This is a genomic window from Vibrio bathopelagicus (genome assembly GCF_014879975.1).
Classification (GTDB): Bacteria; Pseudomonadota; Gammaproteobacteria; order Enterobacterales; family Vibrionaceae; genus Vibrio; species Vibrio bathopelagicus.
On the sequence record NZ_CP062500.1, the window covers coordinates 2,190,426 to 2,248,096 of the forward strand.

48 protein-coding genes and 1 pseudogene (2 of these 49 cut by a window edge) are annotated in these 57,671 nt (G+C 43.8%); 28 read left to right on the forward strand and 21 right to left on the reverse strand.

Going from position 1 to position 57,671, the window contains the following annotated elements; all coding sequences use genetic code 11:
* Nucleotides 1–1,210 carry the 5' end (the start) of a D-2-hydroxyglutarate dehydrogenase YdiJ gene (gene ydiJ, locus IHV80_RS09655; protein WP_192888886.1) on the reverse strand. Its footprint begins 1,826 nt before the window's first position, so the window shows 1,210 of its 3,036 coding nt (coding positions 1–1,210); it begins with the start codon at nucleotides 1,208–1,210; its stop codon lies off the left edge, out of view.
* 221 nt (nucleotides 1,211–1,431) lie between these two features.
* Here ydiJ and IHV80_RS09660 point away from each other — a divergent pair, with 221 nt between their 5' ends.
* The 7 genes from IHV80_RS09660 to IHV80_RS09690 all read left to right on the forward strand — a co-directional run bounded on the left by IHV80_RS09660 (nucleotide 1,432) and on the right by IHV80_RS09690 (nucleotide 7,629).
* A complete protein-coding gene (locus IHV80_RS09660; RefSeq protein WP_192888887.1) occupies nucleotides 1,432–2,115 on the forward strand; it encodes a DUF3334 family protein in 684 nt (227 codons plus the stop codon).
* A gap of 208 nt (nucleotides 2,116–2,323) precedes the next feature.
* Nucleotides 2,324–3,013, forward strand: coding sequence for a DUF2786 domain-containing protein (locus IHV80_RS09665; protein ID WP_029223537.1), 690 nt, complete (start codon nucleotides 2,324–2,326; stop codon nucleotides 3,011–3,013).
* Between the two features lie 114 nt (nucleotides 3,014–3,127).
* Nucleotides 3,128–3,796 (forward strand): OmpA family protein, encoded by a 669-nt coding sequence (locus IHV80_RS09670; protein WP_065111151.1) that lies wholly within the window; start codon nucleotides 3,128–3,130, stop codon nucleotides 3,794–3,796.
* 157 nt (nucleotides 3,797–3,953) lie between these two features.
* A complete protein-coding gene (locus IHV80_RS09675) occupies nucleotides 3,954–5,084 on the forward strand; it encodes an SEL1-like repeat protein (protein ID WP_192888888.1) in 1,131 nt (376 codons plus the stop codon).
* 165 nt (nucleotides 5,085–5,249) lie between these two features.
* Nucleotides 5,250–5,438, forward strand: a complete 189-nt coding sequence (locus tag IHV80_RS09680; RefSeq protein WP_017078672.1) for a hypothetical protein — start codon at nucleotides 5,250–5,252, stop codon at nucleotides 5,436–5,438.
* Between the two features lie 369 nt (nucleotides 5,439–5,807).
* Nucleotides 5,808–6,215: a SulA-like leucine-rich domain-containing protein gene (locus tag IHV80_RS09685; RefSeq protein WP_192888889.1), complete on the forward strand. Its 408-nt coding sequence runs from the start codon at nucleotides 5,808–5,810 to the stop codon at nucleotides 6,213–6,215.
* 310 nt (nucleotides 6,216–6,525) lie between these two features.
* On the forward strand, nucleotides 6,526–7,629 hold the full coding sequence (locus tag IHV80_RS09690; RefSeq protein ID WP_192888890.1) for a phosphoribosylaminoimidazolesuccinocarboxamide synthase: 1,104 nt from the start codon (nucleotides 6,526–6,528) through the stop codon (nucleotides 7,627–7,629).
* Between the two features lie 173 nt (nucleotides 7,630–7,802).
* Here the strand turns inward: IHV80_RS09690 and IHV80_RS09695 are convergent, their stop codons facing one another.
* Both IHV80_RS09695 and IHV80_RS09700 read right to left on the reverse strand, forming a co-directional pair.
* Nucleotides 7,803–8,180: a transporter gene (locus IHV80_RS09695; protein ID WP_192888891.1), complete on the reverse strand. Its 378-nt coding sequence runs from the start codon at nucleotides 8,178–8,180 to the stop codon at nucleotides 7,803–7,805.
* A gap of 203 nt (nucleotides 8,181–8,383) precedes the next feature.
* Nucleotides 8,384–10,771 carry a helicase-related protein gene (locus tag IHV80_RS09700; RefSeq protein WP_192888892.1) on the reverse strand — a complete coding sequence of 796 codons (2,388 nt, stop codon included), beginning with the start codon at nucleotides 10,769–10,771 and terminating at the stop codon, nucleotides 8,384–8,386.
* A 184-nt stretch (nucleotides 10,772–10,955) separates the two neighbouring features.
* Here IHV80_RS09700 and IHV80_RS09705 point away from each other — a divergent pair, with 184 nt between their 5' ends.
* The 3 genes from IHV80_RS09705 (at nucleotide 10,956) to IHV80_RS09715 (ending at nucleotide 15,185) form a co-directional block, all read left to right on the forward strand.
* Nucleotides 10,956–12,644, forward strand: coding sequence for an NAD-dependent malic enzyme (locus tag IHV80_RS09705; RefSeq protein ID WP_102434882.1), 1,689 nt, complete (start codon nucleotides 10,956–10,958; stop codon nucleotides 12,642–12,644).
* 172 nt (nucleotides 12,645–12,816) lie between these two features.
* Nucleotides 12,817–13,569: a SanA/YdcF family protein gene (locus IHV80_RS09710; RefSeq protein ID WP_192888893.1), complete on the forward strand. Its 753-nt coding sequence runs from the start codon at nucleotides 12,817–12,819 to the stop codon at nucleotides 13,567–13,569.
* A gap of 245 nt (nucleotides 13,570–13,814) precedes the next feature.
* Nucleotides 13,815–15,185 (forward strand): SLC13 family permease, encoded by a 1,371-nt coding sequence (locus IHV80_RS09715; RefSeq protein ID WP_192888894.1) that lies wholly within the window; start codon nucleotides 13,815–13,817, stop codon nucleotides 15,183–15,185.
* 353 nt (nucleotides 15,186–15,538) lie between these two features.
* Here the strand turns inward: IHV80_RS09715 and IHV80_RS09720 are convergent, their stop codons facing one another.
* Both IHV80_RS09720 and IHV80_RS09725 read right to left on the reverse strand, forming a co-directional pair.
* The gene (locus IHV80_RS09720) at nucleotides 15,539–15,889 is read right to left on the reverse strand and encodes a GlpM family protein (RefSeq protein WP_192888895.1); all 351 of its coding nucleotides are present in this window, start codon (nucleotides 15,887–15,889) and stop codon (nucleotides 15,539–15,541) included.
* A 122-nt stretch (nucleotides 15,890–16,011) separates the two neighbouring features.
* Nucleotides 16,012–17,307: a GGDEF domain-containing protein gene (locus tag IHV80_RS09725; RefSeq protein ID WP_192888896.1), complete on the reverse strand. Its 1,296-nt coding sequence runs from the start codon at nucleotides 17,305–17,307 to the stop codon at nucleotides 16,012–16,014.
* Nucleotides 17,308–17,609: 302 nt separating this feature from the next.
* On the opposite strand from IHV80_RS09725, the gene IHV80_RS09730 reads away from it, so the two are divergent.
* Complete coding sequence (locus IHV80_RS09730) at nucleotides 17,610–18,434, forward strand: DUF2797 domain-containing protein (protein ID WP_017082764.1); 825 nt, start codon at nucleotides 17,610–17,612, stop codon at nucleotides 18,432–18,434.
* A 165-nt stretch (nucleotides 18,435–18,599) separates the two neighbouring features.
* On the opposite strand, the gene IHV80_RS09735 is transcribed toward IHV80_RS09730, so the two are convergent.
* Nucleotides 18,600–19,892: a sensor domain-containing diguanylate cyclase gene (locus tag IHV80_RS09735; RefSeq protein ID WP_192888897.1), complete on the reverse strand. Its 1,293-nt coding sequence runs from the start codon at nucleotides 19,890–19,892 to the stop codon at nucleotides 18,600–18,602.
* Between the two features lie 286 nt (nucleotides 19,893–20,178).
* Entirely contained in the window at nucleotides 20,179–21,063 is an 885-nt protein-coding gene (locus IHV80_RS09740) for a LysR family transcriptional regulator (protein ID WP_192888898.1), read from the reverse strand.
* Nucleotides 21,064–21,278: 215 nt separating this feature from the next.
* Between IHV80_RS09740 and IHV80_RS09745 the strand changes: the two genes are divergently transcribed.
* Entirely contained in the window at nucleotides 21,279–21,950 is a 672-nt protein-coding gene (locus tag IHV80_RS09745; protein WP_192888899.1) for a type 1 glutamine amidotransferase domain-containing protein, read from the forward strand.
* A 187-nt stretch (nucleotides 21,951–22,137) separates the two neighbouring features.
* Here IHV80_RS09745 and IHV80_RS09750 read toward each other — a convergent pair whose 3' ends face one another.
* Both IHV80_RS09750 and IHV80_RS09755 read right to left on the reverse strand, forming a co-directional pair.
* Nucleotides 22,138–23,376: a cysteine desulfurase-like protein gene (locus IHV80_RS09750; protein WP_192888900.1), complete on the reverse strand. Its 1,239-nt coding sequence runs from the start codon at nucleotides 23,374–23,376 to the stop codon at nucleotides 22,138–22,140.
* On the reverse strand, nucleotides 23,360–24,016 hold the full coding sequence (locus IHV80_RS09755) for a 2OG-Fe dioxygenase family protein (protein ID WP_192890758.1): 657 nt from the start codon (nucleotides 24,014–24,016) through the stop codon (nucleotides 23,360–23,362). Before IHV80_RS09755 ends, IHV80_RS09750 begins: the two co-directional genes overlap by 17 nt.
* 1,205 nt (nucleotides 24,017–25,221) lie before the next feature.
* On the opposite strand from IHV80_RS09755, the gene IHV80_RS09760 reads away from it, so the two are divergent.
* Together IHV80_RS09760 and IHV80_RS09765 are read left to right on the forward strand one after the other, a co-directional pair.
* On the forward strand, nucleotides 25,222–26,871 hold the full coding sequence (locus IHV80_RS09760; protein ID WP_192890785.1) for a hypothetical protein: 1,650 nt from the start codon (nucleotides 25,222–25,224) through the stop codon (nucleotides 26,869–26,871).
* A gap of 78 nt (nucleotides 26,872–26,949) precedes the next feature.
* Nucleotides 26,950–27,207 (forward strand): annotated as a pseudogene (locus IHV80_RS09765) (transposase); the annotation flags it as partial.
* 148 nt (nucleotides 27,208–27,355) lie between these two features.
* Here the strand turns inward: IHV80_RS09765 and IHV80_RS09770 are convergent.
* Entirely contained in the window at nucleotides 27,356–27,742 is a 387-nt protein-coding gene (locus IHV80_RS09770; protein WP_192888901.1) for a DUF6575 domain-containing protein, read from the reverse strand.
* A gap of 311 nt (nucleotides 27,743–28,053) precedes the next feature.
* Nucleotides 28,054–28,683: a helix-turn-helix transcriptional regulator gene (locus tag IHV80_RS09775; RefSeq protein ID WP_192888902.1), complete on the reverse strand. Its 630-nt coding sequence runs from the start codon at nucleotides 28,681–28,683 to the stop codon at nucleotides 28,054–28,056.
* Between the two features lie 200 nt (nucleotides 28,684–28,883).
* Here IHV80_RS09775 and IHV80_RS09780 point away from each other — a divergent pair, with 200 nt between their 5' ends.
* The 6 genes from IHV80_RS09780 to cydC all read left to right on the forward strand — a co-directional run bounded on the left by IHV80_RS09780 (nucleotide 28,884) and on the right by cydC (nucleotide 36,723).
* A complete protein-coding gene (locus IHV80_RS09780) occupies nucleotides 28,884–30,119 on the forward strand; it encodes a dicarboxylate/amino acid:cation symporter (RefSeq protein WP_192888903.1) in 1,236 nt (411 codons plus the stop codon).
* A 9-nt stretch (nucleotides 30,120–30,128) separates the two neighbouring features.
* Nucleotides 30,129–31,316: a cystathionine beta-lyase gene (gene metC / locus IHV80_RS09785; protein ID WP_192888904.1), complete on the forward strand. Its 1,188-nt coding sequence runs from the start codon at nucleotides 30,129–30,131 to the stop codon at nucleotides 31,314–31,316.
* Nucleotides 31,317–31,357: 41 nt separating this feature from the next.
* Nucleotides 31,358–31,732, forward strand: a complete 375-nt coding sequence (locus IHV80_RS09790) for a RidA family protein (protein WP_192888905.1) — start codon at nucleotides 31,358–31,360, stop codon at nucleotides 31,730–31,732.
* 371 nt (nucleotides 31,733–32,103) lie between these two features.
* Nucleotides 32,104–33,063 (forward strand): thioredoxin-disulfide reductase, encoded by a 960-nt coding sequence (gene trxB / locus IHV80_RS09795; protein WP_052879097.1) that lies wholly within the window; start codon nucleotides 32,104–32,106, stop codon nucleotides 33,061–33,063.
* Nucleotides 33,064–33,224: 161 nt separating this feature from the next.
* Entirely contained in the window at nucleotides 33,225–35,009 is a 1,785-nt protein-coding gene (cydD, locus tag IHV80_RS09800; protein ID WP_192888906.1) for a heme ABC transporter permease/ATP-binding protein CydD, read from the forward strand.
* The gene (cydC, locus tag IHV80_RS09805) at nucleotides 35,002–36,723 is read left to right on the forward strand and encodes a heme ABC transporter ATP-binding protein/permease CydC (protein ID WP_192888907.1); all 1,722 of its coding nucleotides are present in this window, start codon (nucleotides 35,002–35,004) and stop codon (nucleotides 36,721–36,723) included. The genes cydD and cydC overlap by 8 nt, the downstream gene beginning before the upstream one ends.
* Nucleotides 36,724–36,795: 72 nt before the next feature.
* Here the strand turns inward: cydC and nrdF are convergent, their stop codons facing one another.
* Genes nrdF through nrdH form a run of 4 tightly spaced genes read right to left on the reverse strand, consistent with a single transcriptional unit; the run spans nucleotide 36,796 to nucleotide 40,528 of the window.
* Nucleotides 36,796–37,767, reverse strand: a complete 972-nt coding sequence (nrdF, locus tag IHV80_RS09810) for a class 1b ribonucleoside-diphosphate reductase subunit beta (RefSeq protein ID WP_192888908.1) — start codon at nucleotides 37,765–37,767, stop codon at nucleotides 36,796–36,798.
* Between the two features lie 16 nt (nucleotides 37,768–37,783).
* Nucleotides 37,784–39,916: a class 1b ribonucleoside-diphosphate reductase subunit alpha gene (gene nrdE / locus IHV80_RS09815; protein WP_192888909.1), complete on the reverse strand. Its 2,133-nt coding sequence runs from the start codon at nucleotides 39,914–39,916 to the stop codon at nucleotides 37,784–37,786.
* Complete coding sequence (nrdI, locus tag IHV80_RS09820) at nucleotides 39,909–40,307, reverse strand: class Ib ribonucleoside-diphosphate reductase assembly flavoprotein NrdI (RefSeq protein ID WP_192888910.1); 399 nt, start codon at nucleotides 40,305–40,307, stop codon at nucleotides 39,909–39,911. The genes nrdE and nrdI overlap by 8 nt, the downstream gene beginning before the upstream one ends.
* Nucleotides 40,304–40,528 (reverse strand): glutaredoxin-like protein NrdH, encoded by a 225-nt coding sequence (gene nrdH / locus IHV80_RS09825; protein WP_086713577.1) that lies wholly within the window; start codon nucleotides 40,526–40,528, stop codon nucleotides 40,304–40,306. The genes nrdI and nrdH overlap by 4 nt, the downstream gene beginning before the upstream one ends.
* 186 nt (nucleotides 40,529–40,714) lie before the next feature.
* On the opposite strand from nrdH, the gene IHV80_RS09830 reads away from it, so the two are divergent.
* The 8 genes from IHV80_RS09830 to IHV80_RS09865 all read left to right on the forward strand — a co-directional run bounded on the left by IHV80_RS09830 (nucleotide 40,715) and on the right by IHV80_RS09865 (nucleotide 48,640).
* Entirely contained in the window at nucleotides 40,715–41,083 is a 369-nt protein-coding gene (locus tag IHV80_RS09830; RefSeq protein ID WP_192888911.1) for an iron-sulfur cluster assembly accessory protein, read from the forward strand.
* 2 nt (nucleotides 41,084–41,085) lie between these two features.
* On the forward strand, nucleotides 41,086–42,564 hold the full coding sequence (gene sufB / locus IHV80_RS09835; RefSeq protein WP_192888912.1) for a Fe-S cluster assembly protein SufB: 1,479 nt from the start codon (nucleotides 41,086–41,088) through the stop codon (nucleotides 42,562–42,564).
* A 2-nt stretch (nucleotides 42,565–42,566) separates the two neighbouring features.
* Nucleotides 42,567–43,313, forward strand: a complete 747-nt coding sequence (gene sufC / locus IHV80_RS09840; RefSeq protein ID WP_192888913.1) for a Fe-S cluster assembly ATPase SufC — start codon at nucleotides 42,567–42,569, stop codon at nucleotides 43,311–43,313.
* A complete protein-coding gene (gene sufD / locus IHV80_RS09845; protein WP_192888914.1) occupies nucleotides 43,288–44,559 on the forward strand; it encodes a Fe-S cluster assembly protein SufD in 1,272 nt (423 codons plus the stop codon). Before sufC ends, sufD begins: the two co-directional genes overlap by 26 nt.
* A complete protein-coding gene (locus IHV80_RS09850) occupies nucleotides 44,552–45,784 on the forward strand; it encodes a cysteine desulfurase (RefSeq protein ID WP_192888915.1) in 1,233 nt (410 codons plus the stop codon). Before sufD ends, IHV80_RS09850 begins: the two co-directional genes overlap by 8 nt.
* 3 nt (nucleotides 45,785–45,787) lie before the next feature.
* Entirely contained in the window at nucleotides 45,788–46,207 is a 420-nt protein-coding gene (gene sufE / locus IHV80_RS09855; RefSeq protein WP_192888916.1) for a cysteine desulfuration protein SufE, read from the forward strand.
* A 302-nt stretch (nucleotides 46,208–46,509) separates the two neighbouring features.
* Entirely contained in the window at nucleotides 46,510–46,962 is a 453-nt protein-coding gene (azu, locus tag IHV80_RS09860) for an azurin (protein WP_192888917.1), read from the forward strand.
* A 268-nt stretch (nucleotides 46,963–47,230) separates the two neighbouring features.
* Entirely contained in the window at nucleotides 47,231–48,640 is a 1,410-nt protein-coding gene (locus tag IHV80_RS09865; RefSeq protein ID WP_192888918.1) for a hypothetical protein, read from the forward strand.
* Between the two features lie 139 nt (nucleotides 48,641–48,779).
* On the opposite strand, the gene IHV80_RS09870 is transcribed toward IHV80_RS09865, so the two are convergent.
* From IHV80_RS09870 to IHV80_RS09895, 6 genes are all read right to left on the reverse strand, one after another.
* Nucleotides 48,780–50,663: a methyl-accepting chemotaxis protein gene (locus IHV80_RS09870; RefSeq protein WP_192888919.1), complete on the reverse strand. Its 1,884-nt coding sequence runs from the start codon at nucleotides 50,661–50,663 to the stop codon at nucleotides 48,780–48,782.
* A gap of 311 nt (nucleotides 50,664–50,974) precedes the next feature.
* Nucleotides 50,975–52,546 carry a BCCT family transporter gene (locus IHV80_RS09875; RefSeq protein ID WP_192888920.1) on the reverse strand — a complete coding sequence of 524 codons (1,572 nt, stop codon included), beginning with the start codon at nucleotides 52,544–52,546 and terminating at the stop codon, nucleotides 50,975–50,977.
* A 269-nt stretch (nucleotides 52,547–52,815) separates the two neighbouring features.
* A complete protein-coding gene (locus tag IHV80_RS09880; protein WP_192888921.1) occupies nucleotides 52,816–54,414 on the reverse strand; it encodes a BCCT family transporter in 1,599 nt (532 codons plus the stop codon).
* 169 nt (nucleotides 54,415–54,583) lie between these two features.
* Nucleotides 54,584–55,222: a response regulator transcription factor gene (locus tag IHV80_RS09885; RefSeq protein WP_102434857.1), complete on the reverse strand. Its 639-nt coding sequence runs from the start codon at nucleotides 55,220–55,222 to the stop codon at nucleotides 54,584–54,586.
* Entirely contained in the window at nucleotides 55,215–56,570 is a 1,356-nt protein-coding gene (locus IHV80_RS09890) for a cache domain-containing protein (protein ID WP_192888922.1), read from the reverse strand. The genes IHV80_RS09885 and IHV80_RS09890 overlap by 8 nt, the downstream gene beginning before the upstream one ends.
* A 104-nt stretch (nucleotides 56,571–56,674) precedes the next feature.
* Nucleotides 56,675–57,671, reverse strand: partial view of a TRAP transporter large permease gene (locus IHV80_RS09895; RefSeq protein WP_192888923.1) — the 3' portion only. It continues 287 nt past the right edge of the window; the window shows 997 of its 1,284 coding nt (coding positions 288–1,284); its start codon lies beyond the right edge, outside the window — the gene reads right to left on this strand; the stop codon is at nucleotides 56,675–56,677.

The following is a 57,671-nucleotide window of genomic DNA, read 5'->3' on the forward strand; positions in this document are numbered from 1 at the left end:
ACAGACCCACCGCTTTTTTACGCATATTGTAGATTCGGCCAATGCTCGCTAAGTCGCTGCACACTTGGAAGCCAATCACACCCGCTTCTTCAGTTTCCACCATGCTTTCAAGTTGTGCAGTCAGCGCTTGAACTTGTTGTTCAACTTCCGCTTCGTCTTGGCCTGCAAACTCAACCATGTTGATGCCAAGCATCTCTTTATTTGGAACATCCATCAGTAGGTCGCTCACGGTGTGCCAAACAATGTCTTGCTTCGCTAGGTTCAATACTCTTGAATCGACCGTCTCTACTGATAACGCTTTAGCTTCTACCATAAACGGAGCATTACGTAGCGCTGAATCAAACGTGTTGTATTTCACGTTAACCAGTGTGCGCGCTTTTGGAATCGGCGTTAGGTTCAGCTTTGCTTCCGTAATGAATGCTAATGAACCCTCTGCGCCACACAGGACACGAGTAAGATCAAAGCTATCATCTTCTTCGTTAATCGCATTCTTTAGGTCATAGCCCGTAAGAAAGCGGTTTAACGGAGGGAATTTGTTGAGGATTTGATCGCGCTTATCTCGACAAACGGCTTCAGTTACTGCAAGTGCATGGTGAGCGAATTCACCTTCAGCAGGCAAACCGTGTGATAAATCGGATTCGAGACATGAACCATCTGCGAAGACCGCTTGCAGCGACAACACATGATCAGAGGTTTTGCCGTACTTCAATGACCCCTGACCAGAAGCATCGGTATTGACCATGCCACCTAAAGTTGCTCGGTTACTGGTTGAAAGGTCTGGAGAGAAGAAGTAACCGTAGGGACGTACAGCATCGTTCAATTGATCTTTAACGACACCAGACTGAACTCTCACCCAGCCCTCTTTTTCGTTAATTTCAAGAACGTTATTCATGTGTCGTGACATGTCAACAACGACACCTTTCGTCAAGGATTGACCGTTAGTTCCGGTACCGCCACCACGAGGTGAAAAAGTCACTCGTTCGTAAGCGGACTGAGCGCCCACTTTACCGATCAAAACAACATCGTTTGTTGTCTTAGGAAGAATGACCGCCTGCGGCAATTGCTGATACACACTGTTATCAGTCGCCACGGCCAAACGGCTCGAATATTGAGACTCAATGTCGCCAGTAAAGCCCGCTATTTTTAGTTCATCTAAAAAGCGTACGACAACTGGATCGACATCAGCATTGAGTTGAAGTCTTGGTAACATTTGCTTCCTGCCCCTACTTCGCTGATCCTATCAGCATTGGGTTATCTGAGATTTTTAATAATTTTCTTTGAATTTCGTCACTTTACTACTATTAAGATCATATAAAAAGATGATCAAATCAGAATCTGAATGCAAGAATGGAGAAATAGTCACTTTCGTCTTAATTCAGTCGCGATATACTGAATAACATTTTGTTAAGACATCTCCATGAGCACATAACAATGAAAAAAAACAAAACAGTCACAACTGAAGATATTCTTCTTAAGCTATGCCAATCAGTATCAAGCGTACTCACTTCAGCGACGGCTTCTCAGGTGTCCTATTCAGCTATGGTGCAAAAGATTAACAAGACAAGTCTGAAGCCAGACTTTGGTTGCTTCGTTTTATTTGACGGCGGCTTTTCTGGTCTTGTTGTTATCAATTTTACGTCTAAAGCGGCGCTAGAGATCTATACCAATTACATGCGTAACATGGGCATGCCAGAAGATGAGCTCGCAGTGCTTCACACGTCTGACGAAGTGGGCGATGTTTTGGGCGAGTTAATGAACCAGTTGGTTGGTGATTTCACGAATAAAATTCGCAAGGAACTGCAAACTAACATCACGCAGAACCAACCGAAAATGCTGGCACTGAACAAGCAAGTGAACCTTTCAGTTGATACTAACCTCGATCGTCCACAAGCTCGTCGTGTGACTTTCTCAACTGCAAACAACAACATCTTCTATCTTGAACTTGCAATGGATAAAACGGAATTCATCCAATTGGAAGAATTTGAAATCGCTGAAGACGAATGTCCAGATAGCATTCTTGAAGCGACTCAGAAAAAAATGCAAGAAGCGAACAAACCAGCAAAAAGCTCAGGTAACGATGCAGCAGCAGATCTCCTCGATGAACTTGGGATCTAGTTTGCTAAAGCTCTAGCCATAATGACAAATTGTGTCACTAACGCCATCAATGCTCTTGATGGCGTTTTTTATTGCGCCTCAACATTGCCTTCCACACTCCCATCAGTGCCCTTTTAATACAATCCAAACCAGTTTGGGCTTTCTGTTATCTGACAAAACATGTAAAATGTCGGACTTTTCAAAATTTGCGGTAATGATTAAGTAGTCGATGGATAAGAAAAAAGCCCTAAAGAAAATAGCCAAGTGTCTTGAGCTTGGAAATTCAGCGAACGTCAACGAAGCGGCCAATGCAATAAAGATGGCGCATAACTTGATGCTGAAATATGGTCTCGAGAAAGACGATATTGAATTTATCAAAATGGGGAAAACTCAATCCAGTCACCTGTTGCCGGCAAATATCAGCTCTACTCTGTTGCGCGTTATTCGTGGTATCAATACTAAGTTTGGCGTAGAAGCCGTGTTACTGAACCACAAAGGCCTTAAGCGTGTGGAATTCATTGGCGAAGCCGACCGCGCGATCTTTGCTGCCTTTGCTTTCGACATCATTTATCGTGAATTGAACGAGCATACTGGTCAATTCAGAAACAGCTTTGCAGGATCAGGTACAGGTTCACTCGAAGTCACTCGTCGCGTAAATTCTTACGTTTCTGGCTGGGTAGAAGGTGCGCTTGAAAAGTTGCCAACCATTACCCCGGACGACGAGTCAAACAACAAAATCAATAACTACATTGATAAAGAATTTGAAAATATTGACCGTGAAACATTCAAACAACAACTAAGAGAAGCGATGAAAAACCTCACAGCTGACTACGAAGTTGGCTTGAAAAAAGGTCGCAAGTTGTCTGTTAATCGTCCAGTTGGCGGTGCCCAAGCAGTTAAAAAGATAACTAAATCATAGTGCCACTTTACATTGCTTCAACGTATTGATAAAAACCATCATTAAGACTTACAGGACTAATTGTTGTCATTCGTTACTTATATGTTTGACAGAAGTACATGATGGAGAAATACGTTGAAAAAAATCACACTAGCCCTAGCGCTTACTGTCGCTCTAACGGGTTGTCAGGCAACTCAACGCCAAAACGCTACAACTGGTGAATCTGAGACTAACTCTGCAACTCAAGGCGCTCTAATTGGTGCAATCGCCGGTGCCGTTGCTGGTGCTGCTACTGGTGACAACTCTAAAGATCGTGGTAAACGCGCACTGATTGGTGCGGCAGGTGGTGCAGCTGTTGGTGGTGGTATTGGTTACTACTTTGATCGACAAGAAGCAGCACTTCGTGAAGAGTTAATGAACTCTGGCGTTCAAGTAGAGCGTGTTGGTGAGAACCAACTTCTACTTCGTCTAGAAAACGGCATTGGCTTCGAATCAAGTTCTTACGCTTTAGAATCAAGCATTCACAACACACTTCGCGGTGTTGCTCGTATCTTAGTTGAATACCCAGACACTAGCCTAGTCATCGAAGGTCACACTGACAGTACTGGCAGCGAATCATCGAACCAAATCCTTTCTGAGCGTCGTGCTGAATCTGTTCGTGCATTCTTGATCTCTCAAGATGTTGCAGCAGGCCGTGCCATTGCTCGTGGTAACGGTGAACGTTACCCTCTATGTGACAACAACACGTCTCAAGGTCGAGCTTGTAACCGTCGCGTAGAAATTCAAATCTTGCCGCTTAAGTAGCACGATTAAAGCCCAGTTACCTTTATCTATTGAATTAACCACTATATAGTTGCTTGTCAGTCGTATGGCTTATTTTAAGCGTTACGTTTTAACACTCAGCCACATAGCGTATTCATACTGATACATCGGCACTGGGCTTTTTTACGAGACTTATCTTTTGCTTATCTTATCCAACTTCCGGTCATCGGCACTTCTTAGAACTCTATTTCTAGCCCTAGTATTTTCCACGATACAATTGTTCATCCCACATTTCGTTCATGCTGAAAGCAGTGCTGAACTTTCATTAGATTCACAACCTCAAGAGCTACAACCTCTAGACTCAACGTCTCAGTATCAATTAGCCCAATCGTATGAACTGGGTACTAACGTGCCTAAAAACATCGATGATGCATTTTATTGGTACTCGCAGTCAGCGGACAATGGCAATGCAGATGCGCAATTTAGACTGGGCGAATGGTACTTGGCGGGGACAAGCGTAGAGCAGGATAACAAACTGGCCTTGGAGTGGTTCATCAAAGCGGCGCTACAAGGTAACAAGCGTGCTCCCAACGAGGTGGCAAAGATCTATGAATCCTCACTTGATAAAAAGCTACTGCAACCGTTAGATTCAGCGCAGTTATGGTATGAAGCGGCCTTAAAAGACAATCCTGATGCAGAAGAGGGGTACAATCGCGTTCTGGAAGCACAATTCAACCAACAGCGTGCCAAACAAATCTCTTCGATTGAACAGCTCAATGACGACATCGACACAGAAACCAACACAAGTCAGGAGTTACCTGATCAACAACGACCTAATCAAGGGCTATCAAGCTTATCCCCTTCCGTTCAGCCCTATAATGGCCAAGCGACAAGCTCTAATCTAACAAGCTCTGACTATATGATTGGCGCAGTGCTGGCCGTTTTGATTGCAATAGCAAGTATCAGCGCGACTCTAGTTATCTCGCGAAAGAGACAGGTTCTGAAATCTGGTGAGTTGAATCAGCAGCAACAAACACTTGAAGCACAGCTTAGCGCCAAAGATTTCACTATTAAGCAACAAAAGCGCCAGCTTCAAACCATCTATAACGAATTGAATAAGCAGAAAAACAACAAAGGTCTGAATGCTTTGCAAGTAGCCTGCGCTCTATTTGGGTACACACCTAGCTCTATTCCTGACCAAAAAAGCATTAAGATTCGATACAAACAGCTCTCTAAAATCTATCACCCTGATGGTCATGGATGTGACGAAGAAATGAAACGTTTGAACAATGCGCTAAAAACCATCTTACAAAATGTTACAAAACCGTAAACAACCACACATATTCATTTTCCAAGATCGCAAAGATACCGATTTTATTAGTGTTGCAATCGATCCCCCTCTCAAAAACGGGTAACAAACTATTAACTAATGGGTCTTACTTGTGTCATAATTTGCGCCGAAAATACACCTGACTTAAACAGGTGAGGAGAAAATATGTTCACAATAGAAGGCGTTTGTGATTGGTGCAAAAAGCCAAGCCTAGTAAAAAAGCACGACTACCTAGATGGTAAGTGTCATCATGCATGTAAAGAGTGCAATGATATTGCAACCATTGATGTTCGCCAGTTCAATATTGGTGAAATGGAAATGAGAACAAAACTCTCCCAAGCGACACTGAGATAAGTAACACCGTTGAAATATAAGAAAGCGCCTAAGGCGCTTTTTTTGTATCTGAGACTTATCTTCTTATCTTCTTATCTTCTTATCTTCTTATCTTCTTATCTTCTTATCTTCTTATCTTCTATACAGATGTATACAGTACTTTTCTGTAAAAACCACTGTATACACCTGTATAGAAATCACATTTTTTCAATTTATGAGACAAAATAGAAAAATCAGTCAAATTCAATTTTCAATTAAATATCAACAACTTAAGTAAAAATCACTTACTCCATTGCAAGAAAACGACCAATAATCCCACAAAAACCGCTTGATCTTATAAGTAACAAAAACTACTGTATACACATACAGCATGCATATAAGGACAGCAAAATGATTCAAGCACACGTTAAAGCCCAACACTCTAGCCCGCTAACTCACTGCGCATTTACATCCGTCTCTCGTGAAACAAAAAGTTCAAACGAAGAAGCGTTGTTTGCCAAAATGGCGTTGCTGTCCAATCAACATCAGTGGTTACTGTTTACGGCTCAAACACCAAGACCATCGGCTAAACAGCTGCAGCAACATAATGTTTGCTGTGATCGTGTTATTCACATGAAAGCCTCTAATCAAATGACAGAAGTAGAAACCGTCGAGAAAGCCATTCGATCTAAGAATGCGAGCGCGATTGTTGCGAGTGCTTCGATTGATCAATTCAGTCAGCAATACCTAAGAACATTAGGAATGCGCTTTCAGTGTGAAGTCTTCTTTATTGATGCCAATTCAGAGCGTATTCACTAGACCACCTTGCTTAATAACATTTTGGCTCAAAAACATAGCCCATAAACATAGCTTAATCTTTTAGCTAACAAACTTAAGTTAACTTGACAGCATAGCTCCAAAACACAGTCCAAATATACTGCCTTCCCCTGCCCTACAATTCGCCAATTTTTTAGCGGATTGTTAGGCGGGGGTTTTTATTTGATCAACAGAATTAGCAATCGTTTGCTTTTTATCTGGAAGCAAATAGTAGATTGGGTATAATGCCCGTCTAATCATGTGCACACCGCACTTCTCTGTATGACGTTTGATAAAAGATAGGAATGTCTAAATGAGCCTTGCTGATCAAGTTCTTGCCGTAAATGATGACCTACCAATCCGTACTGATAAACCTGTCCACAGTGGCAAGGTTCGTTCGGTCTACTGGTTAACTGAAGAAGATAGCCAACGACTAATTAAAGAGAAAGGCTACAATGTAGCGCCAGATGCGCCTTTAGCAATCATGGTGATCAGTGACCGTATCTCTGCGTTTGATTGTATTTGGCGTGGTGAAGGTAATCTTAAAGGTGTTCCTGGTAAGGGAGCAGCTCTGAATGCTATCTCTAACCACTGGTTCAAATTGTTTAAAGACAACGGCCTTGCTGACAGTCACATTCTTGATATCCCTCACCCATTCGTTTGGATTGTACAAAAAGCTCGCCCTGTCATGATCGAAGCGATTTGTCGTCAATACATCACAGGATCTATGTGGCGTGCATACGCGAACGGCGAACGTGAATTCTGCGGTATCGAGATGCCTGAAGGCCTTGAGAAAGACAAAAAGCTACCTGAGCTTCTAATCACGCCTTCTACAAAAGGGATTTTGAAAGGAATTCCTGGCGTACCAGAAGCTGACGATGTGAACATCACTCGCAACAACATCGAAGACAACTTCGCAGCCTTCAACTTTACTCAAGCAAGTGACATTGCGCATTACGAGAAACTTCTAAAAGAAGGCTTCAACGTAATTAGCCAAGCACTCGCAAACGTCGATCAAACCTTTGTCGATACGAAATTTGAGTTCGGCTACGTGAACGATGCTCAAGGTAAAGAAAAGCTTATCTACATGGACGAGGTAGGTACTCCAGACTCATCTCGCATTTGGGATACTCAAGAGTACAACAAAGGCAACATCGTCGAGAACTCAAAAGAAGGTTTCCGTCAGTTCCTACTTAACTACTTCCCTGATGCCGACATTCTGTTGAACAAAGAACGTATGCCAGAGCGTGAAGCATTAGCGCGTGACAATGAACTTCCTTTGGATGCATTAATGTCTCTTTCTCGTACTTACCTTGATATTGCGGCGAAAATCACCGGTGGCGAGATTGTATTAAGTAACAATCCGAAACAAGAAATCATTGATGTGCTTCGTGCCGATTACGGGCTAATCGATTAGTCGACTATTCGCAAGCTAGAAAGTTAGTCAGCTAAGAAGCTAGCTAGTAAGCACAAATTTCAGATACTAAAAGGGCCTCAATATTGAGGCCCTTTTTACAATGTAGATTTCATTGAAACTATTGAATGGCTACCGCTAACCGTGAAGGTTTGTGATCAAAGCTTGGTTGATGCTCAAAGCTTGATAGTGAACTCTTCACCAGAATTATCTGCAATCACCAAATGACTACGTGATTCTATGTACTCAATTTGCTCATCTTCAAGCGAATATGGCATCACAACTTTCAGCTCATTAATCCCTTCTAACTTTGCTAGCTTAAGCAAAGTGACAATATTAGATTCATCGCTTTTACGTGTAGACATTGATTTCAATGCCATTTGCCATAAGCGATCTTCTGGGCTGGCTAGCTCTTTGATGCTATCCCTCCAGACGGTACTGAATACTGGTGCAATAGTGGTGAGTGCTTCCAGAAAAGTCCATTTTTTACTGCATGAGGCGCCAAGAAATGTTGTGTAATCGAACTCTACACGCGTCTCTTCCTGTTTATCCATGATGTCCCCCGACACTTTGGCAACACAATATACTCAATATCTATCAACTCTTTCTATATAGCAATAGGATATAGAAGAATGGTCTTTTATGACCTTTTGATTGGTTAAAAAGGCATATAAAAATCAAGTTTGTAACAAAATAAGCACTTAAATATCATATATGCACCTATTTGATTAATATTTTAGAGATAAAACTTATCCATCTATTTGATATCAATTATCCGGCTCGCTTTTTTGTACTGAATACGCCACCCAGACCATGTTGGCAGTTCCCAACGTTTTGGTGATAACTTCCGACTACCCGATTGATAATGAACGTAAATCAGCTTTCTTGCGGGAAAGTATTCAACATCCAATTGTAAATCAGCAAGGCTCAATGAAAACGGGTATTTTTCCGAGAACTCTGAGTAAGCCCATGTGGGAATTCCATCAAACGGGATATCAGAATGTTCAAACATTTCTAGCTCTCCGACATCCGTCACGCCTAATACTTCGAGTTGTTCTATAAACCATAGTTCAAAGTTCAGTTGCTCGATCTCGGGTGTATATTTTGTCTCTTCATCGAGCCCAAGCTTCACATACAGTTGCCAATGTTTGATCTCTCGAGTACGAGCCTCTGCAAAACCGGGAAGCTGAACGCCGCTCACGACAAGATCGACAATCGGCTTCAATGATAACTGACCTTCAGCCGCGACTTGCTTAGTCGCAATCGTGCGGCCTGCGTACACCAAAGCCATCTCAGTAAATACACCATCATTATTGACCACGGTTTCGCCTTGTTGCCATTCACCTAACTCCGCTTCAACGGCGAGATCTAAAGGAATCGGCGCAGTCACTGTCGCTAGGGTCAGTGTTTGTTTAACGCCTCTTCCCGGCAGGCTGTGCGTGTCCAGCACCAACATCGCTTGCGCCTTGTCAGGGAAACGATTCTGACGACCGAGTACCACTTCTAGAATCCCATTGGCAAATGCTTCTTTTCGTTTCAGTCTGCGCACAAACACCAGCTCAGGGTGCAGTTGGATAATAGTATTAAGTAGCTCAATACGCTGGTAACGTGATGCAGCTTCTAACTGAGGAAGTTCAAACACCTCACGCATTTGCTTGGCCAACCCTTGAGCTTCATTCAGTGCTTGTTGGTCTATTTCTAGAGGCGGATAATCACGACCACGAACAATCTGAATTAACAGGGATAAGTCACAGCCTTCTTTTTCTTGTTGAGCGAGCGCTTCAAGATGTTCTGCATTGCTCGGTAATTGATACAAGCGAGCAGGAACGGACAGCGCCGCCGTGAGATCCACCATGGCCTCTTTGAGTGCTTTGGTTTTGATTCGAGTAACAATATCGGCGTACAAAGCGTCAATCGGCAGCGGGTAAAGCTTTTTACCGTGCTCCGTGATTTGATGCTCGGTATCAATCGCTTCCATCATCAACAAGGTTTGAGTCGCGCTGTATAGCGATTTCTCTGGGATAGGATCGAGGAAAGATAGGCTATCAAGTGGTGCTCTACAGCAGGCAGCTGCAAGCATTGGTTCTGTCAGTTCTTCGCGCTGCAGTTCAGGAGGCGTGACCAACTCTAATGCGGCATGTTCGCCATATAGACGAACGCAGACACCATCCATTACCCTACCCGCGCGGCCAGCTCGTTGTTTGGCACTGGCTCGTGATATGGATTTGAGCATCAGAGTCGTTCTGCCGTTGCGTTGAACAGTTCGTCTTTCCAATCCTGAATCTATCACCACACCGATGTCAGGAATGGTTAACGAGGTTTCTGCAACGTTGGTGGCAAGGATGACTTTTCGCAAACTGTCGTCGTTATCGGTATTGGTGTAGGCATTACGACCAGATAACGCTAAGTCTCGTTCTTTATCACTCACCGATGCATGCAATTTCACCACTTGGATATCTGGATTCTTTGCCAAGGCTTGCTCACATTGCACAATCTCTTTTTTACCCGGTAGGAAAACCAACATATCGCCGTGTGAAGCAATGAGCTGATGATTCACTTCTTCAGCAATGCGTTGTTCTAGATGCCGACTATCTGGCAGAGTTCTGGACTCATTCGCTCTATGTTCTATCTCGACCTGATAAGTTCGCCCTTCACAGCTTATTCGATTCGCATCCAAATACTGAGCAAGACGTTCCCCTTCGATGGTTGCAGACGTGATCACCAAACGATGACTCGCATTCTGTTTAAGGATCGCCACCAGCAGATCAATGTCCCAACGTCTCTCATGAAATTCATCAACAACAATGACATCGAAATTTGCGAGCCCATCTTCTGATAACCAGCGCAGCGCGATACCGGGAGTCACAAACACAACGTTGGTGTGCTCGTTATATTCCGATTCAAGCTTAATCGCATAGCCAATCTTGCTACCCAATTTTTCACCCGACTGCTGCGCGAGATATTTAGCTAATGACGTACAGGCGATTCTTCTCGGTTCCACCACCAAGACTCGGCCATGCTCAGATGCCCAGATCGGTAAACGTGTTGATTTGCCCGATCCAGTTTCAGCTTCGACGACAAGATGAGAATTTAAGAGTTGTTCATGGAACGTGTTTTGATAAGAATCGATGGGGAGTGATGACATACAGAGGGTAACTAACAAAAAAGTGTGAGCAAAGTATAACGAATTATGGCGTTAGAATTCGAGAAGTGTGGGACATAAGTAAGAATATCATTTTGTTTGCTAAGATCGGAGGGAAACTATTTACAATTGAATAACTAAACCGTTATCATTTTTCAGTTACTCTTTCTCCCATATTAGGCATCCAATGAACAACGATAAACGCCCTCTATATATCCAGTATGCAGGTCCCGCTCTACTTAGTACTCCTCTTCTAAACAAAGGCAGCGCATTCTCTGCTGAAGAACGTAGCTCTTTTAACCTTGAAGGTTTGTTACCTGAGACAACGGAAACAATCCAAGAGCAAGTTGGACGTGCGTACAAGCAATACTGTAACTTCGAAAGCGATATGGATAAGCATATCTACCTTCGTAACATCCAAGACACAAATGAAACGCTTTTTTATCGCTTAGTTCAAAACCACATCTCTGAAATGATGCCTATCATTTACACGCCAACGGTTGGCGCAGCATGTGAGAACTTCTCAAATATTTACCGTCGTGGCCGTGGTCTATTTATTTCATACCCGAACCGCGATCGTATCGATGATCTACTGAATAATGCGACAAACCACAACGTTAAAGTTATCGTGGTTACGGATGGTGAGCGCATTCTTGGTTTGGGAGACCAAGGTATCGGTGGTATGGGTATTCCAATTGGTAAGCTAGCACTTTACACCGCTTGTGGCGGTATCAGCCCAGCTTACATGCTACCAATCGTACTCGATGTTGGTACTAACAACCCTCAACGTCTTGCAGACCCAATGTACATGGGCTGGCGTCATCCTCGTATCACAGGTGCGGATTACGATGCATTCGTTGAAGAGTTCATCCAAGCAGTTCAGCGCCGTTGGCCAGATGCATTAGTTCAGTTCGAAGATTTCGCACAAAAGAACGCAATGCCACTGCTTGAGCGTTACAAAGATCGCATCTGTTGTTTCAACGATGATATCCAAGGTACAGCAGCAGTGACTGTGGGTTCTCTACTTGCAGCATGTAAAGCAGCAAACAGCAAACTTTCAGACCAACGTATCACCTTCTTAGGTGCAGGTTCTGCTGGTTGTGGTATTGCTGAAGCTATCATTGCTCAAATGGTGTCTGAAGGTATCAGTGACGAGAAAGCGCGTTCACAAGTTTACATGGTTGACCGTTGGGGTCTTCTACAAGAAGGCATGCAAAACCTACTTGATTTCCAACAGCGCCTAGTACAAACCAATGCGAACACCAAAGATTGGGAAAGTGACGGCACTGGCTTCTCTCTACTCGACGTTGTTCGTCATGCTAAACCAACTGTATTGGTTGGTGTATCTGGCGCTCCAGGTCTGTTCAGCAAAGAAGTCATCAAAGAGATGAACCTTCACTGTGAACGCCCTATCGTGTTCCCACTATCAAACCCAACAAGCCGTGTTGAAGCAACACCAAACGACATTATTCGTTGGACTGATGGCCAAGCACTTGTTGCGACAGGTAGCCCGTTTGAGCCAGTAACTCATAACGGTACCACTTACCCAATCGCTCAGTGTAACAACAGCTACATCTTCCCAGGTATTGGCCTTGGTGTATTGGCTGTGAATGCTTCACGCATCACTGATGAAATGCTGATGGAATCAAGCCGTGCGCTTGCAACGTGTTCTCCACTGGCTATCAATGGTTCGGGCGCACTACTTCCACCATTGGAAGAGATCCACACAGTATCGAAAAAGATTGCTCTTGCGGTTGGTAAGAAAGCGATTGAACAAGGTGTTGCACTAGAGATCACTGAAGAAGCATTACAACAAGCGATTGACCAGCACTTCTGGCAGCCGGTTTACCGTCGCTACAAGCGTACTGCATTCTAATAAAGTGGGCTGTGTTCTAAATAAAGAGCATAACCTCTCTTAATCTGAGCCTCTGCAATTGCAGGGGCTTTTTTCTTTACACTGTCTTGTCTTTTTAACTGATTTTTCTCATTTTTATTTGTTATTATCGAGCACTCAAAAAATAACGCTCAGTCAAAGGACCTTACCGAGAGTGAAATTCGATTCTCAAATTTTCCGTAACAACTTACTTAAGTCTTGCAAGAAACTGCAAGGTTTTCTGTATGGCTCTTTCCTCGTCTTTCTGGTGGGCAGCGCTGCGGTTATTGCAATCGATTATTGGGTTTCATGGCAGGCAGAAGATCGCATCATCTACGAGATCGATGAAGTGCCTGAACGCGAAGTAGCCGTTGTGCTTGGCACCAGCAAGTATTTAGGCAGAACACTCAACGACTATTACAAATATCGAATTGAGGCCGCGATTGAGCTGTTTGATCGTGAGAAGGTCAATCAATTCCTGCTGAGTGGCGATAACGCTCATCGTTCTTACAATGAACCTTGGACGATGAAACGCGATCTATTGAGAGCAGGTGTCCCCGACGAACGTATCAATCTGGATTATGCTGGCTTTCGAACGTTGGATTCCATTGTTCGTGCGAAGAAGATATTCGATACTGATAACTTTCTGATCATTACTCAAAAATTCCACTGTGAAAGAGCGCTATTTATCGCAAACTCTTATGATATTCATGCGCAATGTTTGGCGGTTTCCGGCCCAACTCACCACTCAGGTATCTCAATACGTTTAAGAGAAGTACTTGCACGAACCAAAGCGTTTCTTGACCTATATATTATGGGCACAACACCCAAGTTTTTAGGGCCAAAAGAACCGATTCAACCGAACCCAAAACAAGAATCATCACCGATTCCTAGCCCGATTGCAGACCCAGCAGATACCGATGTGTAGAAATCTACACATTTTAAATTTGTTGCCTCACACTTCCCCACTGTTACACAAAAACACACCAACACGCCTTTATTAACTTAAGTAACATTCTCCCAACAAAGTCTGACCCTACATCAAGCCATACACCTCGAAGCTTTTTACTTTGAGAGCGGTATAACTTGAAAACAAGATACCTCGAAAATAATAAGCACCACTCAATGAAGTCGGTGCACCAATAAAACGAGGATAAACAAAAGGAGCGTCTTATGACGGCACTTGTTACTACACTGAAACATTGGTTGTTTACCCGCAACAGCATGATACTCATCGGCAATTTCACGTTATTTGCACTTTTGATCAATACCCTCCCTTTCGAAACACAAGTGAACACTGGCCTAAGTATTCTCGTATTTGTGGCTATCTTATGGTTAACCGAAGCTATCCACGTCAGCATCACTGCACTACTGGTTCCGTTACTCGCTGTGTTGTTCGGTGTATTTAACACGCCTGCTGCTTTGGCTAACTTTTCTAACCCAATCATCTTCCTATTTATGGGGGGTTTTGCCCTTGCCGCCGCGCTCAACAAGCAAGAGCTCGATAAAGCGATTGCTGACAAAGTGCTGATGCTCGCGAAAGGAAAAATGTCGGTGGCGGTATTCATGCTATTTGGTGTGAGTGCCGGATTATCGATGTGGATTTCAAACACAGCGACCACTGCTATGATGCTGCCTCTTGTTCTAGGCATCATGAACAAAGTCGACCAAAGTGAAGACCGCAACACCTACGTTTTTGTACTATTAGGTATCGCTTACTGTGCATCGATCGGTGGTATTGCAACCGTGGTAGGTAGCCCTCCGAACGCAATCGCAGCCGCAGAAGTAGGTTTGAGCTTCACTGAATGGATGGCACTTGGCCTACCGATCACGATGATCTTACTGCCAGTCGCGATGATTATTCTGTATGTGATGACTAAGCCAAAGCTTGACCACAAATTCGAGCTAGACCACGCCCCTGTTGAGTGGACGAATAGCAAAAAAATCACGCTATCTATCTTCTTGTTAACGGTAACGCTTTGGATATTCGGCAAGCCAATCAACGCTATGATCGGCGGCTTCTCTAAATTCGATAGCTTGGTTGCGATTGGCGCAATTGTACTGCTTGGCGCTTCTAGAGCGGTTGAGTGGAAGGATGTTGAGAAGACTACGGATTGGGGAGTATTAATCCTATTCGGTGGCGGTATCTGTTTGAGTAACATTCTTAAAGCGACAGGCACCAGCGTATTCCTAGCGCACTCTCTAAGTGGCTTTTTAGAAACAGCAGGCGTACTTCTAACAATTCTTGCAGTCGTCGCGTTCGTTGTATTCCTAACTGAATTCGCAAGTAACACAGCCAGTGCCGCGCTTCTGGTGCCGGTATTCGCAACCATTGCTGAAGCGCTAGGTATGTCGCCAGTTATCTTGTCAGCTCTAATCGCTGTTGCCGCTTCTTGTGCCTTCATGCTGCCAGTTGCGACACCGCCTAATGCGATTGTATTTGCTTCTGGTCACATCAAGCAGAAAGAGATGATGCGAATCGGTATGGTGCTGAACCTAGTTTGTATCGTAATACTGACACTGTTCGCTTGGATTTTCTGGTAAGCACTCACGCCTTATAGACTGATGTTTATAGACAACTACTTATAGGAAAGAGCTCATAGGCGAACGTTTATAGACAAGTATTACAGGTAAAGCTCCACATAAACTGGTTGTAGTTCCCCTAGCTCAACCAGTACAAAATGCCCGCTCAGTGTGAAGCTAATACTCAGTTTGAAGCGGTCACTCAGTTTGAAGCAGTCACTGAGCGGGCATTCAAAAAACCAATAAAACGCTTTTCCCTTTTGGTGGCTCCTCGCCACCTTTTTTGTTTCTATCTCTTAGCCTTCCGAGTTGCTTAGACTACTTAGCCGAACGACACAGCCAACTTATTCATCAATCCACCAGCTCACCCATGATTAGATTGCATTGGGTACTAAGCGCGTCCAACCTAACAACAGCATAGAAGCACACATAACCCAAACGACAGTGGCTAATGAGAGTGTTGATACCAAGTTGTAGCGATAACTGAACACATAAACCGCGCCAAGATAAGCTGCGTATGGTACAAGCGAAAACAGCCCAAATAGCGCCGTAGTGCGTAACTCCACCATAGTTTGTTCAGTGCCTACAATGTAGTGAGCAATCAAAGCAAAAGTGGGAAACAACGGCACAAGACCAGCGATGTAAAAGCTCTTACTCTTCGACAACAGCGCAATCAGTAAAACGGCAGCCGCACCAAGCAAACATTTAAAAAACAGTGAGATCATTTCAATACGTTATCCAACAAACCAACAAAGGCTCTAGAGGGTAAACTCATATAGCGCCTATAAAAACGCCACACGTCACATATGCACGTGTGGCTTATCAAGTAATCAACACAATTTTCAGATTAGTGACTCAAGATCACCTGATTTCGCCCTGAGTGCTTGGCTTGATATAAGGCTTCATCAGCGCGGGCGATCGTCTCTGTCACCCTCTCTTGCTTCATCTCTGCAATGCCAATACTGCAAGTGAGCAAGTCACCATGGATCCAAAGGTGTTGGCTGACCAAAAGTCGAATTTTCTCCGCCTTTCTTTGTGCTTCACCCGCTTCGGTTTCAGGGCAAAAAACAATGAACTCTTCACCGCCCCAGCGCACCAATTTATCTGTCGCACTGATAGAGCTGCCCACCACCATGCTGAATTCACGTAAAATATGGTCGCCCATCTGGTGCCCGTATTTGTCATTCACACTCTTAAAGTAATCAATATCCAAATACAGCATGCTCAGCTTTCCATGTCCTTGCTTCACATACTGTGACTGCATCTTCAACCAATCACGAATCGCGTGCCGGTTGAGTATTCCTGTTAACTCATCTCGGTGAGCCATCTCTGAAAACTCAAAATTTTGCTCTCTCAATGCTCGGTTGACGTTCTTCAGGTGATGATGTCTTTTCTCTGCGATCACCATGCGTTTTCTGGAATTGTGCAGCTCTGAAAGTAAGAACACGGTGCCCGTACCGACCCAGACAAACAGTAAGATCATAAACAGGCTTTCACCCGTGATATACGTGCCTTCGAACTCAATACTGCGTATGACAATTCGATGGTGGCCAAGCTTCGCGCCCGATGCCGTCGCGAATTCCACCATATTAACGTTCGAATACTCTGGCGCAGAGTGCTCTAACGCTATATCGTTATCGGCTAACCACCATGTCATCACTTGTAAATTGCCGATCGGAATTTCAATAACCCCGCCATCCACGCCAGGCGAAAACTCCATGCCGTTATACTTATGCGTGTACTCGTCGTCAGGAACGGAGTAAGCCGGATTATAATTACGTAGATAGGTTCTTAAACGGCCGCTAGAATCTGCTTCCGCATGGTAATCAATATTGACTCTAAAGGTATGATACTGGGAAAGGTCAAGGCCAACCGTGATGTCTGGGTTGATACGAATCGATAGGCCGCAATAAGGCCACGGATACTCCGACTCTTTAAGCTCACAGTCGAGAATATACTGCCCATTTTCATAGGATAATTGGGACGTACTAACGCCTCTATCCACCTGATCGCTGGTCGCAATAAATTCATATTTATCAGGCGTAATTGCCGTTATCACACGATTCCCGCTCACACGGTAATACTGCACAATGGCAAGTGTTGCGATAACTAGAAAAATAACAATCTTATGGATCCACTTCACGTCAAATCTTCCGGCTTAATATCCCTATAGTTGGGATTTCACGATAAAAAATAAGTTGGCGAACTAGTGATATTAATGCCAATAATTCACTAAGAAACGTTATATCACGCCCTAACAAAATGTCATACTATAATTTCATCCGCATATTTACTGCCAATTATTCACGTCACGAATCAAGTAATATTGCGTATAAAAACAGGCTCCATTTGTTATACTCATCGCATAATCATCGTTAACCGTAGCGTCTGCTGACAGAGCATCCGAGTCGACGAAATAATAATCAAAATACAACGAGTAATGTCATGTCTTTATTAGCAAAAGGAACACTCAAGAAAATGAGTGCTTCGCTCGATGGTGCGGTTACCTACCGTTTACCTGTCGGTGAAGAGTTTGTAGAGCTAAACCCTCTGATTGGTAAAACCATCAACCTCACTCACACCGGTAATATTTTTTGCTGCTCGTGTGGTAAGAAAACCAAGAAAAGCTACTCTCAAGGCCACTGCTTTGTGTGCATGAGAAAGCTAGCAAGTTGCGACATGTGCATCATGAAGCCAGAGACTTGCCACTACGATGAAGGCACGTGTCGTGAGCCAGAATGGGGCGAAGCGAACTGCATGGTTGATCACTTCGTTTACCTGTCGAACACATCAAGCCTTAAAGTGGGTATCACTCGTCATACTCAAATCCCTACTCGCTGGATCGACCAAGGTGCTACTCAAGGCCTACCAATATTGAAAGTGAAAACACGTCAGATTTCTGGCCTGATTGAAGTTGAGTTAGCAAAACACATCGCTGACAAAACTAACTGGCGCACGCTGCTAAAAGGCGACGGTGACGATATGGAGTTGGTAGAAAAGGCCAAAGAACTCTTGCCATTGGTTGAGGATAAAATCCAAGAGATCAGAGCGAAGTTTGGTGACGATGCTATCGAGATCCTAAGTGAGAACATCACTTCACTCAGCTACCCAGTTGAACAGCACCCAGTGAAGATTGTCTCGCATAACTTTGATAAGAACCCAGAGGTGACAGGTGTACTTCAAGGCATTAAAGGCCAATACCTAATCCTAGATACGGGCGTGATTAACATCCGTAAATTTGGCTCTTACGAAGTTGAAGTTTCTGCATAATTTGTAGAACTTAAACGTTTCCCCTAGTGAGAACCGTTTAGCCGTTTAGCCGTTTAGCCGTTTAGCCGTTTAGCTAATGGCCAAAAACTAAAAATGCCCTGAAGCCAACACTTCAGGGCATTTTTGTTAGGAATGCGTTTCGATTTTAAACGTTAATTCAAGGAATTAAAGCGCTACCACATCGCCAAATACGCGATTCTTGCCAGCCGCTTTCGCTCGGTAAAGAGATTGGTCAGTTAGGTTAACAAGCGCGTCGATAGAAACAGCGCCTTCGCAAGCTCGACTATCACTCACTCCGATACTCACGCTCACATTAAAACGAACTTGCTCATCAATCTTAAATTCGGTTCGATTAAACTGTTGGCGGATCAGATCAGCGACTTGATGCGAAACTTGAGATGACGCGTTAGGGATAAAGACAATAAACTCTTCACCGCCCCATCGACCCGTCACACCACCCGCTTTCTCGACATTACGCTTAGTAATATCGGCCAATGCGCAAATAACCTCGTCACCCACCATGTGCCCATAAGTATCATTGATCAATTTAAAATCATCGATATCAAGCAGCATACACACGAGATGAGTATCAGAGACTAGATGCTCCCTTAACCATTCATAAATCGCCCTGCGGTTAAGCAAGTCGGTCATTTCATCGTAATTCGCGTGGTGAACCAATTGCTTTTCCAACATCACCTTTTGAGTCACGTCTTCGAGCACCACCTGAACGGCTGGCTGACCTTTCCAAGTGATTGCATTATCGTAAATGTTGAAGAACCGATGAACGCCATCTAAGCCAATATTTTCAACAACCGTGCTCGTTCCCGATAACTCACCAGACACGATCGCTTGATAGTGGCTACGAATACCTTGGGTATCTTCCTGTGGCACTAAGTCGAGGATAGATTCTAGCTTTAAGACTTGCTCAATCGACTCACCACCTTGCAGTTTTACCCATGATTGATTGGCCATCAACGGCTTGAAATCTCGGTGAACCAAGATGCCCTGACCTGATTGCATGATCATATCGTGGTACATCTGGTCTTGCTCACGCACCACATTTTGCAGCTGAATCGCAGGAGAAAGATCGATGACCGTCACTTGCAATGCTGGCCTGCCTTGCCACTCAGTCACATGGTCAATAGAAAACACCGTGGACTCTCTGCCATTGCGGTCAACATTGGTAAAGGTGTGTACCTGAGGATCTCGTTGACCACCGACGGTTTCTAGGTAGTTTTTATAGACTGCGACATGAAACTCTTCTGGAATGAGATCCAGAAAGCTATCTATTTTAGACAGTAGTTCTTCGGGGGATAGGTACCCATAGATACGCGCATAATTAGCGTCAACGCTAACCACATTCATATCTTGAATAATTATTACACCGTACGTGGATTCGAAATTTATTGAAGACATGACCAACTCCGCACTCTCGCTATACTTCACAAACTGGAGCATAACTACATATCCTGCCAACGCTTCCACATAATCCTTCACGCGTTAGGGGAATTTAATATTGCAACTAGTATATCGTACTGATACAGGCTTCTCTACAATTCTAGCGCTAACACCAGTTATCAAAAGTAGACAAGTCTTTCATTCCTATTACTCGCGTCAAAAAACACAAATAGATAAGCTATACCAATGTAAGTATTACCTTTTTCTACTTTTGACTTTGAGCTGAGTTAGCACTCTAGTGTTCACCGCCTCAAACTTGTTCGCTATTCTTTTAAACTGGCGCGCGTTATTCATTCCAATCGGAAAAATAAGAAACTAAGAAATCAATCGCGAGTCGTGCTCTCTGTGGAAGGAAGCGACGGTTTTGGTATACGATCCAACTGCTTGTTCCTGCTCCCCAATACTCTTCTAACACTGGAACCAGTTTTCCATTGGCAAGACCGCCATTGAAGCTGCTTTTAGGGAGGTAAACAATGCCAAGTCCCTCTTCACAAGCTTTAAGCACGGCGCTCGAGTTATTGCTTTTCCAACGTCCATGCACTCTTACAGCATTTAACGGTTTTCCATCTTTCTCAAACAACCACTGATCACTGTTGGCAATAATACAGCTGTGTAGCTTCAACTGCTCAGGCTGGGTTGGATAACCAAATTGTTCGATGTAAGTCAGGCTCGCAGCCGCTGCCATCGGACGATCAACAAGTTTCCTTGCCACCAAACCCGAATCATCTAACCGACCATAACGAATCGCGAAATCGATACCATCTTCGATGAAGTTAACCATGTTGGTATTGAAGTTCATTTCGATGGTCAAATCAGGGTGGTCTTTCGCAAATTCCATCAGCGCCGCTGCGACATGATTCTCGGCAAACGCACCCGCCGCACTCACGCGTAAAGTACCGCTCAGCTGAGCTTGTTGAGACGTCACTTGTTCATTCGCCTGTTGCAGCCCGATAACCAGATCTTTGCATTGTTGATAATAGGTATGCCCAGACTCGGTCAAGCTCACCATACGTGTTGAACGCGCCAACAACGCCACGCCTACCCTTTCTTCTAGTCTCGAAACTTGGCGACTGACATGGCTGGTACTGCAACCCAGTTGTTTCGCGGCCGCAGAAAAACCGTGACACTCTGCGACCGCCACAAATTCATTAATACCTTCAAAGCTATCCATACTTCACCTACTAACATCTAACTCATTCGCGTCCCACAAGTTCGCATCCTACTAGTTCACACCCGACTCATTCATATCTTCACATCCAACTATTGCTATATAGCAATAATGTTTTGCGTATTACCGATATTATCACCCATACGATTTGCAATTAATATAACGACATCAGCAATTCAATTATGCTTAGACAAACATCAGCCCTGAAGGAACGAATCATGAAAAAAATACTAATCCCAGTGACTAACTACGCAACACTAGGCGATACAGATCAAGCGAACGGTACTTACGCTCCAGAACTGACTCATGCATTGAAAGAGATCATGGCTGCAGGTTTTGAGTACGACATCGCTTCTATCAAGGGTGGTAAAGGCCCACTGTATGGAACTGATATTGAAGGTGATTCAGTAAACGCGGAAATCTTGGCTGATGATGATTTCCAGAACCGTATCAATAACACGATTCCGGTAAGCCAAATTAACGTAGAAAGCTACGATGCTATCTTCTACCCAGGTGGTTTCGGTTTGCTTTCAGACCTAGCAACCGACGAGCAATTCGCTGCTATTGCGGCTAAGCACTATGAGGATGGTGGTGTGATTGCATCAGTATGTCACGGCCCTGCGGCGCTGCTTCCGGTTGTTCTGAGCAACGGTGAGAAGTTACTGAGCTCTAAATCTGTGACTGGTTTTACACGTGAAGAAGAAATCGACTTTGGCACCATCAACGACATTCCATTCCTATTGGAAGAGTCTCTTGCTCGCAGCGCAGCGCGCTTCAACAAGGTTCAACCTTGGCAAGAGCTTGTGATTGTTGATGAGCGAGTAATTACAGGTCAAAACCCGACGAGCGCACACGCTGTGGGTGTGGCGATTGTTGAGCAGCTTTCTTAGTCGAGTAGCTGTCTTAATTAAGTAGTTGTCTGATTAAGTAGCTGTCTTGACTAATTAACGGGCTTAATCGAATCACTGGCGTTACGCAGGTAAGTAATAAGCGCGGTGAAACAAAAAAGAGCATACTTCCTACTCAATATTATTGAGAGAAGTATGCTCTTTTCTAATTCTGTAACAGCTAAAATTGTTAGTTATTACTTCGTAAAATTCCTTCAAGCACATTGAACAACAAATCGATCTCTTCAATCGAGTTGTAATGCATACAACCAATACGCACCACGCCCTGCTCTTCAATACCTAGCTGCTTTACCAGCCCTAGTGCGTAGAAGTGACCATTCCACACACAGATATTATGCTCACCCAACTTCTTGGCGATGAACTCTGGAGAGTAGCTATCAAAGGTAACCGCAAAGGTTGGGGTTCTTAGGTTTGAATCAAACTCAGTTTTCCCGTAAAGCTTGGCACCTTCAAGATCGGACAAGCGCTTAAGGAAGTACTCACTGAGTTGGCTTTCATGCTTATTATAAAGAGCGTAACTTTGCTCTAAACGAGAACGCAATGAATCGGTTGGATCACCAAACTGCGCCAAATAATCCACCGCCGCAATCACACCAGCAAGGCCTTCAAAACTTTGGGTGCCTGTTTCAAATCGACCTGGGCCGATGTTAGTCGCAGGCTCGACCTTGTAAGGCTTTAAAGTATGCAGCCATTGAGGCGCAACATAAGCAATGCCAACATGCGGGCCGAAGAACTTATAAGCTGAACACGCTAAGAAATCACAATTCAGTTGCTGAACATCAATCAAGTGATGCGGTGCGTAATGCACGGCATCGACATAAACCTGCGCACCATGCTGATGTGCAAGCTCAATAACTTTCGCCATGTCGACAATAGACCCTGTGGTGTTCGAAGCAAACGTCACCGCGACAAGCTTGGTTTTCTCGTTAAGCAGCGATTCAAAATGCGCCATGTCCAAACTGCAATCCGACTCGTCTACGCGAACTTGGCGAACGACAGCGCCTTTGTCGTCTGCCGCTTGCTGCCAGCTCGATACATTTGAGTAATGGTCTAACGCAGTGACGATAACTTCATCGCCCTCTTTCCAATCGCGGCTGATCGCTCGGCTAAGTTGGAAGGTCAGAGATGTCATGTTCGCACCGAACACAACGTTGCCAGAAGACTCCGCATTAAGCAGTGCTTGCGCCGCTTCTCTTGCTTGCTGCATTAAGCTTGTGGTCTTTTGGCTAGAAAAGTAATGCCCGCCTAGATTTGAATTGAAATGCCCTAGGTATTCCGTCATCGAAGCTAAAACATTCTCAGGCACTTGAGACCCGCCCGGCCCATCAAAAAAGGTCACAGGCTTACCGTTATGATATTGTCCTAGAGCACTAAACTGTTGGCGTACATCATTAAGAGTGAAGGACATTGCGCGCATCCTTAGCCGTTAGAACAAACACATCCATGTAGCCCATCTCATCGTGGTCAATGGTACGAATCGGTTGTGCATTGTGCCAAAGCTTACTGTCTGCCAGCATCGCAACCTCACCATCGCCTAACACTTTTCTAAAGAATGGCGCTTCATGTGAGTCTTGATACAACATGATTTCACCACCTACAATGTTATGTCGATTAACACCGATCAAAGCGATATGGTCAAAACCATCTTGGTGAACCCCTTCTGGAGCAACTTGTGTTTCTTCAAAAATAGCGGCAATGCGGATTTGATGTATTTCGATTTCTTGTCCGTCTTCAAGCCCGTTGGTTTCAATAAACAGTTCACACATCTCTTGCATGCCTTCGCTGCTTAGGATTTGTGCTTCAATCGGCTCGAACTGACGAACAACGTCACCTTGAAAGTGATTAATGTCTTCAGACTGAACAAAGTTATGTTTGTCTTGCTCAACGACTTGTCCATTACTGAATTCAACCACTGAGTACCTTCTCAATCGGAACTGACCATCCGCATGCTCTGTGCTTGGTAGCTTAGAGAATGATGGTGACAACTCCTTAACTGCGTGGTTACTGAGGTGGGTAATATGTAGGGTATTTTCGTGAGCATGTAACATCATCGACTCCTTAATGATTGTTAATTTACTTTCGATATTTAACGTTTTATTTACATAAAGGATACTTGAAGATCTTGCCAAATCAACATTAAACAACCATTTATCCCGTCAGATTTAATAATTCAGACACTAAATCTAATTTGAAATCCAAAAGCAGTGTATAACACCAGAATAAAAGATGACCAACTCTTAAAACTAGCACACTCCACTAGCCAGTTATAAACCCCTACAAATTTAAATTTAACGATATTATTAACTAGTGGCTGATGTTTCATATTGTGTCAGCCCTTTCACTTCAATACGCCAGCCTTCTTGCATGAGTTCAGGTATCACGCTCGCCATCATTCATTTCTATGCTTTTGCACAGCGAAATACGACCTACCTATCAATCGCCAAGCTATTGATTATTTACACAACAAAGTGAAATTGGTTAATTTATCAGTACGCCAGAAACCAAACGCCTTTGCTTGCGCGTCTGGAACAGGTCGAGTTCGGGGGGAACTCGACCGCCCCAAATCAATTTGCTTCCTTTAAAAGGCTAAGACTTCACTGATCTTTTCAGTCACGAAAAAGTCTGTCTCTATAAAATTCCTACCTAAAATACCTATCGTTATGCTCAATAACACAACTGAATAGCGACAATACTCATTTTCAAATGGCGTGCCGCCTAATTCGAATTAATGATGTGGTTTATGTGAAATGCTTGAAGGGGAATATTGCGAAAGGAATTTGTTTTGTGGTTTCAGGCAACTAAGAGGTAAGCGTTTGAGCGGGTCTGAACAATGGAGGTTGCTTCAAAATCATCGGCATGTATTCACAAATATTAGGCGTTCATCGCCAACACGTTTATGCCCCTTTATCAGTCTCGCCAAAAAGCCTACGTTCTCGGTCGGGTGGATTTTGACCAAATATAAATAATCTGACACCCAAACCTCACAAAGTACGAAAAATGGGTGTCATAGTACCGTTCTTGGCTTAAATGAACTCGCTAATTTTTGTCATGTAAATAGATTTAAAAGCGTTACAAACTTTCAAGACTGCATTGAATTATATTGCCTTGATCAAGTGTTTAAAATCTTCGCTAAGAGCGTTTGAGATGCTTTAAAGGCAGTTTTTGATAGCTAACTCACACGTTTTACATAATAGGAATAATGAGCATCGATTTTTGGTATGCTCTTTTTTATTTTTTATGAAAGTAGACTCTTATGAGATATCAATCTGCCCCCGTCATTCCAGAAGAAAGACAAGAAACCACAAGAGAACGTGCTGCTCGTCAACGTCAAGAGCATCAAGAAGAGTTGAGATATACCGCGAGCGATGAGAAACGATGGAAGGAGAATCGTGAAAGGGTTCTTCGAGATAGACAAGAGGCGGGGTTAGGTCAAATCTCTGAACCAGAGCCAGTATTGACCCTTCCCTTAGCGAAAGATGAACAGCTACGCCAGTATTGTTCAAAGTTCGATAACTTTATTTTCTTTTTTCCCAACTCACCAAACTTTGGCGAGCAAGGAATCAACCTTAGAGCAATTAACGAATTCAAAAGCTACTTCAATAAACCACCAAAAATCATCATTCTCACGGACGATGACGAAGAAAGCACGGGCTTTACTCAGACAGTTAGCTTTAAAGCCAAGTGGAAAGACGGCTATGAAATGAGAAGTCAACTGCACTCGTTTTATCAAGAATTTGGCGGGGAAGGAGCGACAGTCGAGAACAATGTAACAAACCAAACCGTACTTAAGCTTGCATCTAACATTGAAGGTTGTCCAACTAATGCGTCTGAGCTAGGTGAGGCGTTAACAGCGTTTAGTGAGGGTCAAGCGGTTGTTTACACAATGTCCGATGACACTCACGGTCCAGAAAAAACGGGATTGTTTGAAAACTATTCGGAATACCCACTTGAAGACACGTTTACGTTCGTTCTCACTCAAGAAGGTAAAGATACCGCACAAGATAAGTTTAAGAAGCTTTGCCCTGACTGGGAAGAACAATCGTATGATTTTGAAAGACTAATCGATAAAAAAACGCATCAAGGTAAAAGCTTATTGTTGTCAGGTGCGAGAGATTCTTACGCACAGGTTGCAGACTATGAAACCGGTGAGGTTATTGAGGTGCACATGAGGGATAAAGATCATAAGCCCGATAAACGCACAATCTATGAAAATGGTAAAGAAAAAGACTACCCATGCGGCGTCGATGACAACGCAATTTATCGAACATTGATTTCCAACAATGCGATAAAAGAGTCTGAGTTATCTCAAGCTATCCAACGAGGGCTTAACTCAATACTGAATCACGACCAACTCTACCTTGTTTACAACTATGGTTATCATCAGGTACCAGCAGAACATCGGCAAGATCTGATTGAAACACAACACTACGCCTTCGAAAACTTGAGTAAGAAAGCCGTTGTACTTGTTGTGGGAGACAAACACATCCCTGACTTGGGCTCTTACGATTCTATCTCCATTGATAGCCCTGATTTGATTGAAGCTCTCAACAGTCGTGCAGATAGATCTCTGTTTGTAACAGTAGGTAGATTGCCAGCTAATGTAAATAACTATCTGATAAAGAGAGTTAATCTAGTTTTAGCTGAAGGAAAAGGTTCAATATCAATTGCTCAAGAGTTCGGCGTCGATTATGTCATTCTTCCTCAAGAAAGCGGTCTAAAAACGGACTACCACCCTTCTGGAAAAGAGTTAATAGAATGCTCAAATGGTTTATATAACCCTAGTGAAGGTGCGACACTACTTAGAAAAATAGCAGAGGGTGCCTATGCTTCATCATATAAAGCAATGTGTAGCGATCAAAGCCTGGTATTAGAAACCTTCTCGGGCTTGTATCAAAGCATTTAGAGGCGTTGTCGACTAAATCAGTTGAACCTTTCCCCAATCCAGTGACCTGATCCCATGTAGTAGAAGCATAGTGATGTTATGGGTAAGTCAAAAAAGAAGATAACTAACTGGAATGAATACGATGAAGCCTTGTGCAAACGAGGTTTAGTAACGTTTTGGATTGACGACTCGGCCGTTGAAGCGTGGCAATGCAAGAGCCATCATGGCAAACATGGTAGAGGCTTTCAATTTTCTGATACTGCGATTGAAACAGCATTGATGAATATCCCTTTGCGTTCCCCTGACTACACCAGTATCAGCAAGCGTTCAAAGACCGTTCAGGTAAAATACAAGAATAAATCTGATCTGACCCAGTTAGACTGGACACTAAGCTAAGCGACTTTTACCATACTTTTAATAATTCATGTTTTACTAAATTAGTAATATTGCTAAAACGGAATTGTCCAATTGTGAGTTTAAGAGGCCTTAACTCCCCTTGTGCAAACTAAAACATACAAGCTTCTTCAAGGTCGATTTCATAATCAACAGACGGCAGGTTTACTGACTGTTTATTCGTAGCATTCAGTAGTTCAACTTTAGCGGGCTTCCCTACTTCGTTTGTATAGATAGTCGCTAGATAAAGCTTATCTGAACGGTGAAACGCATCGTGAAAGCTCACTCCTTTGTTTAGCAGGCTGGCCAGCAATGGTTTGGTTACCGGAATGTAAGCCCACTTAATGCACTGGCCGTTGTCGTAGTCCCCACTCCAATACACCATAAACCTTTGAGTGTTTTCATTCTTAACCGAGAAGCACTTCGGCCCTAAGACGTCTTGATACACTTCCAGTAGTTCCAATTTACCTAGCTGAGTGCCTGTTGGGAGTAAGTTCATGCTCGTTCCTCATATTTCTAACGTTGCTATCAAACATTCCGCGTAATCTTATAATTAAACACTGTTTTTATATACAGCTATTTCGACGTATTTTGATATACCCGTTCGAAATCGGAACGGCGGCAGCAACAATCCTTGAAGAAGACGATGGTTTAGCCGATCTTTCAGCCACGAAAACGTTTGTCTCCAATAAATTCTAATCTAGAATTTCTCATTGGTTTTTATATTTAAAAACCAATAAGTTATACACATCACATGCTAGAAATGGCAATTAACTTGAACCTTCACAGCGAGTTAGAAGCGAATCGTCATTACTTAAGCTGTTGCAAGTATTTATAGGCGGTAGGTTCAGATATGTTTAATTTATTAGCAATTTTTCCAACAGCTCCCTTTAATAAAAATATCCCTTCATTATTTAGATCCGTAACAATAGCAATTTTGTCTTCCTTCGATAGTTCAGATAGCGTTACAGGGTAAGCTTCAATTACTTTATCGATACGAATATCAACCATCTCAGGGATACTAACTCCAATATGCTCATCAACACTATTGTCTTCCTCATTTGGCACATAACCAGCAAGAAACGAGTCAATAAATTTCTTAGCATTTAAAAACTGCTCTACAACCATGTTGATACACAAAGCACCAACAATTCTCTTATTCTCGTCACGAATATAAAGAGTTGCGCATTTTAACTTTTTACCGTCCTTCGACAGACCTACATAGTTGTATTCATAATCAACCGAATTAGCTGTCGCTATTGATTTGACTACAAGGTTGGTCACAGGATCTCCAACCACCCTACCGCTTATATGTCCATTTCTAAGCTTGTATATGGATGACTCTATATCTCTGAGATCGTGTAACACTACTTCGACATTTTCTCCCAAAAAGTCAGCAAGCATATCAACAATCGGTTCATACGGGACTAAGTAGTTCATTAAATCGCTCCATTTCTTCAGTTAATAAAAAATTATCATAAAAATTGATCCAATACATTAAATTATAAAAAATTATCCAAAAATACCACTTTAGAGATCAAAATCACTGTTTGCTTATAATTTTTTCTCCATAATCACCCCAAATTCAAGTATGCGTATAATTTATTATTACCCCTAATTACCAACAAGAGTGAAACATTATGTTAAAAAAGCTAGAGCCTTACCGCTCATCAATAGTCTTACTATTGGCGCTTATTATTGGCGCAATCTTTGGAATTACTGCACCAGAACTTGCACTTAAGGTAAAACCAATAGGTCAAATTTTTCTTAACCTTTTATTTATGGTCATCGTTCCTTTAGTTTCACTTAGTGTTATGTCTTCAATTGCGGGCATGACTGACTTGAAGAAACTTGGCAAGATTCTAGGCTTAGTACTGGCGATTTCAATTGCGATGGCATTTTTCCCATCACTGGGAATTGTTGGTATAGCTCAGCTGTTTGACCTATCTCAAGGCGTGACCATCGACTTAAGCCAAGAATTTACAGGCGGTGCAGGTGGCATGGATTTTGTCAGCATGTTTACGACCAACGACTTTGTAGGCTTATTATCGAAATCGAACATTCTTGCGCTTATTATCATGTCTGTACTGGCGGGAATTGCGATTAGCCAAGCCGGTGAGCAAGGTAAGAAAATTGCTGAGTTAGTTGATGCAGCTAACGCTATAGTGATGAACATCGTTGGCCTTATTATGAAACTCGCTCCTGTCGGCCTTGGCGCATTCTTTGCTGCAACAATGGCATCTCAAGACAGTTCAATCTTAGCTCCTCTTGCTACAGTTATCGGCCTACTGTGCGGATACATGGTTATTTATTACGCAGTTGGCGCAACTGTCTACTCATACATCGGTGGTGGCACTAATGGCGTTAAGCAGTTCTGGAAATACGCAGCTGCCCCATCAATTACAGCGCTAGGTACGTGTTCTTCTCTTGGCACTCTACCAGTCACTATCAAAGCGGCTGACAGTATGGGTATCAAAAAAGAAATATACGATATCTGTATCCCACTCTTCGTAAACCTTAATAAATCCGGCGTTGCTATTACTGCGGCAATCAAAGTGGTCTTTATCTACGCAGTTTTAGGGCTTCCGTTTAGTTTTGATGTATTCGTTATGACCATGGTTATTGCTGTGCTATCGGCAATCATCATCGGTGGTGTACCGGGCGGCGCTTTCTTAGGTGAGATTTTCATTGTCACTACGCTCGGCCTTCCACTTGAAGTAATTCCAGTACTCGTAGTAATCGGCACTATATGTGATGCACCTGCAACAGTACTCAACGTTGTGCACGACATTAACGCAACACAAATCGTAGAACGCTTCATGGGTAAAGAAAAACAACCTCAAGAACTATCACAACCTGCTGAACAATTGGCATAGGATAAAAAAATGACTAGTAAACATATCGAAACAAAATTAGTTACCGCAGGTCGCAAACCTCGTTTTCAACAAGGTTCTGTAAACGCTGTAGTTCAACGTGCATCGTCACTTGTGTTTAACAGTGTTAAAGAGAAAAAAGACGCAACAGCAAACCGTGCAAAAGGTGAATTATTCTATGGACGTCGCGGCACTCTGACTCACTTCTCTCTACAGGATGCTATGTGCGAGCTAGAAAATGGTGCGGGTTGCGCGCTATACCCATGTGGTGCAGCTGCCGTAACAAATTCTATATTGTCATTCGTTGCCTCGGGCGATCACGTTCTTATGACGGGTGCCGCTTATGAGCCAACTCAAGATTTCTGCAATATCATTCTTAAAGACATGGCTGTAGAAACAACATACTACGACCCAACAATTGGTTCTGAAATTGCTGACTTAGTAAAACCTAATACAAAAGTAGTTTTCTTAGAGTCACCAAGTTCAGTAACTATGGAAGTTCAAGACATTCCAGCTATTGTCAAAGCGGTTCGCGCTGTATCTGAAGAAGTCGTTATTATGATCGACAACACTTGGGCTGCAGGTATTCTATTCCCTGCACTGGAATTCGGTATCGATATTTCAATTCAAGCTGGCACTAAATACATCGTTGGCCACTCAGACGCAATGTTGGGTACGGCCGTAAGCAACGAGCGTTGTTGGGATCGTTTACGTGAGCGTTCTTACCTTATGGGTCAGATGGTTGATGCAGATACAGCTTACACCGCTTCACGTGGTTTACGTACTATGGGAATTCGTTTAGCTCAACACGAGAAAGCTAGTATCGAAGTGGCTAAATGGTTAACGGAACGCCCAGAAGTTGCAACAGTTAACCATCCTGCACTACCAAGCTGTAAAGGTCATGAATTCTACGTTCGCGATTTCAAAGGCTGTAATGGTCTATTCAGCTTCGTCCTAAATAAAAGACTCAGCCAAGAAGAACTTGAAGAATATTTAGACAATTTTAAACATTTCTCAATGGCATATTCATGGGGCGGTTACGAGTCGTTGATTCTTGCTAATCAACCTGAAGAGCTGAATGCTATTCGCCCTGCAAACCCTGTTGATTTTGAAGGTACTTTAGTACGAATCCATGTAGGTCTAGAAAACGTATCCGATCTTATTGAAGATCTAGAAAACGGCTTCACGCGCATTTATTAATTATTTTTCACATCATCACACGATGATATTTGGGAGTTTTCATGGAAATTGTATTCTCGACACAAGCACCTGCAGCAGTCGGCCCTTTTTCTCAAGCTATCAAGTCTAACGGTATGCTTTACCTTTCTGGTCAGCTACCTCTAGACCCAGAAACAATGAAGTTTTCTGCTAGTAACGTGACGGGGCAAGCTGAGCAAATTTTCCGTAATATAAGTTCCGTTATTGCGGAAGCTGGCTGCGAAAAAGAGAGCATTGTTAAAACGACAGTATTCTTGTCTGATATGAATAATTTTGCTGAGTTCAATGCCGCTTACTCTGAGTTTTTTGGCGAACATAAACCGGCCCGTTCATGCGTAGAGGTTGCTCGTTTACCATTAGATGCTCTAGTAGAAATAGAATTGATCGCAGAGCTTTAATTATCATTGGTAACAGACGATTCAAAGCCTCGCAAATGCGAGGCTTTTTCAATCTAGCTGTCTGCTTTAGACCATGTCAACACAAGTAACTCGACAACAAAGTTTAGTCCTATCCCCTTACGTTCCAAAATTTCTTGGTTAAGGCAAATTTCACCGCAATAAGCCACTATATGTCCATGCGACATTAAGACTCACTCAACGCATTAATAATGCAACATCCCTTGATGTACCTAAGTTCCTAAAAATAGCTTATGTTCTAACCTATAACGATTAATTACACTTCTGCCCTTGTTTACACTTTTATTGCCTCCATATTTTCCATACAATCCTAAGCGATTATAAATTAAAACAAATTCAATTTCGGAGTCCTCATGAGCGACGTAAAGCACTGTAATTTATTGATTCTTGGTTCTGGCCCTGCTGGCTATACAGCTGCAGTTTACGCTGCTCGTGCAAACCTAAACCCAGTACTTGTTACAGGTATGCAGCAAGGTGGTCAGCTTACAACTACTACAGAAGTAGAAAACTGGCCGGGTGATGCGGAAGGTTTAACAGGCCCAGCACTGATGGATCGCATGAAAGAGCACGCAGAGCGCTTTGAAACAGAGATCCTGTTCGACCACATTAACGAAGTAGACCTATCAAACCGCCCTTTCCGTCTTAAAGGCGATTCTGGCGAGTACACGTGTGATGCATTGATCATCTCAACGGGTGCATCAGCTAAGTACCTAGGTTTAGAATCTGAAGAAGCATTCAAAGGCCGCGGCGTTTCTGCTTGTGCAACGTGTGATGGTTTCTTCTACCGTAACCAAAAAGTGGCGGTTGTAGGTGGTGGTAACACCGCTGTTGAAGAAGCACTTTACCTATCTAACATCGCATCTGAAGTTCATCTAGTTCACCGCCGTGACACGTTCCGCGCTGAAAAGATTCTAGTGAAACGCTTAATGGACAAAGTAGAGAACGGCAACATTGTTCTTCACACTGATCGCACGCTAGACGAAGTTCTGGGCGACGACATGGGTGTGACTGGCGTTCGTATTAAAGATACTCAGTCTGACAAAACAGAAGATATCGACGTAATGGGCGCATTCATTGCTATCGGTCACCAACCGAACACGGAAATCTTCAAAGGCCAAGTAGACATGAAAGATGACTACATCATCGTTCAGTCAGGTCTTGAAGGAAACGCGACACAGACAAGCATCCCAGGCGTATTCGCTGCGGGTGACGTAATGGACCACAACTACCGTCAAGCAATTACCTCTGCGGGTACGGGTTGTATGGCTGCATTAGACGCAGAACGCTTCCTAGATGGCCTTAACGATAAGTAAATCTGAGTTTGCAGATTTGATTATCGAAGCCCTCGCACCAATAGATGCAGGGCGTCATCACATTTTGTTATAAATCCCTAGAGCCCAGTGGTATATCCACTGGGCTTTCTTTTGTATACTAGCCGCCCTCAACGAATAATAATTATCATTAAGCCTTCATAATGGATAAGAAAAAACAACGCAGCTTGAATAAGTGGCTTAAGCAACAGAGCAGTTTAGCGAAACGCTGGCTCATGATTGCGATTGGCCTTGGCGTACTCTCAAGCGTGTTTTTAATTGCTCAAGCAGCTCTTCTCGCCTCTATTCTTCACCAGCTGATCATCGAGAATGTCGATAAATCTGAACTGGTTGGTCATTTCGCTGGCTTGGCATTATCGGTCGTTGGCCGAGCTGGCTGTACATGGGGACGTGAAATCGCTGGCTATCGCTGCGGTGAACAGGTTCGTATTTACATCAGGCAGCTCATTCTCGATAAATTACGAGAGCTTGGCCCTGCCTATATCAAAGGTAAACCTGCAGGTACTTGGGCAACCTTGTTGTTAGAGCAAGTAGAAGACATGCAAGATTTCTTCTCTCGCTACTTACCTCAGATGTCTCTGTCAGTGATGATTCCGTTTATCATTCTTGTGGTCGTGTTCCCAATCAACTGGGCGGCAGGTTTGATCTTCTTGATTACCGCACCACTGGTACCGATGTTCATGGCACTTGTCGGCATGAAAGCCGCAGACGCAAACCGTAAAAACTTCAAAGCGCTTCAACGTCTTTCAGGTCACTTTTACGACCGTTTGCAGTCAATGACAACCATTCGTCTATTTGATCGCACGAACGCTGAAACAGAGGTACTTAAAGGTGCTTCAGAAGTGTTCCGAACTCGTACTATGGATGTGTTGAAAATCGCTTTCTTGTCTTCTGCGGTTCTTGAGTTCTTCACCTCAATCTCAATTGCGATGACGGCTGTTTACTTTGGTTTCACCTACATTGGTGAGCTTAACTTCGGTCACTACGGTGCAGGCATTACGCTATTCGCAGGTTTGTTTATCCTTATCTTGGCGCCAGAGTTTTACCAACCTCTGCGTGACTTAGGTACTTTCTACCATGCGAAACAACAAGCGGTTGGCGCTGCTGAAAGTATTGTTGAGTTCCTAGAAACGGACATTACTAAAGTTAAATCAGGTGACACTCAACTCGATTCAGCTCAAGGCATCAATATTGAAGCTCAAGATCTAAAAGTGTTAAGCCCTGAAGGTGTTCAATTAGTTGGCCCTATCTCGTTTGCATTGAACACTCGTCAATCGACAGCACTTGTCGGCCCAAGTGGTGCGGGTAAAACCAGCTTGATCAACGCCATCCTTGGTTTCATGCCTTATGAAGGAAGCTTGAAAATCAATGGTATTGAACTGCGTGACTTAGACTTGGCATCTTGGCGTAAAGCCATTAGCTGGGTTGGTCAAAACCCATTACTACTGCATGGCACCATTCGTGACAACGTCACGCTAGGTAAGCATGATATCACTGACCAAGTTGTCGAGAATGCACTTGAGCAATCATTTGCTAGTGAATTTGTAAACGAGCACGGCTTGGATTACATGGTCTCTGATCGTTCTGGCGGCTTGTCTGTTGGTCAATCACAGCGTTTGGCGTTAGCTCGTGCAATGATTCAAGACGGTCAGTTCTGGTTGTTAGATGAACCGACTGCCAGCCTAGATACTCGTAGCGAACAGTTAGTGATGAAAGGCATCAATAGCAACATTGAAAGCCGCACTGCACTGCTTGTGACGCACCAACTCGCTCCTCTTAAATCAGTCGATAATATTCTGGTTATGCGCGATGGTGGTCTGGTTGAACAAGGTCATTACTCTCAGCTTTCAACTGCGGGTGGTTTGTTCGAAGAGATGCTTAACGCGAACTTAGCTCAACAAGATAATAAGGGTAATTTAGATGCGTGATTTACTGCCTTACCTGAGACTCTATAAAAAGCATTGGTTCGGCCTGTCACTAGGCATGCTATTGGCTTTTGCTACTCTGTCGGCTTCTATCGGCTTGTTAACGCTGTCGGGTTGGTTTATTTCAGCTTCTGCGGTTGCGGGCCTTACGATTGCGCGTGAAACCTTCAACTACATGCTGCCGGGTGGCGGTGTACGTGGTTTAGCAATGAGCCGTACTGCGGGTCGTTGGGGTGAACGTGTTGTCAGCCACAATGCAACATTCAAACTGTTAACTGATTTACGTATTTTCTTCTTCAAGAAGCTGGCTCCGCTGATCCCAGGCCGTATTTCAAACCTTCGTGACGCCGATCTACTGAACCGTTTGGTTGCCGATGTCGACGCAATGGATCACGTGTACCTGCGCTTAGTCAGCCCAGTGACGGTTGGTGTGTTCGGGATTTTCTTCCTGACTCTGTTCTTGATGTGGTTCGATTCTTCCCTTGGTTTGATCTTGGGTTCTATCCTTCTGATCATGCTTTTGGTTTGGCCAATCTTGTTCTACAAGCTGGGTAAGCGTAACGGCGGTGAACTGACACAAAACAAAGCTGATCTTCGTGTGACTACGCTAGATTGGATTGAAGGCTACAGCGAGCTGACTCTGTTCGGTGCTGAAGAGCGTTACCGTAATGCGATTCTAGAGACTCAACGAAAGTTGATGGCGAATCAGTTTGTGAATGCCAACCTAACCGGTATGGCGTCAGCAGCTCTGATGTTGTTCAACGGTCTGACGCTTGTTCTTATGCTTTGGCTTGCTGCTGACGGCGTTGGTGGTAATGCACCAGACCCGTTCATCGCGCTAATGGCGTTCGCAACCATGGCAAGCTTTGAACTGCTGATGCCGATTGCAGGCGCGTTCCAGCATTTAGGTCAAACCCTGTCTTCTGCGCGTCGCTTGAACGAAGTTATTCTGTCAGAGCCTGAAGTTCAGTTTGCTGAAGAGAAACTCGACATCAGCAAGCCGCTGGATATTACGTTCTCAAACGTAACGTTCAACTACCCTGATTCTGAGCGCAGTGTTCTGAACGCTATTGACCTAACGATCCCTGCCACGAACAAGGTTGCGATTGTTGGCCAAACAGGTTCTGGTAAATCGACTCTGATTCAGCTTCTGACTCGCTACTGGGATCCTAAAAAGGGTTACATCTCTATTGCAGGTATTGAACTGACGCAGTGGAATGAATCGCAACTTCGTGAATCGATCAGTGTAGTAAGCCAACGTGTCGACATTCTAAATGGTACTTTGCGTGACAACTTGTTGATTGCAAGACCAGAAGCAACCGATGATCACTTAGCAAATATCCTAAAAGACGTGGGTCTTGAAAAGCTGCTTGAGAACAACGCGCTTGATAGCTGGTTAGGTGACGGTGGTCGTCAACTGTCTGGTGGTGAGAAGCGCCGTATCGGCATCGCACGTGCGATTCTTCATGACGCCCCTATTCTACTTCTAGATGAGCCAACAGAAGGCTTAGATAAGCAAACAGAACACAGCATCATGACGCTGTTTGAGAAGCACTTCGAAGGCAAGACGGTTATCTTCATCACTCACCGCTTGATTGGATTGGAATCGATGGACTCTATCGTTCTGATTGAACAAGGCGAGATTGTTGAAAATGGCTCTCACGAGAAGCTGTTAAACGAAGAAGGACGTTACTTCCAACTTCGTCAGGCAATTTAGTACCTTGTAGGTTATAAAGAAAGCCCTTCCCCTCTATATAAAAATCCGAGTATTGCTACTCGGATTTTTTATTTAGAAGTTCCAATCGTCGTCTTCGGTAGCAACGGCTTTACCTATGACATAGGACGAGCCAGAACCTGAGAAGAAGTCATGATTTTCATCAGCATTTGGCGAGAGTGCTGCCATAATTGCTGGATTGACCTGACATAATTCATCAGGAAAGAGAGCTTCGAACCCTAAATTCATCAGGGCCTTGTTGGCGTTATAATGTAAAAAGTGCTTCACATCTTCAGTTAACCCAACTTGATCATAGAGCGATTCTGTATATTGGGTTTCAATTTCATACAAAGAAAACATCAGCGAATAGGCTTCATCCTTGACTCTCGCCTGTTCATTTTCATCAAGCTCCTGAAAGGCGAGTTGGAATTTGTATCCGATGTAATAGCCGTGAATAGCTTCGTCTCGAATAATCAGGCGAATTAAGTCTGCTGTATTCGTCAATTTTGCTCGGCTCGACCAATGCATAGGCAAATAAAAACCTGAGTAAAACAAGAAGCTTTCGAGAAACACGCTAGCAACCTTTTTCTTAAGCGGGTCACCTTCAGATAAGTAATCTTCTAGAATCAACTTAGCCTTTAGCTGAAGTAGAGGGTTCTCTTCAGCCCAACGAAATGCTTCATCAATTTGTGGCGTGGTACACAACGTTGAAAATACCGAAGAGTAGCTACGGGCGTGTACAGCTTCCATAAAAGCGATATTGGTTAATACGGCTTCTTCGTGTGGCGTTCGAGCATCTTCCATCAAGGCAGGAGCCCCTACCGTATTTTGAATCGTATCGAGTAACGTCAGTCCAGTAAACACGCGAACTGTCAGTGCTTGTTCGTCTTCGGTTAACTGTTTCCATGTCTGAATATCATTCGACAGCGGCACCTTTTCGGGAAGCCAAAAGTTCACCGTCAGACGATTCCAAATCTCTAGATCTTTGTCATCGATCATACGATTCCAGTTAATCGCTCGTACTGGACCTGATTCCATCTGTTTCATTGCATTTATCCCTTTCTTACAGTGAGCAAGACACACAGCCTTCGACTTGAGTGCCTTCAAGCGCTTTCTGTCGCATACGGATGTAGTAAAGCGTCTTAATTTTCTTTTTCCATGCATAGATCTGAGCTTTATTGATGTCTCGCGTCGTGACCTCGTCATCAAAAAACAGCGTTAGTGACAAGCCCTGATCGACGTGCTCTGTCGCTGCGGCATAAACATCGATAATCGCTTTAGGACCAATGGCGTAGGCATCACGGAAGTACTCTAAGTTGTCATTATTTAGATAAGGCGCAGGGAAATAAACTCGACCAATTTTACCCTCTTTTCGGATCTCTACTTTAGCGGTCACGGGGTGAATAGACGCCGTAGAATCGTTGATGTAACTAATAGATCCTGTCGGTGGGATCGCCTGTAGGTTTCGATTGTACAGGCCAGAGCTCATCACAGTTTGTTTCAGCTCTTCCCACTCAGGTACTGTTGGTATACGTATATCTAGGCGATCAAATAGCGCTTTGATGACTTCCGATTTTGGAGAGAAATCTTGCTCTAGATATTTATTGAAGAACGATCCGTCGCTATAAGTGGAGTTTTCAAATCCCTTAAACATACTCTTTTTCTCTTGAGCCAGTTTATTAGACGCAACGAGGCAGTGGTACAAGATGCAGGCAAAATAACTGCCTGTGAAATCAATCGCTTCAGGGGAATCATAGTGAATTCGCTCGCGCGCTAAGAAGCCGTGTAGGTTCATTTGACCCAAACCAATCGCGTGACTTTCATCATTACCTTTTCTGATCGACGGCACACTGTTGATAGCACTCATCTCTGACACAGCGTTCAAGGCTCTAATAGCGGTATCTACCGTTTGAGGTAACTGTCCGCCATCCAACGCTTTGGCGATATTAATCGAACCGAGGTTACATGAGATATCACGCCCAATATGACTGTAGTTCAAGTCGTCATCGAAGCTCGACACCTCATTCACTTGAAGGATCTCAGAACATAAATTGGACATGTTGATACGACCCTCTATCGGGTTGGCTTGGTTCACCGTATCTTCAAACATGATGTATGGGTAGCCAGATTCAAATTGAATCTCTGCGAGTGTTTGGAAAAGGCCTCGCGCGTTGATCTTTCCTTTACGAATTCTTGGGTCGTCCACCATTTCATGATACTTCTCAGTAACGCTGATCTCAGAAAAAGGTACGCCGTAGACACGCTCTACATCATGGGGAGAAAACAGGTACATATCCTTATTTTGTTTGGCTAATTCCAACGTAATATCAGGAATCACCACCCCAAGACTCAATGTCTTAATTCGAATTTTCTCATCGGCATTTTCTCTCTTAGTATCAAGAAATTGCATAATATCAGGGTGATGAGCATTAAGATAAACAGCGCCAGCTCCTTGCCTTGCGCCTAACTGGTTAGCATAGGAAAAGCTGTCTTCGAGTAGCTTCATCACCGGCACTACACCAGAACTTTGGTTCAAAATCCCTTTAATTGGCGCACCCTGTTCTCTCAGATTGCTAAGAAGAAGCGCGACACCACCACCGCGACGAGACAACTGCAACGAAGAGTTTATTGCGCGACCAATACTTTCCATGTTGTCTTCAATTCTCAACAAAAAGCATGAGATCAATTCGCCGCGACTCTTTTTTCCTGAGTTGATAAAGGTAGGAGTTGCGGGTTGGAAGCGTTGGTGGATGATCTCTTCCATCAGTGCGAGAGCAAAATCACTGTCACCTCGCGCCAATAGGAGTGCCGTCATAACAACTCGATCTTCGAACCTTTCAAGGTATCTCTTGCCATCTCGTGTCTTCAGAGCATAGGAAGTGAAGAATTTATAAGCGCCTAAGAAAGTACGGAAACGAAACTTGATTTGATAAGCTTGTTGCCAAATTTGATGGAGAAAGCTGCGGTCATATTGCTCAATGACTTCCGTCTCGTAATAGCCTTCCCTAAGGAGATAGTCGATCTTCTCGTCCAAGTTATGGAAAAAGACCGTATTTTGATTCACGTGTTGTAAGAAAAATTGGCGAGCAGCTTGCTTATCTGCTTCAAATTGAATCGACCCTTGATCATCGAGCAGATTCAACATCGCATTTAGAGCATGGTAGTCAAGAGACTCATTCTCGAAGTGGTTATCCATGATGTTTCCAAAATTGTTTTAACCCGTTACGAACGATTTCAACATCGGTCTGGGTTCCTGATAGTTCGAAACGATATAAGAGTGGGACATTGCACTTTTCGGCGACAATCGCGCCACCACGAGCAAATAGCGCCCCAAAGTTTCGATTTCCCGTTGCAATCACACCTTTAATCAATGAGCGATTTTTCGGGTTATTCAATATGCGTATGATAGATTTAGGTACAGCTCCCCGTCCCTCGCCATCAGCATAAGTTGGGCATATGAGTACGAATGATTGTTCAATCTCGAGCAGCCCTTCATCGTCCTCAATAGGAAGCCTAATTGCTGACATTCCTAACTGTTCTACAAATCGCTTTGTATTTCCTGAGGCACTCGAGTAGTAAACAATCATTGTCCCAAAGAACTAATCATGTCAGGCCTAAAGCCCGACCAGTGCCGATCATTGGCAACAACCACTGGTGCCTGTCGATAACCCATTGATTGAATCCTCTCCATTGCTGCTTCATCGAGTGTCAAATCAACAACAGTATGCTCGATGCCTTTGCTCTGTAATGCCTTCACTGTCGCTGTGCATTGAACACATTGTGGTTTCGAGTAGACGACGATATCCATATAGTACAACCTCACTTAAATCTTAATGATAACCATTATCAAATATAACTTAGCACATATAGTATTTATAGATCTAATTTTGTCAATATATTGGTCTGCACACCAAAAACCCTAGACAATACATGGTTGATATACAAATGATAATCAATATCATTTAATCGAAGTGATCAACTATGGAGCAGTAAGGTGAGTATTCCGAGTTCTGGTTCTAACGAAATATCAATACATGACATGCAGTGGCAAGGCGTCACTTTGAGTGCCACCGCGGCGCAGAGAATTGTGCAGTTATCCGGTGGTAAACAACATTTTCACCTGACCGTTAAACCCTCTGGTTGTACAGGTTTTGCGTATGTTGTGACGCTGATAGACGCCCCATCCGATAACGATATCAAGTATGAGTCACATGACATCGTATTCTTTGTCGCGTTGAAGGCTCTACCTATGGTCGATGGCACTGAGATTGATTTTGTACGTCAAGGGCTGAATAGCAATTTTGTATACAACAACCCCAAAGTAAAAAATCTTTGTGGATGTGGTGAGAGTTTTGGAGTTTAAGCATGTGTGCAGTTGAAACGCAGCCTGAAGTTGAAGATATGCTGCAAAGCACTCACTATCGTGAAGGTTTTTACACAGAGCTATCTTCAGATACTTTATCAAAAGGGATTAATGAACAGGTTGTTCGAGCAATATCTGCAAAACGTAACGAGCCGGAATGGATGTTGGAATTTCGCCTGAAAGCGTTCAAACAGTGGCTAGAAATGGAAGAGCCACATTGGCTCAAAGCCGACTACCCTGAGCTTAATTACCAAGATTACAGTTACTATTCTGCGCCGAGCTGCTTGAGTTGTGACAATGCTCCTAACGGTGAAAGTGCCCGTGACGATGGTTCAAATGAGTTCTTAACCGAAGAAGTAGAAACAGCATTTGAAGCGCTCGGCGTCCCTGTTAGGGAAGGTTCTGAAGTTGCTGTAGATGCCATTTTTGATTCGGTTTCTGTCACCACTACTTATCGAAAAGAACTTCAAAAGCTAGGGATTATCTTCTGTTCATTTAGTGAAGCTATTCAAGAATACCCAGACCTTGTTCAACAATATTTGGGCACGGTCGTCCCACCAAAAGACAACTTCTTTGCTGCATTGAATGCCGCCGTCGCCTCTGATGGCACTTTTGTCTACATTCCTAAAGGCGTGAGATGCCCCAGAGAACTCTCAACCTACTTTAGAATCAATCAAGCGAAAACAGGCCAATTTGAACGCACCATTCTCGTCGCCGATCAAGATTCTTACGTAAGCTACATTGAAGGCTGCTCTGCTCCTATGCGAGACAGCTATCAACTCCACGCCGCGGTCGTAGAGGTGATCATTCATAAGAACGCTGAGGTTAAATACTCTACTGTACAAAACTGGTTTTCTGGCGAAGAAGGCTCCAAAGGCGGGATTCTTAACTTTGTAACCAAGAGAGCTGTTTGTGAAGGTGACCACAGCAAAATGTCTTGGACCCAATCCGAGACAGGCTCTGCAATTACTTGGAAATACCCAAGCGTCATTTTAAAAGGTGACTATTCTGTCGGCGAGTTCTTCTCTGTCGCTCTTACCAATGGGGTTCAGCAAGCAGATACCGGAACTAAAATGATCCATATCGGAAAACACACGCGTTCTACGATCATCTCAAAAGGGATCTCCGCAGGCAAAAGCCAAAACAGCTACCGCGGGTTGGTTAAAGTGACTTCCAACGCTGAAGGGGCTAGAAACTTCACCCAGTGTGATTCCATGTTAATTGGAGATGAATGTGGCGCACACACCTTCCCTTATATCGAAGTAAAAAATCCATCCGCTCATGTTGAGCACGAAGCCACAACATCTCGAATTGGCGAAGACCAACTCTTTTACTGTGTCCAGCGAGGCATCAGTGAAGACAACGCTATTTCAATGATTGTGAATGGCTTTTGTAAAGACGTATTTTCAGAATTACCTCTCGAATTCGCTGTTGAAGCCCAGAAGCTTTTATCAATCAGCCTCGAGCATAGTGTGGGATAGACATGTTAGAAATTAAAGATTTGCACGTTAGCGTTGAAGAAAACGCTATCCTAAAGGGCATTAACCTAACCGTTAAACCAGGTGAGGTTCACGCGATTATGGGGCCAAATGGTTCAGGAAAAAGCACACTATCGGCGACACTAGCAGGCAAAGACGATTACCAAGTCGACAGCGGTGAAATTATTTTTAAAGGTCAGGATCTCACTGAACTTGATCCAGAAGAGAGAGCTGGTGAAGGCGTATTTTTGGCTTTCCAATACCCCGTTGAAATTCCTGGGGTGAGCAACAAACTGTTTCTCAATACCGCACTCAACGAGATTCTCAAATACCGAGGCCTAGAACCTATTGACCGCTTTGACTTTGAAGACCTGCTCGAAGAAAAAGCACAATTGTTGAAAATGCCTCCACTCCTATTGCAACGCTCCGTTAATGAGGGCTTTTCAGGTGGCGAGAAAAAGCGCAATGATATCTTGCAAATGGCTGTACTTTCCCCCGATCTTTGCATACTTGACGAGACCGATTCAGGCCTTGATATTGATGCGCTGAAGGCAGTGTCAGAAGGTGTGAACGCGCTACAGAATGAGCAGCGAGCCTTTATTCTGATTACACACTATCAACGAATCCTCAACTACATCAAGCCCGATTTCGTCCATGTGTTATACAAGGGGAAAATCGTAAAATCTGGCGACCATACGTTAGCTCACGAGTTAGAGGAGAAAGGCTATGGATGGATCATTGATGAAGAATAAGCTCTCATTGCTTGATTCATTTCAAACCCTTGTTCAACCGAATGAGTGGCAGAATAAGCAATGGTCTAAATTGCTTGGTGTCGGCCTCCCTTCTTCTAAACATGAAGACTGGAAATACACACCGTTCAACCGTTTAGAACAGCTTGAGCTAATAAGGGCACCAGCACAACCTGCAGCGAATACGCCATACAATGAATTCAGCTTGGACATTGACGCTTATCGACTCGTTTTCGTAGACGGATACTTCTCTGCAAGATACTCAGACTGGGTCCCAAAAGTACGAGTGACACCGATCAGTGCGCTGTCACCAATCGAAACCGACGAATTATCGCGTTCGATAAAGCCGGATGCTTTTACTTACATTACTGATGCCACCGCTTCGTGTGGCGTATTAATCGAAGTGGAAGCCAACACGCAGATTTCAAAGCCGATATACCTACTGCATGTTAATTCAGGCAAGCAAGGGGATGTATCGAGCTACAGAAACCACATTGAAGTTGCTGAACATTCGGAAATCAACGTCATCGAACACCATGTTTCTCAAGGTGACAGAGGCGCGGTTACGTTATCTCGTTTAACTCAGCATATTGGTTGCGGCGCACATTATCACCACACAAAGATAGTCGAAGAGTCCTCGACGCAACACCATTTTGGTCATAATGATATAACGATTAGTGCGCATGCGAGTGCCCACTCCTGTTGTATGCTCTATTCGGGTCAGCTTATCCGCCACCAGGTCAGTAGTGTACTCGCCGGAGAACAGGGCTTTGTGTCTATGGACAGCGTATCATTACCTCAATCTGAAGAGATCTTCGATACACGTACATACCTTAAACACAATGCTCCGCACTGTGTAAGTGAACAAAATCATAAAATTATCGCTCGTGAACTATCTAAATCTGTATTTGATGGAATGATTTACGTTGACCCTGTGGCACAAAAAACAGACGGGCAAATGAATACTCACAGTCTGATCCTCGGCGACTACGCTCAAGTGAATTCCAAACCACAATTAGAGATCTATGCCGACGACGTAAAGTGCAGTCACGGTGCTACCACCGGACAAATTGACCCAAATCAGATCAATTACTTACGCTCAAGAGGCATCCCAAAACAGCGTGCCGAACATATGATTACGTCAGCCTTTGCTATTGAAGTGGCCGAAAGAATCAAACATCCGGCACTAAGACAATATGCGATAGATAAAATAAACGCATCACTTAATAAAGAGAGCGACCATGATTGATTCTATTGTAACGGCAAGTCCTTGGTTTAGTGACTTCCCTGCCTTAAAAACTCAAGTTTACGACAAGCCCCTGGTCTATTTAGATAGCGCTGCTACTGCTCAAACACCTCAAGTAGTGATCGACCGCATGACGCAGTTCTATCAACATGATTACGCCAGTGTTCATCGCGGTGTCCATTTCTTAAGCTCTAAAGCTACCGAAGAGATGGAACTGGTCAGAGAAAAAGTGGGCCACTTTATTTCAGCAAAATCACACGAGAATATTGTTTTTACCAAAGGCACCACCGAAGCCATCAACCTTGTTGCCAACAGTTATTTACGACCAAGGTTAAAACCGGGCGACGAAATAATTGTGACCGAGATGGAGCACCACGCCAACCTTGTCCCTTGGCAACTGCTCTCTGAAATTTATGATGTCACCATTCGTGTTTGGCCCATGGCGGAGAATGGTTATTTGAATCTAAATGACCTTGTCTCTTTGATGAACAGCAAAACCAAGCTGCTTGCGATCAGCCACGTTTCCAATGTTCTGGGGCGAATCAATCCGATTAAGACCATTGTCAAGACCGCACATAAAGCAAAAGTACCGGTGTTGGTCGATGGCGCTCAAGCTGTCATGCATCAAGAAGTCAATGTGACCGATCTAGGTTGTGATTTCTACGCATTCTCTGGTCATAAACTGTATGGTCCTACAGGAATCGGCGTGCTTTATGCGAAAAAGGAACATCTGAATAGTATGGTTCCTTGGGAAGGCGGCGGTGCGATGATCGATCAAGTGACATTGCCTCTGGGTACATCATTTGGTCAGGCGCCTTGGAAGTTCGAAGCAGGTACGCCAAACATTGCAGGGATTTTAGGTTTAGGGGCAGCAATAGACTATCTAGAAGCGATTGGCTTCAAAGAAATCTCAGCCTACGAAAAGAGCATTATGTACTATCTGGTTAATAGCATTAAACAGCTCCCTGAAATAGATCTTTATGGCGATGATGAAAATCGAACCGGTCTGTTGGCGTTTAATATGAAAAATCAGCACTCATTCGATGTCGGCTCATTCCTAGATAGATATGGAATTGCGATTCGTACCGGCCACCACTGTGCAATGCCCCTGATTAAACGCCTTGGCCAGAACTCGATCTGTAGGGCGTCGATAGGCATGTATACCGGGCCAAAAGATGTAGACGCGCTCTGCCAAGCGTTAAAACGCATTAGCCAACTATTAAGGTAACGTATGACCCCTGACAAGCTTAAACGAAATTTCGACCGATGCGCCGACTGGGAAGAGCGTTATCTGTACCTCATTGAGTTGGGAGAGAGATTACCTGCTTTCCCAACAACGCAGTTAGATAATGATTACCTTATTGCTGGCTGTCAGAGTAATGTGTGGCTGGATCTCGCTATTAATGAGGAAGGTCAGATATCAATTAAGGCAAGCAGTGACTCATCTTTGGTCAAAGGTTTGCTTGCGCTCGTCCTCATTGCATACAACGAACAGAAAGTCAGTGATGTTTTGAGCTTCGACATCAAAACTTGGTTTACTCAACTGGATTTGCAATCTCAACTAAGCCCTAGTCGCAACCAAGGTTTAGAAGCTATCGTAAAACACATACTCAACCAAGCACAAACGGTGCAGCCTCAATACGAGTCATAACATTCGTGTTTAACAAGGCTGCTTGTCTGGCTAATCCTAAACAAGCAGTCATCATTAAATTAAGTTGCTACCCTACCTAATCCATCGATAGTGCAAGCAACAATGATTACGTCATCAAATCTAAAGTGAATATGTCACAGAAGTTTGTCTTCTCTCACGGTATTATTTTCTAACAAATATAAAGCAATGAGTTGCTTATAGTTCAGGCTGTAGCACGTTTCTACGTTCACCTTTCGAAGATAATACGTATCGATCGTTCTTAAGGAATCACCTACCCCAAAAACAGTAATGGAGAACAGCGTATGTCTTTACGATTAATCGCAACCACTATAGCCCTTTTCGGTGCGAGTTTTACCGCTCAAGCAGCTTCTGAGTGTGAAATATCAATCGATGCCACTGACCAAATGCAATTTTCAACTGACACCTTAAGTGTGCCCGCTAGCTGTAAAGAAGTGACTCTCACACTTAACCACACTGGGTCTATGCCTGCACAATCAATGGGACACAACGTTGTTATCACAGACACGGCATCAGTCCAAGCCGTTGGTATTGATGGTATGTCCGCAGGTATCGGCAATAACTACGTTAAACCAGATGATGAGCGTGTATACGCATTTACAAGAGTCATCGGCGGGGGTGAATCGGCCTCAGTCACATTCAGTACCGAAAATATGAAAGCCGGTGGTGACTACTCATTCATTTGTTCTTTTCCTGGCCACTGGGCAATCATGAAAGGTAAGTTTGAATTTAAATAGACGAACGAAACGAAGTTCAGACATTTACTCAAACAGCATAAGTAAAACCATTCAAAGCCCGAGTTTATACTCGGGCTTTTTTATGTCTGTGACTCTGATATCGAACAACCCAGACCAATAATTAAAATCAATACCACACCATTCATTTGTAAGTACCACTAATACATTACTTACAAAAGCCAACACACAACTTACAAACGCTTACTAAGAGCAAATACCATCTCTAGTAACATGCAGGCTTTATAGCTTGCAGATAACTTGGTCCCCTATGGTATACAAACTCACAATTCCAACTATTGTTCTCACTACGATGCTCACTGCGTGCGGCGGCAGTAGCGACAGCAATAACACTAGCGCTTCAAAGAATGTCATCGATGCATCAAGCGCAAAATCCGTTGTTACCTTAGGGAGCAACTATTCACTACACTTGAGTGTCAAGTCGATTGCACTAGGCACAGACAAAAACGTGAACATTGATATTACTCAGTACGGTAATACACAAAAAGCGAGCGGTAATTTCGCACAAGTTCACGGCATTCCTGAGCGCAATTACAAAACCCAAAGCGATGCTGATATCACCTTCTCAGTCACGGCGACAAACTCATCAGGCAAAACGTTCGATGTTGAAAACTTCGATATTTACTACGAAAACTTTAACTCAACATCGACACCTGAAAAACTTGCTATCGCTGAAGTTGAAAACAATATAAACAACGTTGTTCGATGGAAACAAGCCGATACTGTCACTATCAACAAGCAATTCATTACTGATAGTACGGGCGTCAAATTTAACATCGATCAGATGAGACCGATGAACCTCTATGTTCGTGTGGGCAACACTTTGAGTAATGGTATTCAATTTGTTCCATCCTTCGCTCAAAGTGCATCAGAGACGTTTGCACGTGTACCAACGAGTGATTGCTCTGTTATCTCAAACACAACAGGTGACCTGCTCACGAACGGCATCAAACAACAGACGTGCGTAGAAGCACACGGTTATAAGATTCCACTCTTGATTGAAGACCAGTCAAAAAATAACGGTGCAGCCAAGGTCACACACGTTAAGAACATCATGCAGTACTACCTTGATAACTTCCCAGCAGAAGTGACTAAGGCTATTTACGACAGTAAAGCGACCATGGGTTTCTTTTACGATGACGATTGGTCTGACAGAGATGGCGGTGACTTCTTAGATGAGAATTACCGTTTCCAAGATCTATTTGCGACAGAAACCACTGACACAACAACAGGTGAGAACAAACCGGATTTAGTGACTCAAAGAGACGCTGCATTTGAAGAGATCATTCACTTTGTGCACGATTACGGTGTGATGAACTTAGCGGTACAATCATTTTCATCGAAATGGGCGGAGATGCAAAAAGAGTTAGATGTATTGAATGAGAAAGCGATTCTTGCAGGCTCTTACTTTCCGAACGGAAAAGACTCGACGATTGTAGAAGCTGACCTAGACGCAGAGTCGTACGACCAAGAATACCTAGCCTACTCTCTGTATGCCTACTACGACGTGAACTACAAAGGCTACCGTGCTCAAGAGCTAAGTTCTGCAACATTCACAGAGCTGCAAGCGAGCGACCCTGCGATGGTTAAATTTATGGAGCAGTACTTCCCTACTCGTGCAGCACTTAAAGCTAAGTTCCCAGGTTATCCGAACAACTAGTTTGGATTCATAACTCTAACTAGCACGCACAAAAAAACCGAATGTGATAATCACATTCGGCTTTTTGATAACGTTATCGCGAATTATTCGCTAGTCGTTTTAGCTATTAAGTTATCGCGATTCGCTCAGAACTTAGTGCTTACAGCTTGAAGCGGCTGATTTCGCTTTCTAGCTCGTGAGACAGTTCAGACAGCTGCGCTGCTTGCTCTGCCGCTTGGTGCGCTTCGTCTGCTAGCTCGTTAGATACGTCACGGATTCCTTCAGTGTTACGAGTAATCTCAGACGTTACTGAAGCTTGCTCTTCTGCAGCAGAAGCAATCTGTGTTGCCATGTCGCTAATGCGTTCAACGGCAGCATGAATTTGCGTTAAGCTCGCTGCTGCTGAGTTAGCGTCATCAACACTGGTTTCAGCTAGAGTACGGCTATCGTTCATGATGTTAACCGCTTTGCCAGTTGTACCTTGAAGCAATTCGATAGTTTGTTGAATCTCTTGCGTTGAACCATGCGTGCGTTGGCTCAGAACACGAACTTCATCAGCGACTACTGCAAAGCCACGACCTTGTTCACCCGCACGTGCTGCTTCGATAGCGGCATTAAGTGCAAGTAGGTTCGTTTGTTCAGCGATACCTTGAATGTTCGACAAGATAGCGTTGATGCTGTTGCCGTGCTCTTCAAGCTCTAGAATCACGTTAGTTGCGATTTGAACTTCTTGAGCAAGGTTTTGGATAGAGCTTTGAGTCTGTGTCACTTGACCAGTACCGTGCTCACACGCGCCAACGGCTTCAGATGAGTTCTGAGCTGTGTGGTCAGCGTTACCCGCGATTTCTTGTGTTGCTGCAGCCATTTCGTTAACGGCTGTCGCTACCATGTTGATCTCATCTTGTTGCATCTGGATACGAGCGCTACGTTCTTCAGCTTGAGAAGCCGTTTGACGTGCTTGGTTACCCAATGCAGCAGACACTTCGCTTAACTTAACAACCATGGTGTGCATGTTGCCCACGAAACGGTTGAAGTTTGTAGCAAGCTGACCAATCTCGTCGTCGCTCTTAGGCTCAAGACGCTGAGTAAGGTCACCTTCACCTGAAGCGATCTCTTCAAGTGCAGCAGAAACGCGGTTTAGGTCGCGGAATAGGAAGCTCACTAACCAAGAAACCAATACGATCACGATAAGCGTAATCACAACAGCCGTCATGATTAGCTGAGTAAGCAGTGTTGAGTGGTTAGCTTCTTCAGTCGCTCGGTCCATTTGAACCGCGAAGATCCAGTTAGTGTTAGGAACCTTAGTGAAGTAAAGCAGCTTCTCAGCGCCACGCTCTTTAATGATCTCAATGCTACCAGTACGCACTGCGTTCTCAATGATAGGCATAGAGATATCGTTTGAAAGCTGACTTACCGGCTTCAGGCTCAATGCTGAATCTGGGTGTGCTAGGAATGTGCCGTCAGATGCATCAATCAGCATTGCGTTGGCATTGTCACCAACATCTAGGCTGATTACATCGTTAACCAATTGATCGATAAGTACGTCTGCACCTACTACACCAACAAGTTTGCCGTTATGGCGCACAGGTTCTGCAATCGTTACTAGCAGTGCTTTAGTGATCGCATCTTGGTAAGCCGTCGTGATGATTTGCTTACCCGCTGCGTTTGCTTCTTGGTACCAAGGACGTTGACGAGGATCGTAATCAGCACGATTACGTTCAGGATGTGAACGGTACATTCCGCCTTCTGGAGTACCTAAAAAGATATCGTCAAAGCCACCCGCTACACGAGCTTGCTTAAGGAAAGGAACAACATCATCCTCTCGTGAAAAGTCATTAAATGCTGATGCGATATCCGTACGAATATCAATCCAGTTTTTAATACCTTCAGATGCTGCTTCTGATACGCTTTCAGCTCGCAGGTATACGCCATTACGAGTCTGTTCAAATAATTGGTTTGCTGATAACCAAGTCAACGCTGTAGCCATAACGACAACAGCAGATAGGCTAGCACCTATCAACTTCTGCTTAAGTGTTAGTTTCATGTCAAAGTTTCACGAGTGGTGGGAAATCTCGCGCATACTACCCAATATCAGTATTAAATTCGAGCGATTTCACGATTTAATATTGGAATATATTTTTATGTAAACCATAGCCTTAGCTTATGCCAATTAGTTGTCACGCCGCCAAATTCAAGGCGCTACTAAGTATATGGTTATTAAAAAATATGTCAGACTTAGTACGGTAAAAAAGGTATGAAAAATAGATGTAAAAAGGCAGGAGAGTTTCCTCACCTGCCTTCGTATTATTTAGTATTCGACCGCCTATAAATCGCAGTCGATTTAAGCTTCAGAAGTTAGCGCTTTTCTGTACGCATACCCATTAGCAAGCTCACACACATCAGTAATAGAATAATGGTGAACGGCAATGCTGTCGAGATAGCACCCGCTTGTAGAGCTTGTACTGCTTCGGTACCGCCAACCCACAATAGAGCCACAGCGATCGCTCCTTCAAGGAATGCCCAGAACACACGTTGAGGTACTGGCGTATCGACTTTACCACCCGCGGTAATGCTGTCGATAACTAGAGAGCCTGAGTCAGACGATGTAATGAAGAATACTAGAACCAAGATAACAGCAATGATTGATAGCAGCGTACCGAATGGTAGAGCATCAAACATTTGGAACATCGCTAGTGATACATCAGTCAAACCATCTTGACCAAGGATACCAACGTTGTTCACGATTTGGTCAATCGCCATGCCGCCAAATACTGACATCCAAATGATAGTCACCGTCGTTGGAACAATCAGAACCGCTGTGATGAACTCACGAACCGTACGACCTTTAGAAACACGCGCGATAAACATACCTACGAATGGTGACCATGAAATCCACCAAGCCCAGTAGAATACCGTCCAACCGTGCATCCACGTTTCATCTTCACGACCATGAGGGTTACTCAATGGAATGATGTTTTCAATGTACGCCATAAAGGTTGTTGGGATAGAACCTAAAGTCACCGCGTAGCCAATTAGAGCCACTAAGATAAGCAGTAGGAAAGCAACCAACATGTTGATGTTACTGATAACTTTAACGCCGCCATCAATACCACGAAGTACTGATACAACCGCTAACAAGGTTACTACCGTAATAACAACAACTTGTAACCCCAAGCCAGCCTCGATTCCGAAGACATGTTGGATACCACTTGCTGCTTGTTGCGCACCTAAGCCCAGCGACGTCGCCAAACCAAACAGAGTTGCAAGAACCGCTAGAATATCAACAATATGACCAGCCCAACCCCATGCTCTATCACCCAAGATTGGGTAGAAAATAGAACGAATAGAAAGAGGCAAACCTTTGTTGTAAGAGAAGAAAGCAAGTGACAGCGCTACAACACCATAAATAGCCCAAGGGTGTAGACCCCAGTGATACATGGTTGCACCTAATGCCAGTTTTGCAGCTTCTGGTGTGTTTGGTTCAACACCTAACGGGGTTTCAAACCAACCCGTGAAGTAAGCAGCGGGCTCCGCCACACTCCAGAACATCAGGCCGATACCCATACCTGCGGCAAACAACATTGATAGCCAAGACATGAATGAGTAATCTGCGGTCGCATCAACACCACCAAGGCGGATTTTACCGTATGGTGAAACAATCAGGCCTAAACAGAAAATAACAAAAATGTTACCAGACCAGATGAACAACCAATCAAACGAGTTGATGATTTGACCTTTAACACCATCAAGTGCTGCTTTTGCTGATGCGGTATCTGTAATCAGAACACCGATCAAAAACAAAGTAATTAGGCCTGCGCTAATACCAAAAACAGGGTTATGTACATCAAAGCCCCATTTTTGGACGTTATCTTGACCGACAGTGTAATCCGTACTGTCGATACTGTATTTATCTATACCTTTAGTCATTATCCCTCTCTACGGAATACTAATACGGTCTATTGACCTCATATCCCTTACTTACCTGCGACTTAATCACAAACTCGAACATACGATCCAAGTAGTACAAGCTGTTGTCACATAATTCAAATACTTGGATGTCTGAAGTTTAGCAGGTTAACTTATTGTTTTCAGTAAACCAGAATCGGTTCGATGAGTTTTCAAACAAAATTCACGTAATTACTCAAATTACTGACGAAAAAAGGCCGACTATGTCGACCTTTATTTAGAAAATACTTTTAGCTCAAAGCATTTTGATGCTTAACCAATTGATTTTCTGTTCGTAAGCCTAACAATAAGCTTAGGCACATAAGCAATAATATGAATGCAAATGGTAACGCCATGGATACCGTTCCGGCTTGCAATGCTTGGATTGATTCAGTACCGCCAACCCAAAGTAAAACTGCGGCAATCGCACCGCCCATCAACGCCCAAAATACACGTTGAGGTACGGGTGCATCCACTTTACCACCAGAGGTAATGCTATCAATAACCAATGAGCCTGAATCTGAAGAAGTAATGAAGAACACCATGATTAAGCCAATCGATACAACAGAAAGTACTGAGCTCATCGGAAGCGCATCGTAAGTGTGGAACAGAGACAGTGTAATATCTTGCAGACCATTCACACCGATCTCACCGACCTTGTTCGCGACTTGGTCAATCGCAATACCACCGAAAATCGCCATCCAGATAATGATTACTGACGTTGGGATGAACAATACCGCCACGATGAATTCGCGAATTGTACGACCTTTAGAAATACGAGCGATGAACATGCCTACGAATGGTGACCAAGACATCCACCATGCCCAGTAGAATACTGTCCAACCTTGCATCCAAGTTTCATCCTCACGGCCGTGAGGATTACTTAAAGGAATAAAGTTTTCGATATAACCCATCAATGCCGTTGGAATAGCTTTAATACCCGCCATGCCACCAGCGATGGTCACGAAGATAAGCAACCCTAACGCAACGACCATATTGATGTTACTTAGAACCTTAACACCACCGTTAATACCACGAATAACCGACATTGTTGCCAATAGCGTTACTACTGCGATAACGATAAGCTGCATGCCAATACCACCATCGGTACCAAACACATGGTTAATACCACTTGCTGCTTGCTGAGCACCTAAGCCAAGTGACGTTGCAAGGCCAAACAGTGTTGCAAGTACCGCGACGATGTCGACAATGTGGCCAAACCAACCCCAAGTTCTATCACCTAGAAGTGGATAAAAGATTGATCGAATAGAAAGCGGTAAGCCTTTATTGAATGTGAAGAAAGCGAGGGCTAGAGCAACAACGGCGTAAATAGACCAACCGTGTAAACCCCAGTTATAGATAGTCGCGCCAAGCGCCAACTTAGCCGCTTCAGGAGAATAAGCTTCAACACCAAGTGGTGTTTCATACCAACCTGTGAAGTAAGCCACTGGCTCTGCAACACCCCAGAACATCAAACCAATACCCATTCCCGCGGCGAATAACATCGACATCCAAGATAGGTTAGAGTGCTCTGCTTTGGCATCATTGCCACCAATACGTATCTTGCCATACGGGGAGACAATGAGGGCAAAACAGAAAATAACAAAGATGTTAGCTGCCCACATGAAGAAACCATCGAAGTTACCGATGACTTTCCATTTAATTCCATCAAGTGCTGCTTTTGCGGTTTCAGGGTCAGCGACCAGAAGTGCGATCAGGAAGACGATGATCGCTCCTGCACTGATTCCAAATACTGGGTTATGAACATCAAAACCCCATTTCTGAACGTTATCTTGTCCTACTGTATAATCGGTATTTTCAATACTATACCTATCTTTTACAGGCGCCATGCTTCCTCTCTAATTTGTAGTACACTGTTTGCAACATTGCGTTCGGCACTTAAATTTCGAAAGGAAGAATATCAACCTGTCGCAAAAATACTAAAAAAACCTCCAAAAAGTAGGCCTAAATAGCAAAGTTAGTAATTAAATTACACATTCAATGTAATTTAGCGTAAGATCAGTCCACAAGCCCCAAATTGACAGCGTACTTAGCTAATTCTGCAGTTGAGTGAATATCAAGCTTATGCTTAATGTTTTGTCTGTGTGTTTCTACCGTTCGGTAACTGATATTTAAACCCTTCGCGATCTCTTTACTGCTCTCCCCTTTTGCCACCAATTTCAACACCGCTTCTTCACGTCTGCTCAATGGATTCTTGACGGATTGCGTGGGAGTAATCGGCTGAGTAAACAAATTCTGTGTGACTTTTTCGCAGAAATAGGTCGAGCCTTGATTGACCGTTTTGATCGCCTGTACCATTTTTTCAGCGGAAATCTCTTTCAACATATAGCCAACTGCGCCCGACTGCATCACCTTCATAATATATTCACGGTTGTTATGCATGGTCAGCATCAACACCTTCGCATCAGGGTCTTCTTCTTTAATCAGGTGGGTGGCGTCAATGCCGTTCATGATAGGCATGCTAATATCCATTAACACCACATCGGGCCGTAAAGACTTAACGACCTCTACCGCTTCTAAACCATTACTGGCGGTGCCTATCACGCAAATATCTGGCTCGAGTTCCAATCTCGCCATAAAGCCATCCAGTACCACTTGGTGATCGTCAGCGATCACAACTCGAATAACTTCACTCATTCATTAATCCCTCTAGTGTCAGTAACACTGTAATTTCCGTTCCGAGGCCAATCTCACTCATCAATTCAAAATCACCACCGATGAACTCCACTCGCTCTCTCATATTGCGCAGACCGATCCCTCGTTTTTCCATCGCTTTATAAGTGTTGAAACCGACACCGTTGTCTTGGATCAGCAGTTGCAACACATTACCGATTTGCTGCGCGATAACCGTCACTTTGGTCGCTTGGGCGTGTTTCTCTATGTTGTTCAATGATTCTTGCACCACTCGGTAGAGGGTCGTCGCCGCTTCTGATTTCAACTTTCCGGGTTGAGTGGCGAACAAAGTCTCCACTTCAATACCCGAGTGAGCCTGAAAATCTAACAACAACGAAGACAACGCCGCTTCTAAGCCAATATCATCCAATGAGCTTGGACGAAGTTGATGGGAGATGTGCCTCACCTCTTCAATCGCTCGCATCAGTGAATGCTGCGACTTATTCAAATGCGCTTTGAGGTCTTCATTTTGTAACTTATTACCAAGTAGTTCTAAGTGGCAACGACTTGATACTAATAATTGATTAATACCGTCATGCAGCTCTCGTGCTAAATGCTTCTTCTCGTCTTCTTGGAACATCACCGTTTTATGGGCGAGCTCTTTTAAGTTGTTGTCCGCGATACGGTGTTCATGCATGTTAATGGCTAAGGTGAGTACGATAATAACCGCCACTGTTACACTAAGAATCACCACAATGGAGAAAAACGTGGTTTCAATATTCTTGTTGATCGCAGCCTGCATCGAAGCCACTTCTTGATGTACGTCTTCAATATACAAACCTGTGCCAATCATCCAATCCCAACGTTCCAACCAAGCGGCATAACTCAGCTTAGAAACCACTTCTCCGGTCGACGGCTTCTGCCATAAATATTGGTGAAACCCACCTCCAGTTTGCGCCTCTCTTAATAGTGCTTCTATCAGAAAGTCACCGTCTTCATCTTGCAGTTCAAGTAGGTTTTGGCCAATCAATTCAGGTTGAATAGGATGAACCAGATTGGTCCCGTGGCGATCATACGCAAAGAAATAACCATCAGAGCCATATCTAAGTTTAGACAATATGCTTCGGACTTCTGTTTTGGCTTGCGCTTCTTTAATGTCGGGGTCGTTGTAGATATGTTCGATCGCATCAAATGCGAGGTCGACGGTGTCTTTGAGGGCGTTTTCACGCGACTTGATTAAGCTGTCTCTGAAGATCTCGACCTCTTTCGCACCCAACGTCTTGGTTTGATGTAACGAGATCCAACTTATGCTCGCCGTTACCAGCAGCAACGGGAGTAGCGTCAGCAAAATCAGCTTAGCTTTTAGAGGCATTCCTTTCCCTCACAAAAAACGGCTTACTGAACATCAATAAGCCGTTTTACTTTATCAATTTATAGATAGCCGTTGAAACATATCATTCACATTCTAGGCTTCACTCACATTCCATAGAAAGATGGGAAAGCGAGAAGTGATCCAAGTACGAGGATCTGAATCAGAATGAACGGCATCACGCCTCGGTAGATGTCCTTAGTGGTGACGCCTTTCGGCGCAACCCCTTTCAAATAGAACAAACTGAAGCCAAATGGCGGCGTTAAGAATGAGGTCTGCAGGTTCATTGCGATAAGGATAGCGAACCAAGTCATGTTGATGCCCATCAATTCAGCCACTGGCGCAATGATCGGCACGATGATGAAACAGATTTCTACGAAGTCGATGAAGAAACCCAGAATCAAAATAACCAACATGGTGATGATCAAGAAGCCCCACTTTTCACCTGGCAGTTGCAGCATCCATTCTTCAACTAGGTAATCACCACCGGTATAAGTAAACGCCATCGAGAATGCTGTCGCACCAAGCAGGATAGCAAAAACCATCGCGGTCACTTTAACTGTCTCTTTTGACGCAGCAAACACCATCGACCAACTAAATTGACCGTATAACAGTGCAAGAACCAATGCACCAGCACCACCTAACGCTGCCGATTCAGTTGGCGTTGCCACACCAGCAAAGATAGAGCCCAGAACAACAATGATCAGCGCTAAAGGTGGAAGAATCGCTTTAAGCGCATTAAACACCTCTTGCTTACGGCTAATGGAGTCATCACGTTCAATCGGTTGAGCCGATTCAGGGTTGAGCTTCGCGTATATCAAGATATAAACAATGTAAGCACCCACTAGCATCACACCCGGCCAAATCGCAGCTTGGAATAAGTCCCCAACCGGTACACCCAATACATCACCCAATAAAATCAAGACGATGGATGGCGGAATGATTTGCCCTAAGGTACCAGAAGCACAGATGGTGCCGCAGGCTAAGCCTTTATCGTAGTTGTACTTGAGCATAACAGGCAGAGAGATAAGCCCCATTGCCACTACGGAAGCACCAACTACCCCCGTTGACGCGGCAAGTAGTGAGCCCACCAGCACGGTCGAG

Excerpts from the sequence above, each read along its gene's own strand:
- IHV80_RS09740 (WP_192888898.1), bottom strand. The coding sequence starts at position 21,063 with ATGGATAGCTTTGAAGGTATTAATGAATTTGTGGCGGTCGCAGAGTGT.
- IHV80_RS09735 (WP_192888897.1), bottom strand. The coding sequence starts at position 19,892 with ATGCTCCAGTTTGTGAAGTATAGCGAGAGTGCGGAGTTGGTCATGTCT.
- sufE (WP_192888916.1), top strand. The coding sequence starts at position 45,788 with ATGACCCCTGACAAGCTTAAACGAAATTTCGACCGATGCGCCGACTGG.
- IHV80_RS09890 (WP_192888922.1), bottom strand. The coding sequence starts at position 56,570 with ATGCCTCTAAAAGCTAAGCTGATTTTGCTGACGCTACTCCCGTTGCTG.
- cydC (WP_192888907.1), top strand. The coding sequence starts at position 35,002 with ATGCGTGATTTACTGCCTTACCTGAGACTCTATAAAAAGCATTGGTTC.
- IHV80_RS09755 (WP_192890758.1), bottom strand. The coding sequence starts at position 24,016 with ATGTTACATGCTCACGAAAATACCCTACATATTACCCACCTCAGTAAC.
- cydD (WP_192888906.1), top strand. The coding sequence starts at position 33,225 with ATGGATAAGAAAAAACAACGCAGCTTGAATAAGTGGCTTAAGCAACAG.
- IHV80_RS09775 (WP_192888902.1), bottom strand. The coding sequence starts at position 28,683 with ATGAACTACTTAGTCCCGTATGAACCGATTGTTGATATGCTTGCTGAC.
- IHV80_RS09745 (WP_192888899.1), top strand. The coding sequence starts at position 21,279 with ATGAAAAAAATACTAATCCCAGTGACTAACTACGCAACACTAGGCGAT.
- nrdF (WP_192888908.1), bottom strand. The coding sequence starts at position 37,767 with ATGAAACAGATGGAATCAGGTCCAGTACGAGCGATTAACTGGAATCGT.
- IHV80_RS09695 (WP_192888891.1), bottom strand. The coding sequence starts at position 8,180 with ATGGATAAACAGGAAGAGACGCGTGTAGAGTTCGATTACACAACATTT.
- IHV80_RS09715 (WP_192888894.1), top strand. The coding sequence starts at position 13,815 with ATGACGGCACTTGTTACTACACTGAAACATTGGTTGTTTACCCGCAAC.
- nrdI (WP_192888910.1), bottom strand. The coding sequence starts at position 40,307 with ATGATTGTTTACTACTCGAGTGCCTCAGGAAATACAAAGCGATTTGTA.
- IHV80_RS09665 (WP_029223537.1), top strand. The coding sequence starts at position 2,324 with ATGGATAAGAAAAAAGCCCTAAAGAAAATAGCCAAGTGTCTTGAGCTT.
- IHV80_RS09865 (WP_192888918.1), top strand. The coding sequence starts at position 47,231 with ATGGTATACAAACTCACAATTCCAACTATTGTTCTCACTACGATGCTC.
- IHV80_RS09730 (WP_017082764.1), top strand. The coding sequence starts at position 17,610 with ATGTCTTTATTAGCAAAAGGAACACTCAAGAAAATGAGTGCTTCGCTC.
- IHV80_RS09850 (WP_192888915.1), top strand. The coding sequence starts at position 44,552 with ATGATTGATTCTATTGTAACGGCAAGTCCTTGGTTTAGTGACTTCCCT.
- IHV80_RS09750 (WP_192888900.1), bottom strand. The coding sequence starts at position 23,376 with ATGTCCTTCACTCTTAATGATGTACGCCAACAGTTTAGTGCTCTAGGA.
- trxB (WP_052879097.1), top strand. The coding sequence starts at position 32,104 with ATGAGCGACGTAAAGCACTGTAATTTATTGATTCTTGGTTCTGGCCCT.
- IHV80_RS09685 (WP_192888889.1), top strand. The coding sequence starts at position 5,808 with ATGATTCAAGCACACGTTAAAGCCCAACACTCTAGCCCGCTAACTCAC.
- IHV80_RS09790 (WP_192888905.1), top strand. The coding sequence starts at position 31,358 with ATGGAAATTGTATTCTCGACACAAGCACCTGCAGCAGTCGGCCCTTTT.
- sufB (WP_192888912.1), top strand. The coding sequence starts at position 41,086 with ATGTGTGCAGTTGAAACGCAGCCTGAAGTTGAAGATATGCTGCAAAGC.
- IHV80_RS09875 (WP_192888920.1), bottom strand. The coding sequence starts at position 52,546 with ATGACTAAAGGTATAGATAAATACAGTATCGACAGTACGGATTACACT.
- azu (WP_192888917.1), top strand. The coding sequence starts at position 46,510 with ATGTCTTTACGATTAATCGCAACCACTATAGCCCTTTTCGGTGCGAGT.
- IHV80_RS09690 (WP_192888890.1), top strand. The coding sequence starts at position 6,526 with ATGAGCCTTGCTGATCAAGTTCTTGCCGTAAATGATGACCTACCAATC.
- IHV80_RS09660 (WP_192888887.1), top strand. The coding sequence starts at position 1,432 with ATGAAAAAAAACAAAACAGTCACAACTGAAGATATTCTTCTTAAGCTA.
- metC (WP_192888904.1), top strand. The coding sequence starts at position 30,129 with ATGACTAGTAAACATATCGAAACAAAATTAGTTACCGCAGGTCGCAAA.
- IHV80_RS09700 (WP_192888892.1), bottom strand. The coding sequence starts at position 10,771 with ATGTCATCACTCCCCATCGATTCTTATCAAAACACGTTCCATGAACAA.
- IHV80_RS09760 (WP_192890785.1), top strand. The coding sequence starts at position 25,222 with ATGAGATATCAATCTGCCCCCGTCATTCCAGAAGAAAGACAAGAAACC.
- IHV80_RS09885 (WP_102434857.1), bottom strand. The coding sequence starts at position 55,222 with ATGAGTGAAGTTATTCGAGTTGTGATCGCTGACGATCACCAAGTGGTA.
- nrdH (WP_086713577.1), bottom strand. The coding sequence starts at position 40,528 with ATGGATATCGTCGTCTACTCGAAACCACAATGTGTTCAATGCACAGCG.
- IHV80_RS09880 (WP_192888921.1), bottom strand. The coding sequence starts at position 54,414 with ATGGCGCCTGTAAAAGATAGGTATAGTATTGAAAATACCGATTATACA.
- sufC (WP_192888913.1), top strand. The coding sequence starts at position 42,567 with ATGTTAGAAATTAAAGATTTGCACGTTAGCGTTGAAGAAAACGCTATC.
- IHV80_RS09680 (WP_017078672.1), top strand. The coding sequence starts at position 5,250 with ATGTTCACAATAGAAGGCGTTTGTGATTGGTGCAAAAAGCCAAGCCTA.
- nrdE (WP_192888909.1), bottom strand. The coding sequence starts at position 39,916 with ATGGATAACCACTTCGAGAATGAGTCTCTTGACTACCATGCTCTAAAT.
- IHV80_RS09780 (WP_192888903.1), top strand. The coding sequence starts at position 28,884 with ATGTTAAAAAAGCTAGAGCCTTACCGCTCATCAATAGTCTTACTATTG.
- IHV80_RS09720 (WP_192888895.1), bottom strand. The coding sequence starts at position 15,889 with ATGATCTCACTGTTTTTTAAATGTTTGCTTGGTGCGGCTGCCGTTTTA.
- IHV80_RS09770 (WP_192888901.1), bottom strand. The coding sequence starts at position 27,742 with ATGAACTTACTCCCAACAGGCACTCAGCTAGGTAAATTGGAACTACTG.
- sufD (WP_192888914.1), top strand. The coding sequence starts at position 43,288 with ATGGATGGATCATTGATGAAGAATAAGCTCTCATTGCTTGATTCATTT.
- IHV80_RS09870 (WP_192888919.1), bottom strand. The coding sequence starts at position 50,663 with ATGAAACTAACACTTAAGCAGAAGTTGATAGGTGCTAGCCTATCTGCT.
- IHV80_RS09705 (WP_102434882.1), top strand. The coding sequence starts at position 10,956 with ATGAACAACGATAAACGCCCTCTATATATCCAGTATGCAGGTCCCGCT.